The sequence below is a fragment of the Streptomyces sp. NPDC015032 genome (genome assembly GCF_043080425.1).
In the GTDB taxonomy this organism is placed as follows: Bacteria; Actinomycetota; Actinomycetes; order Streptomycetales; family Streptomycetaceae; genus Streptomyces.
On record NZ_JBIBVN010000041.1, the window covers coordinates 1 to 56,895 of the forward strand.

The window sequence follows — 56,895 nt, forward strand, 5'->3', positions numbered from 1 at the left end:
CGACCTCAACCCGCAGGAAGGCATCTGGTCCCTGGTGAAACGGGCGATCGGTAACCTCGCCGCCGCGAACCTCGACCAGCTCGCCGCCGCCGTGAAGCGCAGCCTCAAGAAGACCCAGTACCGACCGCACCTCATCGACGGCTGCCTCATAGGCACCGGCCTGACCTTGACCAGCTGACACGATCAGGCCGACATCACACATTCAAGTTCAGTAGCGGTGGACGACGTCCCCACCCACGCAATCATCGATCCCGACGAAAACCAGACGAGCAGCGGCGACTACGTGAAGCACTCTGGAGACGGCAAGCTCATGGCGCACGTCTCGGAAGGAATCTTCCTGTCCGGGGAGGACGACGACCCCGTATGGGTGGACGAGTTCTATATCGACACCTTCCCGACGACTAACGCCGACTATGCGCGGTTCTGCGCGGCCACACGGCACCCTGCGCCCGAGCACTGGGAGAATGGCCGATGTCCCCGCAATCTGTACGATCACCCCGTTGTCCACGTGACGTGGCGAGACGCGCACGCGTACGCAATGTGGGCGGGGAAGTCCCTTCCGACAGCCGGACAATGGGAGAAGGCAGCGCGAGGTACCGCCGGCCGCACCTTCCCGTGGGGGGGATCAGAAGACCGCTGCAAAGTGCAACGTTAGAGAGACCGGCGTGGAGCGCACAACGTCCGTTTCTCGGTACCACAGCGGTGTATCGCCCTATGGGGTTTACGAAATGGTGGGCACGTGTGGGAATGGCTCGCAACGGCGACCACACGCGGGCGCTACGAACTACGAGGCAGCGCCTTTACGAGCCCTCTCTTCCGGGGGGGGCTCCCGCCATTTCCAACGACGCCAACGAGATGATGCATGACGACGACACTGGGTTCCGCTGTGTGGCGACGCCGGAACAGATGGAGCCCCGAAAGCGGTGACGATCGCGACGACACACAGCCTGATGTCCCGGGCGGCCCAAGTCCAATCACTTACTAGGTCGACCCATGTCGTTCCAGCCGCCCCAGCCGTTGTTCTGCTCGGTCTGAGCTATGCGCAGCAGATTTGCGCCTTGCCCGATAACGAACACCACCAATTCATCGTCCAGGTTCCGGGCTACCGCCGCCGTGCTCTGCGAGAATTCCCCTGCAAAGGGATACCACTTGTCGACCCATCCATTGCTCGGACTCGTTTGCCAGAGGTGCTGCAGGATCTGGCTGCCGGTTGCGAATACTTCCAGGTGCCCGTCCTCATTGCACGTGGCGATTGGATCCTGGCTGTCTTGAAGGTGAGGGGGGCTGTCAAATGATGACCAGTTGCTCCACCCGCTGTTCGGAAGCCCCTGATAATTACGCCAAAGCTTTCCGTCTCCGCCGATCACCAAGACCTCTAGGCGACCGTCAAGATTGGCTGCGGCAGTCGGGGAAGAGCCAAGAAACGGGAACGGGTCAGCAGGAGGGTCTCCTACCAGCTTTTCTAGGCTGCTCCAGCCATTGTTCGGACGCCCCTGATACGTATGCCAGAGCGATCCGTTGCTCGCTGTTACGAACGCCTCCAGGGTGCCGTCCTGATTGGCCGCCACTGCTGGCGTTCCACCGAGCTCAACAAGAAACGGATTGTCAATGGCCACCCAGTCCGGGTTCCAATCACCGTTCGGATCTTTTTGCCAACTGTGCCACAGGTTTCCTTGTGCGACCAAGAACGCCTCTAGGCGGCCATCCTGGTTGGGCTCGATAGCGATGCGTCCCTGACCGAGTTCATCCGGCTGACTCCCAAATCCTGTCCAGCCACTCCACCCGAAGACACCTGGGTTCTGCCAACGGTGCTGAACGGTCCCACCGATGATCGCGAGAACCGTCAGGCGCCCATCTTGCTGGGCAGCGACGGTCGCACTCGTAGCATCTGTGGCATCGAAACCCGTCCAGCTCCCCCAGGTGTTGGTGTTCTTGAACACGTCTTCCCAGCTGTGCCACATACTCCCGTCTTCGCCGACCACGAAGACCTCAAGATGTCCGTCTGAGCTGACTTGCTTATCCCGGAATACGCCATTCGCCGCTACGGTGGGCGTTCCCACGATTCGTATGCTTTTCATTACTTCTCCCGGCTTCGGTCCGAATACCCACCAGGCCATATGGGGCTTGCGTGCTCGATGTCTCGACTCCACCCCTGCGCGACCTCCTGCGGCCTCACGGCCCTGGCGAGGGCGGCGGGGGAGCCGCGGGGAAGTCCACATGCCATTCGTCGTGATCGCTGATGAAGCGATGGATCGGGCTGCCAAAGTCGTTGTCGATCGACAGCAGGGTATCGTCTGAGGCGTTATCTACCGGATACGTTACTGTGATGCGGTTCATGTTCCAGTTGTCGCCGGTATCTGGCCATGGGAATCCGCGATTACCAGAGGTGAAGCGAATCCCAAACCTGCGAATGTAACCGACAAGCGGAGAGGTGAATAGCTTGCTTTGTATGGTCCAGCTTATGGTGTGGTCGGTCCAGGGTTTCCACCAATCCCTGTGGTTCAGATTGAAGCTTAGCTCTTCGACTTGGGGTCCACTGGCTAGTTGGATGTAGGCGTCCACTAGGCTATTGACGCGGACATCGTCGCTACCCGTGAGTATATCTATCGTTAGAGATTTCAGCACCTGCATGGGGTGGCTGTCCGGGCGTATTTCCAGGTGAGGTTTATCTATCTGGTAGATCTCTGACTGCTGGGCCTTTGGCTTGTAGTATAGGGTTACGTACTCGTAAAGGGTGTCACAGCGCGGGCGTAGTCCATGGCGTTCGACCTCGACCTGCCTGGCCGGTATCGACTTCCAGTCCTCGCACCCTACTCCTGGGAGATCTGCCAAGAACTTGAAGCTGTATATGTCTTCAGGTTTGACCCAGCCAGATACCGGACCTGGAAGATGGACTGCTTCTCCTGCTTTCCTTGATTCCAGGAAATTCGCAAAAAGGCTTCCAGCGAATGCCTTGCCTTCTTCGTGATTTGCCATCCGACTCAGCGCCCCTTCCAATGGGTGTGGACCAGAGGTGAGGAATCGTTCCAGGAGATCTCTCAGGCATCCTGGTCGGTGTCAGCACCACGGTATGCATCACCCGCTCGGCGCATCATCCGCTGCTAGGCCATTTGGGTGAATTTGGTAGGGGGGTGTCCCACCGCAACCCCACCCACCTGCGCCTCTCACAGTCCATCTGACCAGCTCAGCAGGCCTCAGCGACTTCCTCGCCCGTAGTTCGCATCGAGCGGGTACCGGGTGCGGCGACACGACTTTAGGTGCTGTGCGGGACGACCCCGCCGCCGGCCGCCCCGCTGATATGGCGCTGTCCAGCCCGGTCTTGCGGACCGTTTCCGCCAGCAGCACGGAGCCAGCCTGGGAAACCACTCCCCGGCCACCACCCTCGACACGGACACGGGGGTACGACCCGATAGTCTTCTTCACCTGAGGAGTGCAGCTTTCCTGACGACGACATGGACCCTAGACAAGTCCCATCGTCCCAGGTCAGATGCGCTCCTCGCTTATTTGATCAAGCGTCGGACACTCGCAGTCGCGAAAGTGCGAGGCTAATGAGTGAGGCGAATCTGGGCTGCGCGTGAGATGCGACAGCAGCGGGCGGCCCCACCTGCGCCGGTGGGAGCCGCCCGAAGCAAGAGCGTGACAGCTCAGGCCAGATCGTCGAACTCGCCTTCCTTGGCGCCGCCGAGGAAGGCGCGAAGTTTGGCACGGCTCGTGCGGATGATCACCTCGGGGTTGTCACTCTCGCGCATCAGGATCTCCCCTCCGTGCTCAGCGAGTTCCAGGCAATCGGACCCTTCGGCATTGGAGGATTTCGAAGACTTGCGCCACTGAATTTCCATCTTTCTCACGCCTTCACACTTGTTTTGCTATGTCGCGGATGAAGTCTCGCGAACTATCCGCGTCGAGCGACTTCTCCTCGGTCCGGTCCAGCGCGGCCCGCCAATTCTCAAGACTCGTTTCGGAGTCCAGGAAGCCCGATCCGGACGCGGTATCCGTCTGTACGGTGTCGAGTTGCGGAACGACGCCGCACACGTAGTGTGCCGAACTGCTGGCGTACGGGAAACCGCCCGCCGCGAACGGGATCGCACGGATGGTGACGTTGTCGCGTTCCGACTGTTGCAGCAAGTTGTCGAGCTGGCCACGCGCAACGGCCGAGTCGCCGTACACCATCCGGAGCGCGGCTTCGTGAATGAGGAACGTGCACGTGGACAGCTCTGCACGGTCCAGCACATCACGTCGCTTCAGCCGATGCGAAAGCTGACGGCGCTGCCGCGCGGGGCTCGGTGGCGGCACACTCTCGGCGAACACAGCACGCGCGTAGTCCTCGGTCTGGAGCAGGCCGGGCATATACATGATCTGCACCGAGCGAATACCAACCGCGTGGTGCTCAAGCTCGGCCAAGTCGAGGGCGTCACTGGTGAGGTCGCCCCGATAGTCCTCCCACCAGCCGCTTATGCGCTCGGTGGCCATGCCCGCAAGCGCCTCGACGTACGCAGCGTCAGGGCATCCGTAGTGACCGGCCCAAGCGCGCACCCGCTCGGCACTCACACCGAATCGCCCTGACTCGATGTTGCTGATGGTGGTGCGGTCCGTGCCGAGCATGGCCGCCGCCGCGGTGAGTGACAGCCCGGTGTGCTCCCGGATTCTGCGCAGCTCGCAACCCAGTCGGCGCTGACGCGCCGTGGGCGCCTTTCTCGATGGCATCCGCTTCCCCTCCTGTCGGATCCCAGTGTGGACCCCCCTTTGATGTTGGTCCACTTCGTCGAGGGATTTACGCAATCACGTCTAACGGTTGAGGTGTTGCGCTACCGTGCTCACAGCAACGCGCTACACCTCGGCGGATCCGAAGTGCAGCCGTATCAGCGCGCCTTGAACCACGCGTACGTACGGCCATCGCCACGGACAACGAGCAGCGCGCACCGTTCGCACCGCACCGCGTTGGGAGAACGACATGACCCGCGTCCACGCCACCGCATACTCCGCGCCACCAGACCCCCAGGGCGGCGAGATCTACCGGCTCGCCCTGCCGAACACCACCAACGCCGCAAAGCTCTCACGCGACTTCATCGCGTCGCTGCTGACCGTCAGCAGACACCGCGGTCTGGTCGACGACGCGCGCCTGTGCGTCACGGAGTTGGTCACCAATGCCCACCGGCACACGCGTACGCCCCTGATCCGGGTCGGCGCGACCGTGCAGCGCAAACAGGTCACGGTCTCCGTCGCGGACGACGACCACTGGGCCCTGCCCGAACCACCGGCCTTCCGCGAGGTACGCAAAGAGGTACGCGAACAGGAGGGCGGGCGCGGGCTGTTGATCGTGGAACAGCTGGCACTCGCCTGGGGAATGACCGTTCTGGGCGGCTGCCTCCCGTACCGGAAAGCGGTCTGGTTCACGCTCGCCCAAGCCGGGACGACCCCCTGACCCGCCGAGGAGCCCCCATACGCAGGAGGGCGGTGGGCCGCCCGCCGGCCCACCGCCCCACCCGGAGACCTCGTCCGCAACGTGTCCGGTCCACTGCCTGCCCTCCGCCCCCTCAACGTCGGTCGATATCCGGGAAGGCCCACTGGAAATCGTTGGGGAAGACGAAGTTGGTGAACGAGATGCTCACGGAGACATCGAGACTGCGCACGTGGTGCCACCATCCGACCGGGATGAACAGCGCCTCCCCTTCGCAGAGATCGACGGTGATGCGTGTGGCGTCAGTGAAGAGTGGATGTCGCACCCCATCCGGGCTCTCCGGGTCGACGGGGCTGAAGACGCCAACTTCGTTGTAGACGCGATGTGATTCAAGGGCGGGCACCAGGGTGACGCGTTTGACCCCGGCGACCTGGGCAAGGAGAACGTTGGACACATCGTGATGCAACGGCGTCACGGTCCCCGCCGGCCCGAACCAGAAGAACAACTGGGATCGCCAGGCATCGGGATCGAGGATTCGCGTGTCGAAATCGAAGTCCTCAAGTAGCCGAGAGACTCCGGGATTGTCGAAGAAGTGATTATTTGCGACCAGATAGAAGTCGTTACTCGACTGACTGGTCATGACGAGATCGATGTACTCGGCAAAAGGCATCCGCGTGCGATGCATATCAAGGTTCTGCTCGTACTGGGCATCGGCATGCCGCGCGGTCATGACCTCGACGATTTCGTTCCCCACGCGTTCGGTCAGGAACTCGGCCGTCCATCTGCGGCGTGCCGCCCAGTGATCTGCCACATCTGTGAGTACTACAGGGCGGTTGGCTGCGTAGTGTTCGAGCAGAAATTGCTCTCGGGTGACACCCGAGCGGCGCGGCACCTCGGCATGGGCCGGATCCAGGCTCCGCATCTGCTCCTGAGCGGCCAGCAGCGACTCCAGTTTGCGCAATCGTTGGACGATCCACTTGCCTGCGACCAGATGAGTGTCGAGCCGGACCTTCTCCAACTCGGCCTGAGCCTGGCCTTCGGGCATTCCCTGACCGGTCAGCGTGTCGAGGATGGCCTGCTCAGCTGTTCCCAGCAGGTGGTTCTCCGCGATCCATCGGCGCCAGCCGTCAGTGAATTCGAAGGCAGTCGTATCCAGCATCGCTCTATGTCTCCTCTGCTACCGAGACAGACTGAAACACCGGCGGAGTGCGATCGGCCGGCATCCATGCGGAGTCCGGGCGCAAGGCATCGAGCCGAATGTCAGCGACGAACGGTTCGATGTTACGGAGCAGGTCGACGAGGACCGCGTCGCTCAGCAGGTGCGGTTGAACTCCGAGCCGGAAAAGTGCTGAGTGCTTTGCGTTGTAGTAATGCTCTTCGGCCTCAAGCCTGGGGTTTCTGACGTTCAAGACCGTAACAGTGTGTCCGAGCCGCATGGCGGCCTCTGCCACCCGCGCTGCCAGCTCGCGCACGCTGAACTGCTCCGCGAACTGATTGAAAACCCGGTACTCCCCGGCTTGCGGCGGATGACCGATGACGGTTTCAATCGATTGCAGCGTGTCCAGAATATTGAGGAATCCACGCGTTTGGCCGCCTTGCCCATGCACGGTCAGGGGCTGGTCGGCGAGAGCCTGGACGCAGAAGCGGTTCATAACGGTGCCGAAGACTGGATCGTAGTGGAAGCTCGTTCGCAGCTCGGGGCAGAGCCGCGTCTGCTCGGTCCACATGCCGTAGACGATGCCCTGGTTGAGGTCGGATGCCCGCAACCCCCAGGTCTTGCAGGCGAAGGCGATGTTATGGCTGTCGTGAACCTTCGACAGGTGGTAAATCGATCCGGGTTGTTTGGGGAACGGCAACACGTCGCGCCGACCGTTGTGCTCGACTTCGAGAAAGCCCTCCTCGATGTCGATGTCCGGGGTGCCGTACTCGCCCATCGTCCCCAGCTTCACCAGATGACAGTGCGGCGCGTGCCGACGCAGCGCGAAGAGTATCCGCAGTGTCCCCACAACGTTGTTCACCTGTGTCTGGACTCCGCGTTCCTCGTTCATCATCGACATGGGTGCGGAGGGTTGTTCCGCGAAGTCGATGAGCGCGTCGGGCTGGAAGGCCGACATCAGATCGTCGAGGAAGCCGGGCACGCATAGGTCACCGATTTCGACCGATATTGTTCGTCCGGACATCTGGCGCCAGATGCGGGCGCGGTCGCTCAGACCAGCAATGGGTGCCACGGGCCTGGCGGAGAGCTCACTCTCCCATGCACGCTTGATCAGACTGTCCACGGCGAGCACGTCGTGGCCGCGTGCCGAAAGTCGCATGCACATCGGCCAGCCGAGATATCCATCGGCGCCGGCAATGAGTACTCTCATCCGCGATCACCCTCCGTCGGCCAGTGGATGTCGAAGTAATCGAAGTACCAGTCGTCGTCTCTGATACGTGTTCGACGCAATTCATCCCGCCTGCACCAGGCATCGCTGAACATCAGCCGCGCAAAAGCCGATGGAAACGCCCTGTGCCCGTTCATCGCAGCCACGACCTGAGTCAGTCGCTTTTGCCCTAGGTGGACTGTCGCAGTTCGCAGCACGTTATGGAGCATCAGCTCCCAGTTCAGCGAGAAGTTACGCGCTTTCTTGAACTGATGCGCCACGTTGACACTCGGTACCATGAGGCAGCGGTAGCCCAACAACCAGAGCCGAAAGGACAATTCGGCGTCTCCGGTACCCCAGATCAGCAATCCGGCATCGAAGCCGCCAGTCACATCGAACACGTCACGTCGTAGCGCGTAGAAGCACCCGGGCAGCATTGGAACCTCGTACGGGTCCTGGCCCTTCTTGGAGAGCCAATGCCAGCTCAGGTGTGCATCGGACCATACATGCCCGTATCCGGTCGCACCTGGACGTCCCATCATGTCGATACCGGGCCCCACCGCCGCGACGGCAAGCTCAGAAAGTGCGTCGGCAAAGTGCTTGGGCCACCCGGGCGACGGGGCAACATGAGCATCGGCGAACACGATGAACGGACGCGTTGCCAGTGCCGCCCCGTAATTGCGAGCACGCAGCGCTCCCAGTCGCTCCGCCGGTTTCACCACCCGTACGTCGCGGTATCCGCTGTACAGGAAATCCGTGCTTCCATCAGTCGATCCGTCATCAATGACAATCACTTCGCTACCGGGCATGGCGGTACCGAGAAGGGCATCGACTGTTCTCCGCAGATTCTCACCCTCATTGTGCGTGGGAATCACAATGGAGGCCTCACCCGATAGCGTTGTCGTCATCGAATCATTGACCTTCTACTCGAAGTGCCAAATGCACCACAGTTGACCCTGGCCCCCGCCGTTTTCTCAGCCTCAGCCGTTACCGCCACCGTTACCGCCGCCATTGCCGGGGTCCGGGGTCGGGGCGGGGGTCGGCTCAGGGGTCGGAGCGGGCGTGGGCGCGGGTGTCGGGGCAGGCGTCGGCGCGGGCGTGGGCGCAGGGGTCGGCGCGGGCGTCGGCGCAGGGGTCGGCGCGGGCGTCGGCGCAGGGGTCGGGGCAGGCGTGGGCGCGGGCGTCGGGGCAGGCGTCGGCGCGGGCGTCGGGGCAGGCGTGGGCGCGGGCGTCGGCGCAGGGGTCGGCGCGGGTGTCGGCGCAGGGGTCGGCGCGGGTGTCGGCGTGGGATGCGGTGTCGGCGTCGGAGTGGGATGCGGTGTCGGCGTCGGAGTGGGATGCGGCGTCGGAGTCGGCGTCGGAGTGGGATGCGGCGGAGTCGGCGTGGGCGTCGGCGTCGGTGTCGGTGTCGGTGGCCGTGTAATCGGGAATGGAGAATCATTCCGCAATCCTGCAGGCACGCCCGGCGGAAAACGAAACGCCAACAGTCCTGCAAAAGCGGGGAACGGATCTGCGGCGTCACCAGTGAGAGAGTGGTACGTCTGCGCCAGTGTTGTTCCGGCTGCCGCAACGATCGTGCTCCACGTATGGCCAAGTTGATACCGAAGGTAATTCAGGAAGAGGACAGAGCATCCGTTCGCGACCGGATCGGTGTCACCAGGCGTTGTCGCACTCCCGGTGAACGTATTGTTCACCCAGTCAGGCCGGGTACTGTCGAGCCACTGCGCCGCGGTCGCGAACCCTGGAGTTTCGATCTGACTCGGATAAATAGCGGTGGCAAGCACCCGGGACAGGCCCTCCCCATTACTGGCTCCACAGTTCCAGCCCTGGGCCTGTGCGGCCTCGAATACTTCAACCACCTCGGCGGCGAGGACAAAGGCCGTGAACTGCCCGACCACTGCTGGCGTGGTGACGACTCCGCAGTAGATGTCGGTTGCGGCGCATCCGTAGTGGTAGGCACCCCCGACGCCGGCCGCGATGATCACGTTGTAGGGAGTGCCCGGAGGCTGAATCCCACCGAACTCACCCTTGATTGTGGTCAGATCTCGTTCGCAGACCGACAGAACAGTGGTGGCGATAGTGTTTCCAGCGGCACCGACCGACGGGTCGATGTAGACCTTGAAATTTGCAGTCGCTCCAGTCAGCACCGCATTGGGGAAATCTCCGCGTCCGATGATGCCACCGATGCGCGTGGGCGCGACGGGGGCAAACACTTTCGAACGGTAGTCGAGCCCTGGCATCGGAGCTCCTCACGTCAAGCGGGCAGACCCGCTCCGGGGAAAAGAGCCAGTTGACCTCGAAGCACACGTGTATTTTCACGTTCGTTGCTTCTCGTCAGATCCTTTGGATTCTCGGCCGCAACCACTTGGTCCCTGACTCATTGACAATCTTCTGGCGGTCGATGCCAGGTCGCAACTTCGGATCTCGGAGCAGCACGGCGAGTGCCCGATGGGCATGGGCCGCCGACGTAGGTGAGACCGCCTGACACTGCACGCCACCAGCGGCACGACCCGCTCCGTCGCCCTGCGCTCACCGGAACCTCGTGGAGTGCACCGAATGCGGGCGTCCGGGGCCGGCCGAAGCGCTGCCGGGCGGGCTGTGCCGGGGGGCAGATGAGGGGCCGAGGGCGGGCCTTCTACCGGTCCAGCTCGGGGTAGTGGCCGCGTTGGTACGAGGACAGCCCGGAGATGGGGAGCTGGGCCGCGCCCCGGCAGATCAGGCAGACGCGGGTCCGGCGGCATGCACGGCAGTCCTCCCGGCCATACGTCTCCTCCGGCACCCAGCCGCGGCCCCCGCACTCGGGGCATTGCCCCAGGCCGTCGCACTCGTAGCACAGCACGTGTCCGGACGTGACGGTTTCGGCGGTGCGGATCGGCTCCGGCCACCGGAACTCCTCCGGCTCGCGCAGGGCCATCGTCGGCGTCCGCCCGCTGAACCGCACCTTGGACGGGGGCACGGGGTCGTGGTCGTCGGGTACGTGGATCTCGATGGTGCAGCCGTTGTCGTGGCGGCCGGTCACCACGATGCGGGGTGTCCGGCCGGGGTTCTCCTGCGATGTCGTCGTGCTCTGCCGCCAGCCCGCCGATGTGAGCAGGGCGGCCGCGCGGGACGCGATGTCGGCGGCGCCGACATGCGCGGGGCGCTTTCCGGTGAAGAACTCCGCCGCGTACTGGTAGCGGGGTGGTTCATGCCAGTCGACGACCCGAGGCTCGTTGAGGAACAGCAGGCTCAGATCGCTGCCGGGGTCAAGTCGTCGATCATCGTCGTCAGTTGAGACCGTAGGGCTCGGCCCAGGCGGTCCAGTTCTTCCTGCGCGCCGGGTATGGGACCCATGGTTCCCCCTTCAGGAGGTCAGAGAAAGTATGTTGCCGATCGTCACGCAGGCCACGGCCCGTGCCCAGTTGCTGCGGCATCTCACCGAAACGCTCCGGGCGCTCCCCGCCGAACTGTCCCTCGCGCTATGGCATCCGGACCTCCCCAAGGCGAGGATGCACGACGGCGTCACCTTGTTCGGCAGTCCTTTCGACGATGACGATGCTGATGGCGACGAGGGCGGTGACATCGGCCGGTCCGCCGTCTTCGACATCAGGTACTGGGTGGTCGGGACCACGCCCGATACCTCCGGCGTGTATCTCGACATGGTGATGCGCGTCTGGAGCGACCGGGGTTGGACGACGCGGACCTCCAGGGATTCGCCGCCGCTTCACGGGGTCGCGCACAGCCCCGACGGATGCGGGTTCAGCATCTGGCAGAGCATCAACGGATACCTCAGCATGTCCGGGACGACTGCGACCTTCATCGTCGACCCGAACCCCAAAGCCCCCTTCCCGGACCGGATCGACCACTCGGCCGGCGAGCTCTAGCGCGGGTTCCCGCGGACCTCGGTCAAGTCGCCCTCATCGTCGAAGACCTGCTCCCCGGCCAGGGTGCCGTCGTGGTTCCAGGAGCGGAACACGCCGTGGCACCGGCCCCACACCATGAGGCCCTCGGACATCAACGGTCCGTCGGCCCAGAACGAGCGGGCCGGTCCGTGCGCGTAGCCGTCGACGTAGAAGTCCTGATACAGCAGCTGATCACCGATGGCTTCCACCACCTCGCCGGTGAACGGAACGCCCTTGTAGGTGAGCGGCGGCCCGTGGACGCCGCCGTCGTCGATGTCGTCGCGGTCCAGCTTCCAGTCGATCCGCAGGTGGGCCGGGGCACCGTCCGGTGTCTGCGGGCTCTGCGCCTCCCGCGCTTCCTGGTCGCGCTCTCGCCGCGTCATGCGGGTCACCGTACAACTCGGCGGGCGCGCGGGGCAGCGCTTCGGCGTGGCCGCCCGATCAGAGGCCACCCGACAGGCTCTGAGGGCTGAGGTGCCGGGGAACGCGACCGGCTCGGGCCGCCCCGTCACACGCAGGAGGGCGGTGGGCCCGCCGGCCCACCGCCCCACTCACCCGCGTACGGGAGCTACTGGACGACCGTGATCCGGTCCGTCGCCGGCGGGGCCAGCGGCGCGGCGGCCGTCGAGTGGGCCGCCAGGTAGGCGTTGAAGACATCCAGGTCGGAGGGGCCGACCAGCTTGTTGGTGCCCTGGCCGAGGGCCGCGAAGCCGTCGCCGCCGCCTGCCAGGAACTCGTTCATCGCGACGCGGTAGGTCTTCGCCGGGTCGATTGCCGCACCGTCGAGCTTGATGGTGTCGGTGACCACACGGGCCGCGCCCGTCTTCGTCATGTCCAGGGTGTAGGTGAGGCCCCTGGAAACCTGAAGGATCTTCGGGCTGGCCTCGTTGGAGCCGCTGACCTGCTGCTGGAGCGCCTCGATCAGCTGGGCTCCGGTCAGGTCGACGACGTTCATCATGTTGGTGAAGGGCTGGACGGTGAACGACTCCCCGTACGTCACCACTCCGTCACCCTCGCTGCCGGTCGCCTTGTAGACCAGGTCCGACCGGATGCCGCCCGGGTTCATGAAGGCGACGACCGCCCCGCCCTTGTCCGCCGGGGCCAGGCCCTCCAGCTGGGCGTCCGCGATCAGGTTGCCGAGCGGCTTCTCGGGGGCCGTGGAGCCGCGGCCGTTGATGTCGGCGGTGATGTAGCCCTGCGGCTTGTTCGCGATGGGCGCGGCGAGGGCGTTCCAGCGGGCGATCAGAGCCGTCATGTCGTTGGCCTTGGGCTGGTCCCGGCTGACGACGTGGTTCGCCGACTTCGGGTTCGAGGCGCCGGCCGACTTCACCGACGTACGGACGATGTCCTTGGTGCGGCGGTCGTAGGTGAGGGTCGTGTCGGTATAGAGCTTGCCGAACGACGACGCCGAGGTGACCATGCGCGGGTTGCCCGCCGGGTCCGGGACCGTGCAGACGTACGCCTGGTGGGTGTGGCCCGTGACCAGCGCGTCGACCTTGGGCGTGATGCCCTTGGCGATGTCGACGATCGGCCCGGAGATGCCGTCACCGGCGCCGGAGCTGTCGCAGTCGTAGTTGTACGAGGTGGAGGCCGGGGCCCCGCCCTCGTGGATCAGCGCGACGATGGACTTGACGCCCTGCCGGTCCAGTTCCTTGGCGTACTTGTTGATCGTCTTGATCTCGTCGTGGAACTTCAGTCCCTTGACGCCGTTGGCCGTGACGATGTTCGGCGTGCCCTCCAGGGTCACTCCGATGAAGCCGATCTTGACGCCGTTCTTCTTCCACACCGTGTACGGCTTGAGGATCGGCTTGCCGGTCTTCTCGTTCGTCACATTGGCGGCGAGGTAGGGGAAGTCCGCGCCCTTGAACTTCTTGCCCTTCTCGTAGCACCCCTCGACCGGGTGGCAGCCGCCGTTCTGGAGGCGGGCCAGCTCGGTGGCGCCCTCGTCGAACTCGTGGTTGCCGACGCTCGTGACGTCGAGGTCGAGCTTGTTGAGGGCCTCGATGGTCGGCTCGTCGTGGAAGAGACCGGACATCAGCGGGCTGGCGCCCACCATGTCGCCGCCGGCCGCGGTGATCGAGTACGGGTGTCCCTTGCGCGCGGTGCGCAGCGAGGACGCGAGGTACTCGACGCCACCGGCCGGAATCGCCTTGGTCGTGCCGTCGGCCTGCGTCTCGTTGACCGTGCCCGCCGAGCCGGCCGGCGGCTCCAGGTTTCCGTGCAGGTCGTTGAAGGAGAGCAGCTGTACGTCGACGGTACGGGCCGGCTTGTGGTGACCGTGTCCGTTGCCGTGGCCGTGGCCGTCCTGGCCACGCTCCTGGGCGCCTGCCGGCATCGCGGCGACGAGCGCGCCGACGGTGGCGAGCCCGGCCGCGGCGGCGAGCACCCGCCGGGGCGCGCGGTTCTTCTGCGGTGTCGCTGACATCGGTCCCCTTGTGAGTTCAGCGGGAGGTATGAGGGTGGTGACGAGTCTGGAGACTTCGTGCCGCAGCCTAGGGTCAACGCGCGTAGCGCGACAGATGTCCGGGGTTACGAACTGGTTGCCATGCGGTCGATATGGGCCCAAAGCGCTGCATGTCACTCGTATGGCTTACATATGCGGGCAGAAACGTCCCGGCACGCATGTCCGACGCAAGCCTGTACGCCATGGACAGCGAACCGACATCCAAGGCCGTCGTACCCGACCAGCGGGCGTCCGAACTGCCGCCGGACTTCCACGAGATGGTCGACGACCTGAAGTCGATCGTGCGGGGCGCGCATGTGCGGGCCCAGTTGAAGGTCAACACCGAGATGCTCCAGATGTACTGGGAGATCGGGCAGACGATCCTGGCGCGGCAGCGAGAGGAGAAATGGGGCGCCAAGGTCATCACCCGCATTGCCGCCGAATTGAAGGCGGAGTTCCCGACCCAACGAGGGTTCAGCACGCGGAGCCTTCAGTACATGCAGCAGACGGCTCGAACATGGCCCGAACGATTTGCGCAACAGGCTGTTGCGCAATTGCCGTGGGGCCACATCGTCACCCTCATGACTGCCTGCAAAACCCGCCCTGAACTGGACTTCTACGCCCAGCACGCAGTACGCAACGGCTGGTCCCGGGACGATCTGACCTCAGCGATCCACCACACCCTGCACCTCTCCCACGCCGCCGCGATCAACAACTTCGACGCCGTCATCCCCGAGCAGTCCGAGGCCGCGAAGGAAATCGTCAAGGATCCGTACCGGCTCGACTTCACCGAGCTGGGCGGCCGGCACACGGAGCGGGAGCTGGAGGACGCTCTCGTCACCCACCTCATCAGGTTCCTCACCGAACTGGGTGTGGGCTTCGCCTTCGTGGGACGCCAGTACCCCGTCGTCGTAGGCGACAGCGAATACCGCATCGACCTGCTCTTCTACCATTGCAAGCTGCACTGCTACGTCGTGCTGGAACTGAAGACCCGAAAAGCCCACCCCGAGCATTTCGGACAGCTCGGGTTCTATGTGTCGGTGGTCGACGATCTGGTGCGTGACAAGGAGTTCGACGGGCCCACCATCGGTATTCTCATCGCTGAGAGCCGCGACCGGTCGATGGTCGAGTACGCGTTGCGCGGCCACAACCAGCCGCTGGCCGTCAGCACCTACGCCGGTCTGCCCGCCCGCGTACGCGAGCTGTTGCCCAGCGCCGAAGATCTCTCCCGGATCACCGACGGCGTACTGAACACACCACAGACCACAGCCTGAGTCCCGGAACACCCGCGCACCACCTCACCACTGCCCCGCCGCCGCCGTACGCTCGTACACATGACGACTGACGTACCTCTCCCCGCTCCCGGACGTGAGATCCAGACGCTCGACGTGCTCTCCCCCGAACAGGCCGAGGCCGTGTCCGATCTGCTCGCCGAGGCGGCCCGGTCCGACGGCAGGCAGGCCGTGTCCGAGCAGGGGCGGCTGCAGCTGCGCGGCGGACGGCGCGAGGGGGTGCGGCATCTGCTGCTCAGCAGTGGGTCCGTCCTGGTGGGGTACGCGCAGCTGGAGGACACCGACCCCGTCGAGGCACCGGCCGCCGAGCTGGTCGTGCACCCGGCGTACCGCGGGCAGGGGCACGGCCGGGCACTGGGGGCGGCGCTGCTCGCCCTGACCGGGAAGCGGCTGCGGGTGTGGGCACACGGCGGGAAGTCCGCCGCCCGGCATCTCGCGCAGGTCCTCGGCCTCTCCCTCTTCCGTGAACTGCGCCAGTTGCGCCGCCCGTTGAGTCCGCTGGACATCGCGGAGCCGGTACTGCCGCCGGGCGTCACCGTCCGCACCTTCGTGCCCGGCGAGGACGACGCCGCCTGGCTCGCCGTGAACCGGGCCGCCTTCGCCCACCACCCCGAACAGGGCTCACTGACCCAGCGCGACTTGGACGACCGCAAGGCGGAGCCCTGGTTCGACCCGAAGGGGTTCTTCCTCGCCGAGCGCGACGGGAAGCTGATCGGCTTCCACTGGACGAAGGTGCACGCCGAGGAGCAGCTCGGCGAGGTGTACGTCGTCGGCATCCACCCCGACGCGCAGGGCGGCGGGCTCGGCAAGGCGCTCACCGCGATCGGGCTGCACCACCTGGCCGCCGAGGGGCTGCCGACCGCGATGCTCTACGTCGACGCGGACAACAAGGCGGCCCTGGCCGTCTACGAGCGGATGGGCTTCGCGACGCACGAGGTGGACCTGATGTACCGCACGGAGACCTGAGCAGCCACGACGCGTGCGGGGGCGGTGTCGCTCGACGCCGCGTGCGGGGGCGGTGTCGCTTGACGCCGCGTGCGGGGGCGGTGTCGCTTGACGCCGCCCCCTTTCTACGCCACCATTTCACTACTTCATTAGTGAAAGGGGGAACCATGGCAGGTCCCGCGGCGATCGAGTACCGCATCGACCGGCGCAGCGGCGTCGCCACGTACCTCCAGATCGTCCAGCAGACCAAACAGGCCCTCCGGCTCGGTCTGCTGGAGCCCGGTGACCGGCTGCCCGCCGCACGGGAGGTGGTCGAGGCCACCGCCATCAACCCGAACACCGTGCTCAAGGCGTACCGCGAGCTGGAGCGCGAGGGCCTCGTCGAGGGCCGGCGCGGGCTCGGCACCTTCGTCACACGGACCCTCGGCAGCGCGGCGGCCGCCGACGACGCGCCCTTGCGCGCCGAACTCGCCGACTGGGCCCGCCGGGCCCTCGCGGCCGGGCTGGAGAAGGACGACGTGAGCGCGCTCTTCACCGCCGTACTGGACAAGACCTTCGAGGGGGATCAGGCCTGATGACAGGCGCTGCGATCGAGGCCTTCGGCCTCGGCATGAAGTACCGGAACAGGGGCGGGGGCTGGGCGCTTCGCGACTGCTCGTTCCGGCTGCCCGCCGGGCGCGTGTGCGCCCTCGTCGGGCCCAACGGTGCGGGCAAGTCCACCCTGCTCGCCCTCGCGGCGGGCTTCCTGCGGCCGGTGAAGGGGACGGTACGGGTCCTGGGCACGACGCCCGGGGAGGCGCGGGCCCGGGTGGCCTTCGTGGCCCAGGACAAGGCGCTGTACCCGCAGTTGACGGTCGCCGGGACCCTCTGGGCGGGTGCCGAGCTGAACCCGGACACCTGGGACCAGGACACCGCCGAACGCATCGCCGGGGAGCTCCCGCGCGGCGCCGCGGTCCGCACCCTCTCCGGCGGCCAGCGCACCCGGCTCGCGCTGGCCCTCGCCCTCGGCAAGCGGGCCGAACTGCTCCTGCTGGACGAGCCGATGGCCGATCTCGACCCGCTCGCCCGCCACGAGCTGATGGGCGCGCTGATGGCCGAGGCCGCCGAGCACTCCACGACCATCGTGATGTCCTCGCACATCCTCACCGAGCTGGAGGGCGCCTGCGACTACCTCCTGCTCGTCGACGGCGGCCGGGTCCGCCTCGGCGGCGAGACGGACGACCTGCTCGCCGCCCACACCCGGCTCACCGGTCCCGTACGGGACACCGCACCGCACACCGTCGTCGAGTCCCGCACGGCGGGGCGGGTGCAGACCACGCTGGTACGCCGGGAGGGCCCGGTGGACGCCACCGTCTGGGAGTCCGCGGAGCCGTCGCTGGAGGATCTGCTGCTGGCACATCTGCGGGCGCCCGGGGCGCCCGCTCTGCTGACGCCGAGCGCGGAGGTCCGCAGCGTCGTCGAGGCGGTGGCGGCCCCATGAGCACGATCGCCCTGCGCGGCCCGGCCCGCGTCGTCCTGGCCCAGCACCGGCGGCCCCTCCAGCTCCTGGGCGCACTCCCCGTCCTGGCCGTCGTCGTCCTGGCCGGCGCCTGGCTGTGGACCGACCACGTCGCGGACGCCTTCGCCGCGACGGGCTGCTCGGTCGAGCACACCACCCGCGGCTGCGGCGACACGGTGCGCGAGTTCCTGGACCGCGAATTGTGGATGCCGAAGCTCCTCGACTGGGCTGGCCTGCTGATGATGGTCCTGCCCGCGTTCATCGGCATCTTCGTCGCGGGCCCGGTCATCGGCCGCGAGATGGAGAGCGGCACGTACCGGCTGGCGCTGTCCCAGTCCGTGGCACCCGCCCCCTGGCTCGCCGCCAAACTCGCCGTGCCCGCCGTCGTGACCCTGGCCTCCGTCTCCGTACTGTCGGCGGCCTGCGCCTGGGCCCGGGCCCGGGCCCGGACCGACGGCACCCACTACCCGTCGGAGTGGCACGAGCGCACCGTGTACGGCTCGATGGGCACCGTCCCCATCGGCTACGCCCTGTGCATGCTGGCCCTCGGCGGCCTCGCCGGCCTGGTGCTGCGGCGGACCGTCACCGCGATGGTCGTGACGGTGATGGGGTACGGCGCCCTGGTGGCGGCCTTCGACTCCGTGCGCAACAACCTGTGGCCGACCCTGACGGACACGTTCAAGCTGGGAAGCGGCTACCGGTTCCCCGACGGGGCGATCAACGTCGGGACGGGCTGGCTGACCAATTCCGGCCGACGGCTGCCCCACAGCGCGTGCCTGGAGTGGAGCCCCGACTTCAAGCAGTGCCTGGCCGAAAAGAACATCGGCCTCCGCTACTTCGACTACCACCCCGCCTCGCACTTCTGGCCGCTCCAGCTCGTGGAGACCGGCATCCTGCTCGCCCTGGCCGCGCTCGCCGTCGCCGTCGCCTTCCGGGTGCTGCGCCGCCGTCACGGCTGACACCCCGCTCCACGTTCCGGGCCCCCTCCGCGGGGCCCGGAACGGTTCGTACGACGCATCCGCGGGCCCGGAAGGGTTCGTACGGCGCATCCGCAGGCCCGGAAGGGTTCGTACGGCGCATCCGCGCACCCGCACACCGCTTCCTGCATGTCATGTCGTCGTTACCAGCCATTCAGAAGGGCTTGCGACCCTCTCAGGATGCAGCCAGCTGTGCCGATCCCCCGCAACGGGAGACATCCCGGTGGAGACCGTGCGAACCCCACGAACCACAGGGACCGCGCCTTCCCCGCGATCTCCGGGCTCTCCGGCGCGCCCTCGGAGCCCCCGACGCGGAAGAATGGGGCCATGAGCCAGCAGCCCAGCTCCGAGGTCCCGGCCCAGACACCCGTCCAGCCGTCGGTCGGCACGCTCGCCGCGCACCGGCCGCACGCCGTTGCCTCCGCCTCGTCCAACGGCGCCGAACTCTCGACCCGGGCCGACCTCGATCCCGACATCGACGCCGATGTCGACGCGTACGAACCCGACGTCGACGGCGACGAGCTGCCGCACGGGCGCTTCCTGGACCGGGAACGCAGTTGGCTCGCGTTCAACGAACGGGTGCTCGAACTGGCCGAGGACCCCGCGACGCCCCTCCTCGAACGGGCTAATTTCCTCGCCATCTTCGCCTCCAACCTGGACGAGTTCTTCATGGTCCGGGTGGCCGGACTCAAGCGCCGTATCGCCACCGGCGTCGCCACCCGCTCCGCCTCCGGACTCCAGCCCCGCGAGGTCCTCGATCTGATCTGGACCCGCTCGCGCGAACTCATGGCCCGGCACGCCGCCTGCTACCAGCAGGACGTCGCCCCCGCCCTGTCCGACGAGGGCATCCAGCTGATCCGCTGGCCCGAGCTGACCGAGAAGGAGCAGGCCCGCCTGTTCACCTTCTTCCGGCAGCGCGTCTTCCCCGTGCTGACCCCCCTCGCCGTCGACCCGGCGCACCCCTTCCCGTACATCTCGGGCCTCTCGCTCAACCTCGCCGTCGTCGTACGCAACCCGGTCAGCGGCCACCGCCACTTCGCCCGGGTCAAGGTGCCGCCGCTGCTGACCCGCTTCCTGGAGACGTCGCCGCAGCGGTACGTGCCCATAGAGGACGTCATCGCCGCCCACCTCGAAGAGCTCTTCCCCGGCATGGAGGTCCTCGCCCACCACATGTTCCGGGTCACCCGGAACGAGGACCTGGAGGTCGAGGAGGACGACGCCGAGAACCTCCTCCAGGCCCTGGAGAAGGAACTCATGCGGCGCCGCTTCGGCCCGCCGGTCCGCCTGGAGGTCGAGGAGTCCATCGACCCGTACGTGCTGGACCTGCTGATCCGCGAGCTGAAGGTGTCCGACGCCGAGGTCTACCCGCTGCCCGGACCGCTCGACCTCACCGGGCTCTTCGGCATCGCGTCCCTGGACCGGCCCGAGCTGAAGTTCCCCAAGTTCATCGCGGGCACCCACCGCGATCTCGCCGAGGTCGAGTCCGCCTCCGCGCCCGACATCTTCGCCGCCCTGCGCGAACGCGACGTACTCCTGCACCACCCGTACGACTCGTTCTCCACCTCCGTCCAGGCGTTCCTGGAGCAGGCCGCCGCCGACCCCGACGTCCTGGCCATCAAGCAGACCCTGTACCGGACTTCGGGCGAGTCCCCGATAGTGGAAGCCCTGATCGACGCCGCCGAGTCCGGCAAACAGGTCCTCGTACTCGTCGAGATCAAGGCCCGCTTCGACGAGCAGGCCAACATCAAGTGGGCGCGCAAGCTGGAGGAGTCCGGCTGCCATGTGGTCTACGGGCTCGTCGGCCTCAAGACCCACTGCAAGCTCTCGCTCGTGGTCCGCCAGGAGGGCGACACGCTGCGCCGCTACTCGCACGTCGGCACCGGCAACTACCACCCCAAGACCGCCCGGCTGTACGAGGACCTCGGCCTGCTGACCGCCGACCCGCAGGTCGGCGCGGACCTCTCGGACCTCTTCAACCGGCTCTCCGGCTACTCCCGCCGCGAGACCTACCGCCGCCTCCTGGTCGCGCCGAGGTCCCTGCGCGACGGGCTGATCACCCGGATCAACAAGGAGATCACGCACCAGCGGGCCGGACGGACCGCCTACGTCCGCATCAAGGTCAACTCCATGGTCGACGAGGCCGTCATCGACGCCTGCTACCGGGCCGCGATGGCGGGCGTACCGGTGGACATCTGGGTGCGCGGCATCTGCGCGATCCGCCCCGGCGTCCCCGGCCTCTCCGAGAACATCCGGGTCCGCTCGGTACTGGGGCGCTTCCTCGAACACTCCCGGGTCTTCTCGTTCGGCAACGGCGGCGAACCCGAAGTATGGTTCGGCAGCGCCGACATGATGCACCGCAACCTCGACCGCCGGATCGAAGCACTGGTCCGGGTCACCGACCCCGCCCATCGCGCCGCGCTCAGCCGTCTCCTGGAGACCGGCATGGCCGACACCACCTCCTCCTGGCACCTCGGTCCCGACGGGGACTGGACCCGGCACGCCACGGACGCGGACGGCCAGCCGCTGCGGCACGTACAGGAAATGCTCATTGACGCCCGGAGGCGCCGGCGTGCGACGCCATGACCAGCAGACGACGCAGGCGGACCTTACAGCGGGGGCGGTGCTCGCGCCCTACCTGCAGGAACAGGCCGCCGAATTCCTGCGCAGCCTGCGCCTGCGCCGCGAGACCAGCGCCCCCACGGACGCCGGAAGCCACACCGCCGAGGAGGCCGCCGGCGCGCTGCGCCGCTCGTCCCGCCGGATCGGCGGGACACTGCACACCTTCCGGGCGGCGCTGGACCCGGCCTGGGCCGAGCAGCTCCGCACCGAACTGGCCTGGCTCTCGGGCACCCTGGCCCGGGAGCACGCCTACGCGACCCGGCTGAACCGGCTCCTCGAAGCGCTGCACGCCCTGTCCGGCATCTCACTGCCCGCCGCCCGCGCGGGCTCCGGCACCGGCGGAGTCGGTGCCGGAGCCCCTGACAAGGAACGCGCCGCCCTCGGCGTCGGCGCGGCCCGGGCCGGTGCGCTGCTCGAACGGCAGCTGACCCTCGCCCGGACCCGCGCCCATTCCGCGGCCCTCCAGGCACTCGGCTCCTCCCGCTTCCACGCGGTGGCCGACGCGGTCGCGCTGCTCGCCTCCGAGGTCCCGCTCGCCGCGGCGGCCGGGGCTCCGGCCGAGGAGATGCTGCACGGGCCCGCCGACCGGGCCGAGCAACAGCTGCTCGGCGCGGTGGCCGCGCTCTCCTCGGACAAGACGGTCGAGCCGTACAACGAGGCGCAGGACGCGCCCTGGCACCGGGCCCGGCTGCTGCTGCGGCTGCACCGGTACGCCCACGAGGTGGTACGGGGCGCCCCCGACCCGGTCCTGGCCGCGCCGGGGCACGCCCTCAATCTGCACCGGGACGCGGCGGAAGCGGCCGCGGCGGCGTCGTCGGCGGCCCGTACCCCCCGGATCGCGCCCGCGACCGCGTACGCCCTGGGGGTGCTCCACGCCGATCAGCGCCACGAGGTGGAGGCGGCCCGCAATGTGTTCCGGGAGAGCTGGCCGTATGCGAACGCGGCGGTGAGCGCGCCGTGAGCGGGCCGCGCGCGACCGGGGCGGTGAGCGGGCCCGTGCTCGCCGCGGGGTGCGTGCTGTGGCGCCGGTCCGAGCACTCCGGCGAGCTGGAGATCTGCCTGGTCCACCGGCCTCGGTACGACGACTGGTCGCATCCGAAGGGCAAGCTGAAGCGCGGCGAGTCCACGCTGGACTGCGCCCGGCGCGAGGTCCTGGAGGAGACCGGCCACCACTGCGCGCCGGGCGCCGCGCTCCCCACGGTCCGGTACCTCGTGAACGGGCGTCCCAAGGAGGTCGCCTACTGGGCGGCCGAGGCGACCGGCGGCGCCTTCGAGCCGAACGCCGAGGTCGACCGGGTGAGCTGGCTCGCCCCGGCGGCGGCCCGGGCCCTCCTCACCCGGGCCCACGACCGGGACGTGCTGGACGCCCTGCTCGCGACGGATGTGCCGAGCGCCTGACCGGCCGGGCGCCCGACGCCCTCCGGAACCGCGCCGTCCGACACGGTTCACCTTCCGTTCACTCTCTCCCGTAGGCCGCTTCACCTGTTCTGCCTAACTTCGTCAGTGCATGGTGCGCCGCGCGAACGCCGGAGCACCCACCCCGTCGCACGCCGTCGTAGAACGAAGAGACCTCGGCGGCTCCTGGAAGGAACACCCGAAAAGTGAAGCTTCAGCGCAAGAACCGGCTTCGTGCCACCGCGCTCGGTGCCCTCGCCGTCTCCGGCGCCCTGGTCCTCACGGCGTGCGGCTCGGACGACAACAGCGGCGCCGCGACCGGCGGCAACGGCGGCAAGACGAGCGCCGCGTCGAACATCAAGTGCGACGGCGCCAAGGGTCAGCTGCCCGCCTCCGGCTCCAGCGCGCAGAAGAACGCCATGGACCTCTGGGCCAAGAACTACATGGCCGGGTGCTCCGGCGTCGAGATCAACTACAAGTCGTCCTCCTCCGGCGAGGGCATCGTCGCCTTCAACCAGGGCACGGTCGGCTTCGCCGGTTCCGACTCGGCGCTGAAGCCCGAAGAGGTCGCCGAATCGAAGAAGATCTGCAAGGGCGGCCAGGGCATCAACCTCCCGATGGTCGGCGGCCCGATCGCCATCGGCTACCACCTGGAAGGCGTCGACAACCTCACGCTGGACGCCCCCACCCTCGCCAAGATCTTCGACGGCAAGATCAAGAAGTGGAACGACCCGGCGATCGCCAAGCTCAACAGCGGCGCGAAGCTCCCGGACAAGGCCATCCAGGCCTTCCACCGCTCCGAGGACTCCGGCACCACGCAGAACCTCGGCAAGTACCTCGGCGCGGCCGCCCCGAGCGACTGGAAGTACGAGGCCGAGAAGAAGTGGCCGGCCCCCGGTGGCCAGGCCGCGTCCGGCTCCTCCGGTGTCGCCTCCCAGGTGAAGCAGGTCGACGGCTCGATCGGCTACTTCGAGCTCAGCTACGCCACCTCGCAGTCGATCTCCACCGTCGACATCGCCACCGGTGGCTCCGCCCCGGTCAAGGCCACCCCGGAGAACGCCTCCAAGGCCATCGCCGCCGCCAAGATCAAGGGCACCGGCAAGGACCTGGCGCTGGACCTCGACTACACGACCAAGGCCGAGGGCGCCTACCCGATCGTCCTGGTGACGTACGAGGTCGTCTGCGACAAGGGCAACAAGGCCGAGACCCTGCCCACGGTCAAGTCCTTCCTGAACTACACCGCCGGTGACGACGGCCAGAAGCTCCTCACCGACGCCGGCTACGCGCCGATCCCGGCCGAGATCAACAGCAAGGTCCGCGAGACCATCGCCTCCCTCTCCTAACCGGGACGGGCAAGCAACACCTTCAGCAACACCAGCAACATCCGGCAGACCGGTCCGGTGCACCCCTCCGGACCGGTCCGCCACCACCCATCCGGTGCACCGCCGCCAGGGGAGCCCGACCGCTCCCCCACACAGACCGGAAAGACCATGGCCTCCACCACACCGATAGAAACGCCGCCGGCACCGCCGGTGGCGCGCAAGCGCGCCGGGACCAAGTCCGGACGCGTGGGCGACAAGATCTTCCTGGGCCTTTCCAGGGGCTCGGGCATTCTGCTGCTCGTGATCATGGCGTCAATCGCCGTGTTCCTCACCTACCGCGCCTCGCTCGCCGTGTCCGAGAACGAAGGCAACTTCTTCACCACCCTGGACTGGAACCCGGCCGGCGACCCGCCGGTCTTCGGCATCGCCGTCCTCCTCTTCGGCACGATCGTCAGCTCGGTCATCGCGATGGCCATCGCCGTCCCGGTCGCTGTCGGTATCGCCCTGTTCATCTCGCACTACGCGCCGCGCAAGCTGGCCGCGCCCCTCGCGTACGTCGTCGATCTGCTCGCCGCAGTGCCGAGCATCGTGTACGGCATCTGGGGCGCCCTCGTCCTGGTCCCGTATCTGGAGGGCCTGAACCTCTGGCTCGACCAGTTCTTCGGCTGGACGTACCTCTTCGAGAAGACCGAGGTCGGCGTCGCCCGCTCGCTCTTCACCGTCGGCATCCTGCTCGCGATCATGATCCTGCCGATCGTGACCAGCGTCAGCCGCGAAGTCTTCCTCCAGGTCCCGCGGATGAACGAGGAAGCCGCCCTCGCCCTGGGCGCCACCCGCTGGGAAGTCATCCGCCTCTCGGTGCTCCCCTTCGGCCGCTCCGGCGTGATCTCCGCCTCGATGCTGGGCCTCGGCCGTGCGCTCGGCGAGACGATGGCCGTCGCCACGGTCCTGTCGCCGAGCTTCATCATCTCCGGGCACCTGCTCAACCCGGGCGGCGGCACCTTCGCCCAGAACATCGCCGCGAAGTTCGACGAGGCCAACGAGTTCGGGCGCGACGCCCTGATCGCCTCGGGCCTCGTGCTCTTCGTCCTCACTCTGCTGGTCAACGGCGCGGCCCGGCTGATCATCGCCCGCCGCAAGGAATACTCGGGGGCCAACGCATGAGCCAGGCAGCCAACACCGGCATACAGGAGCGCCCCGCCCCGGTGGCGCCCGCCCGGCCGACCGGCCTGAGCAGCCGGACACTCCCCCGCTGGGCCCCCCTCGCCTTCGCGGTCGTCGCGATCGCGCTGGGCGTGGGCACCGCAATGGCGGCGGGCTGGCAGAGCCGTACCCAGTGGGGGCTGGTCTCCGCCCTCCTCTTCGTCGTCATCTCGTACATCACGACCTCGGTCGTCGAGAACCGGCGCCAGGCCAAGGACCGGCTCGCCACCAGCATCGTCTGGGTCTGCTTCCTGCTGGCCGTCGTGCCGCTCGCCTCGCTCCTGTGGACGACGGTCAGCCGCGGCGCGGAGCGCCTGGACGGCTACTTCCTGAGCCACTCGATGGCCGGTGTGCTCGGCTCCGAGCCGACCGGCGGTGTCTACCACGCCCTGATCGGAACGCTGGAGCAGGTGGGCATCGCCACCCTGATCTCCGCCCCGATCGGCATGCTGACCGCCGTCTACCTGGTGGAGTACGGCAAGGGCACCCTGGCCAAGGCCGTGACCTTCTTCGTCGATGTCATGACGGGCATCCCGTCCATCGTCGCGGGCCTCTTCATCCTGTCGCTCATGCTGATGACGAAGACCCAGCCGTCCGGTCTGATGGGTGCGCTGGCGCTCGCGATCCTGATGATGCCGGTCGTGGTCCGCTCCACCGAGGAGATGCTCAAGCTCGTCCCGAACGAGCTCCGCGAGGCATCGCTCGCCCTCGGCGTCCCGAAGTGGCGCACCATCCTGAAGGTGGTCCTCCCGACCGCGATCGGCGGCATCACCACCGGTGTGATGCTCGCGATCGCCCGCATCGCCGGCGAGACCGCGCCGATCATGCTGCTGGTCTTCGGCAGCCAGCTGATCAACACCAACCCGTTCCAGGGTGCACAGTCCTCGCTCCCCTTCTACATCTGGGAGCAGTACAAGGTCGGTACCGACCAGTCGTACGACCGTGCCTGGGCCGCCGCGCTGGTCCTGATCGCCTTCGTCATGATCCTCAATCTGGTGGCCCGCGGCATCGCCCGCTGGAAGGCCCCGAAGACCGGCCGCTGACGCGGCACGAAAGAAGCAGTGATTCAGATGGCCAAGCGCATCGACGTCAGCGGCCTGTCCGCCTACTACGGCTCCCACCTCGCCATCGAGGACATCTCGATGACCGTGGAGCCCCGCTCCGTGACCGCCTTCATCGGCCCGTCCGGCTGCGGCAAGTCCACCTTCCTGCGCACCCTGAACCGTATGCACGAGGTCACCCCCGGTGGCCGCGTCGAGGGCAAGGTGCTGCTGGACGACGAGAACCTGTACGGGGCGAACGTCGACCCGGTCACCGTGCGCCGCACGGTCGGCATGGTCTTCCAGCGCCCGAACCCGTTCCCGACCATGTCGATCTTCGACAACGTCGCGGCGGGCCTCAGGCTGAACGGCTCGTACAAGAAGAGCCAGCTTTCGGACATCGTCGAGAAGTCCCTGCGCGGCGCCAACCTCTGGAACGAGGTCAAGGACCGGCTGAACAAGCCGGGCTCCGGCCTCTCCGGCGGCCAGCAGCAGCGCCTGTGCATAGCCCGCGCGATCGCGGTCGAGCCGGACGTGCTGCTGATGGACGAGCCCTGCTCCGCCCTGGACCCGATCTCCACCCTCGCCATCGAGGACCTGATCGGTGAGCTGAAGGAGCGCTTCACGATCGTCATCGTGACGCACAACATGCAGCAGGCGGCCCGCGTCTCGGACCGCACGGCGTTCTTCAACCTCGCGGCGGTCGGCAAGCCCGGCAAGCTCATCGAGATCGACGACACGGAGCGCATCTTCTCCAACCCGTCCGTCCAGGCGACCGAGGACTACATCTCGGGCCGTTTCGGATAACCCCCAGGATGGCCTTGAGGTGCTGCATGGCGGTGCCACCGCAAGGCGAAGGGGCCGCCCCCACTCCCCGCAGAGGGAGTGGGGGCGGCCCCATTTCCGATACGCACCGCTTGCGTACGCACCGCTTGCGTACGCACCGTTTCCGTGCGCACCGCCGTCCGGTCACCCGAAGAGCAGCGCCACCAGTCCGTAACTCGCGGCGGCGACCAGCGCCGCGGCCGGCATCGTGATGAACCACCCCAGGATGATGTTCTTGGCAACGCCCCAGCGCACCGCGTTCACCCGCTTCGTGGCGCCCGCACCCATGATCGCCGAGGTGATCACATGCGTCGTGGAGATCGGCGCGTGAAACAGGAACGCCGAGCCGAACATGATCGATGCGCCCGTCGTCTCCGCGGCGAACCCCTGCGGCGGGTCCAGCTCGATGATCTTCCGGCCGAGCGTCCGCATGATGCGCCAGCCGCCCGCGTACGTACCCAGCGAGAGCATCAGCGCGCAGACGATCTTCACCCAGACCGGAATCGGGTCACTCGGGCTCTCGACATCGGCGATGACCAGGGCCATCACGACGACACCCATCGTCTTCTGCGCGTCCTGGAGACCGTGGCCGAGCGCCATGCCCGCGGCCGAGACCGTCTGGGCTATCCGGAAGCCGCGCTTGGCCTTGTGCGGATTGACCTTCCGGAACATCCACATGATCGCGACCATCACGAGGTAGCCGACGACGAGGCCGATGACCGGCGAGAGGAACATCGGGATGACGACCTTGTCGAGCACCCCGTCCCAGTGCACCAATGTCCCGCCGGCGAGCGCCGCGCCGACCATGCCGCCGAACAGCGCGTGCGAGGACGAGGAGGGCAGCCCGAAGTACCAGGTGACGAGGTTCCAGATGATCGCGCCGATGAGCGCGGCGAAGAGGATCCCCATCCCCTTGTCGCCCTCGGGGGTCGCGATCAGCCCCTCGCTCACGGTCTTGGCGACACCGCTGCCGAGGAACGCACCGGCCAGGTTCATCACCGCGGCCATCGCCAGCGCCGCGCGCGGGGTGAGCGCACGGGTGGAGACGGACGTGGCGATGGCATTCGCCGAGTCGTGGAAACCGTTCGTATACGTGAAGCCGAGCGCGACACCGATGGTCACGATCAGCGCAAAGGTGTCCACGTGGTTCAGGACTCCTTGACCGCGATGGTCTCCACCGTGTTGGCGACATGCTCGAACGCGTCGGCCGCCTCTTCCAGCACGTCCACGATCTGCTTGAGCTTCAGCACCTCCATGGCGTCGTACTTGCCGTTGAAGAGGTGGGCGAGCAGTTTGCGGTGGATCTGGTCGGCCTGGTTCTCCAGACGGTTGACCTCGATCCAGTACTCGGTGAGATTGTCCATCGTGCGCAGACCCGGCATCGCCTCGGCGGTCAGCTCGGCCGCCCGGGCCAGCACCTCGATCTGCTGAGCGACGCCCTTGGGGAGTTCCTCGACCTGATACAGCACGACCAGGTCGACGGCCTCCTCCATGAAGTCCATGATGTCGTCGAGCGACGAAGCGAGGTTGTAAATGTCCTCGCGGTCGAAAGGCGTAATGAAAGAGGAGTTCAGCTGGTGGAAGATCGCGTGGGTGGCATCATCCCCCGCGTGCTCCGCTGCCCGCATGCGCTCCGCGATCTCGACTCGGGAGGCAGAATCCGCCCCGAGCAGTTCCATCAGGAGTTTCGAGCCCGTGACGATGTTGTCCGCGGAAGCGGAGAACATGTCATAGAAGCTCGTCTCCCTGGGGGTCAGACGAAAGCGCACGTGGGGTCCTCGGGTGCTTTGGATTCGGTCAGGCTGATGCTAGGTGCATCATCCGGCCACGGCTAACCGGCGTTCTTCAGTGTCGCGCATCGGACACGGTGATCAGCACGGGCCCCCGGTCACGTTTCGGAAGAATTCGTTAGGATATACCCACCAGGGGTATATAAACGCCAGGGTAATGGGAAAGCGGGAGGCAGTAATGACCACCACCGAGGCCGCCGGGACGACCGCCGCCACCCCGGCGACGGAACCGGCCGTCACCGACCACGACCGGGGTGTACACGGCTATCACCACCAGAAGGCCGAGCATCTGAAGCGGCTGCGCCGGATCGAGGGCCAGATCCGGGGCCTGCAGCGCATGGTCGACGAGGACGTCTACTGCATCGACATACTCACCCAGGTCTCGGCGTCCACGAAGGCGCTCCAGTCCTTCGCCCTCCAGCTCCTGGAGGAGCACCTGCGGCACTGCGTCGCCGACGCGGCGGTCAAGGGCGGCGAGGAGATCGACGCCAAGGTCGAAGAGGCCACGAAGGCCATCGCCCGCCTGCTCCGCACCTGATGCGGAACCCCGTCCTCACCCCCGGTGGTCGGCCTGCCGGGGGACGGTGGTCCGTTCCGCGATCACCCGGACGTTCAGCACCTCGTCGATACGGTCCGCACTGAGCCGTTCCCCGATCGCGGCCGAAGCGGCGATCATCAGCTCGCCGCAGAGCTCGATCTCGGCGAGGGCCACATGGTCGGATACGGTCCGCGTGCCGAGCATCACCATGTCACTCACCTCTCACTGCCGTCGCCGACTTCCTAGCGTAGGGAGCGGACCACACGCCGCGCATGGCACGGACGGACCATTTCGCGCCCGTCGCCCTGCCTACGCCCGCCTTGTCCGCCCACCGCCCGGCCGTCCCCGCCGATCGCCGCTGCTCAAGACCGCTGCCGACGCGGTCCGCCCATCGCCATCCACCGCCCGCCGTCCGGCTATCTCTGCTGGATCTTCCCCGTGTAGATGTCGCGGTCGTCCGGCAGCCGTACGGAGACCAGCGCGCCGAATCCGCGGAGCAGCGTCGTCGACACCACCTCCAGCGCCCGCCCCTTGTCGGCGAAACTGAAGCGGTGGCGCACCTTGCGCAGCCGCCCCTGTTCGTCGAGATACGCATCGAACGGCACCGTGCGCGTACGGAGCCCTGCCGCCGCGGCGGTCAGTGCCCCACGCGATGCGGGCGGCGCCTCGCGCGCCGCCCGCGCGATGTCCAGAACACCCCGGTAGTGCCGCACGGCCACCCCGGCGAGCTCGGTCCGCCCCAGGTACGTCACCTGCCGCGCCCCGCACAGCAATTCGGCGGCGGCCATCGGATCGGTCACGCCGCCGGTGACCAGGTTGCCGTCCGCCAGGGTCGTCGTATCGACCCTGACCCACTTGCCCTCGGGCACTCCGGCACCGCGGTTCATCATGTAGAGCGCGCCGGGGGCGAGCAGCTCGGTGATGGGGCGGTGCTCGTCCTCTCCGGCGGCGTCCGCGGGCAGCACGACCGTGAGCCGGCCCGTCCGGTGCCGGAAGTCGTACGTCCCCCGGCCCCTGATCGTCACCCGCGTCCCGCCCGCTGCGGTCTCCATCGACGTACGCACCTCGGCGCCTGCGGTGACGGTCCGGTCTCCGGCCCCGGCCACCGTCGCCGTGCCCGTCCCGCTTGCCGTCCTCGCACCCGTACCCGCGAGCACCGCGGCCGCGCGGTGGACCGCGTCGAGGGAGTCGGCACCGCCCCGTTCATCGGCCATGGCACGGCCACCGCCGCCACCGCCGCCCGAGCATCCCGCGGTCGCCGCCATCATGCCCGCCACGGCAAGGGCGCAGACAGCGCGCGCCCCGCCTCCGGATCTGTGCTGCTGCACCACCATCGCCTGCCAACCCCCAACGACGTACCGCTTGCCCGAGCCCCACCCGTTCCGCATAACGACGGCCCGTGTCCCCCGTCACGCCACTCCCTTGCGCCACACCGCCGGGTGGCCCTGCCCAGTACCGTGGACGGGTGTACGCCCAACACACCGAAGAGGTACCGCAGACACCCCCCACCCCCGCGTCCGCCGGTCACGACCCCACGACCACGGAACGCGGCTCGTTCTGCACCGCCCGCTGCAGTTGTGGCTGGTCCGGCCCGGCCCGCCGCTCCCGGGACCGGGCCCGCACGGACGCCGCGGAACACCGCGCCGTGCCCTGACCCTTCGCCCTGTGCTCCCCCTCCCCCTCTCCCTCTCCCTCCCCCTCTTCCCCTCTTCCTCTTCCTCTTCCTCTTTCTCCCTTACGCCGGCCCCCTCTTTCTGCCGGCGCCCCCACCGAACGGCCCATGCACGCCCGACCCGGAGGTCCGATGAACCCGCTGCCCCTGCCCGCCCGGCGCACCCTGCTCCTCGCGGGGGCCGCAACAGCGCTCACCGGCGCGACGGCGACCGCCTGCAGCGGCGCATCCGGCTCCGGCTCCGGCTCCGACGGAAACGCACCGGGCACAACGGGCGCCTCTCCCGCCTCACCGGCGTCATCGACCCGGTCCAAGTCGGCCCCGTCCGGCCCGGCGGACTGGTCCGCCCTGGCCAGGAGCCTCGACGGCACCCTCGTACGCCCCCAGGACGCGGCTTATCCGACCGCTCGTCAGCTCTACAACACCCGTTTCGACGGCCAGAAGCCCGCCGCCGTCGCCTACGTCAGGCACGAGGCGGACATCCGCGAGTGCCTGGCCTTCGCCCGGCGCACCGCCACCCCCGTGTCCATCCGCAGCGGCGGCCACTCCTACGCCGGCTGGTCCAGCGGCAACGGGCGCCTCGTCCTTGACGTCTCATCACTCTCCCGTGTCGAGAAGAACGGCAGGATCGGCGCGGGTGCCAAGCTCATCGACGTCTACCAGGGCCTGGCCCGCAACGGCCTGACGATCCCCGGCGGCTCCTGCCCCACGGTCGGCATCTCCGGCCTCACCCTCGGCGGAGGTCACGGCGTCGCATCCCGCGCATACGGCCTGACCTGCGACAGTCTCACCGCGGCCACCGTCGTCACGGCCGACGGCAAGACCCTCACCGTGGACGCCACGCACCACCCGGACCTCTTCTGGGCGCTGCGCGGCGCCGGCAACGGCAACTTCGGCGTGGTCACCGCGCTGACGTTCCGCACCCGGCCCGCCCCGCAGACCGTCACCGCGTACATGTCATGGCCCTGGTCGCGCGCCCGTTCCGTCGTCACGGCCTGGCAGGAATGGGGGCCGTCCCAGCCGGACGAGATCTGGTCCTCCGCACATCTCAACGCGGGCCCCGGCGGCGTCAACCCGACCGTCTCGGTGGCCGCGTTCAGCCTGGGGACGTACGGCGACCTGCAGAACGCCGTCGACCGCCTCGCCGACCGGATCGGCGCCCCGGCCTCCTCCGTGTCGCTGCGCCGCCGCAGCTACCAGGAGTCGATGCTCGTGTACGCGGGCTGCTCGGGCATCACCGACGCCCAGTGCCATCTGCCGGGCACGACGCCCGGCCGCACCCCGCAGGGCACACTCCAGCGCGAGACATACGCCGCCGCTTCCGACTTCTACGACCGCTCCCTGCCCGCGGCGGGTGTGAGCGCGCTGCTCGACCGGGCCGCGGCGTTCACCCGGATTCCCGTGACGGGGGGCGGGGGCAGCGGATCCATCGCGCTCACTGCGCTCGGCGGGGCGATCAACCGGGTCTCTCCGGAGGCAACGGCCTTCGTCCACCGCCGCTCGCGCGTACTCGCCCAGTACATCGGTTCCTGGCGCCCCGGCACGGCGGGCAGCGCCCAACAGAACTGGCTGAAAAACACCCATGCGGCGATGCGCCGGTATGCGTCCGGAGCTGCGTACCAGAACTACACGGACCCGACGCTGACCGACTGGCGCCGGGCCTACTACGGCTCGGCGGCCGACCGGCTCACCCGCCTGAAGAAGCAGCACGACCCCGAGCGCCTCTTCACCTTCCCGCACGCTCTCTGACGCAGAGCCACGATCGTGACGCACCGTCACGATCGCCCTGCCGTGCCGTGCCGTGCCGTGCCGTGCCCTGCCCTGCCCTGCCCTGCCCTGCCCTGCCCTGCCCTGCCGCCAGATCGTCGCTGGTCCGGCGGCGCCCGCGCCCCTGAACGCTTCTTACGCGGCCAAGCCCTTCTCGCCGCCTCCGCCGCCTGTACCCGGCCGCGGCTCCGGAATCCCGATCGTTCCGGCCCGTCCGCCGGGCGCCACCGACGGCACCGGACGGCGCGACCGCACGAGCCGGCCGAGCCGGTCCGAGCGGGAGACGGCCGCCGTCAACGGAGTCAGCAGCATCATCGCCAGCGGTGCGAGCAGCAGGGCGACCGCCGTGCCGAGCGCGAATCCACCGACGACATCGGTCGGATAGTGGACACCCATGTAGATCCGGCAGAACCCTTCCAGCAGAGCGAGAGCGATCGCGGCGATGCCGAACTTCCGGTTGGCCAGGAAGAGCCCGACGGCCAGAGCCATCGCCATGGTGGCGTGGTCGCTCACGAAGGAGAAGTCGTTCTTCCCGTCCACCAGGACGTCCAGCCCCTGGTGGTCCTTGAACGGGCGCGGTCGCTGCACGAAGCCGCGGATCGGGATGTTGATGAGCAGCGCTATCCCGGCGGCGAGCGGTGCCCAGACGATCCCTGCGACCGCCGTCACCGAATCCTCGGCCGTGCCGCGCCGGCGCACGCTCCACCAGCACCACAGGACCACCAGGACCATGCCGAGCATGATCCCGTACTCGCCGACGAACTCCATGACCCGGTCGAACCAGGTGGGAGCGGACTTCGCGAGTCCGTTGATGTCGTAGAGCAGGCTGACGTCGGGGTTCGACCCATCCAGTGCGAGTCCAGCCATCTGCTGCGGCCCCTTGCCTTGTCTGCTGCCGCGGGGCACGCCCATGTGCACCGCTTTGACGAACCCCCGTGTCGGTTCGATCACTGCGTGGATCGGTAGATCGGTCATGCGTGGATCGGCACCGCGTGGATCGGTACGGCGGTGGCGGCTCCGCCCATGAAGACTTCCCCGGCCGACGACGCCTGGTCGGTGCACCGCTGGCCCGGTTCATCCCGTCCACCCAGGGAACGACGTGCTCCGTGCACGCGTTCCACTCTCCACCGAATGATCACCATGACGTTATCGAAGAGTGACTCATCGTCGCAGCTCAGGGCCCAGGCTTCACGGAGAGTTCCGGCCACCGCCGTTCCCGCATCATGCCGCCGGGAGGTCGGTCGGAAGGGCCGCGGCCCCGTCCTTGGTCACGCGCGTCGCACCGAAGTAGTCGGGCGTGTCGATCTTGTCGAACCGGATCACGGCCCCGGTGTACGGCGCGTTGATCATGTACCCGCCCCCGACGTACAGCCCCACGTGATGGATGGCCCGCGAGTTGTTCAGATCGTCCGAGAAGAACACCAGGTCGCCGGGGAGCAGCTCGTCGCGCGAGGGGTGCGGGCCGGCGTTGTACTGGTCATTCGCCACCCGGGGCAGCTCGATGTCCACGGTGCGGTACGCGGCCTGGGTCAGCCCCGAGCAGTCGAACCGCCCATTCTGCTCGGGCGTGCCGTTGCCGCCCCAGAGGTACGGCGTACCGAGCTTCTTCTGCGCGAAGTAGATGGCCCCGGCCGCCTGCTCCGAGGGCTGTACGCGGCCGACGGGCCGGGCGAAGCTCTTCTCCAGGGACCGGATGATGGTGACGTAGTTCTTCGTCTCCGTGATGTTCGGCACCCCGCCCGACTGGATCACCCGGTACGCGCCGGCGTTGTACGCGGCCAGCATGTTGTCCGTCTGATCCCCCGGCACCTTCTTCACATACCCGGCCAGTTCGCAGTCGTACGAGGCGGCGGACGGAATCGCGTCGGCCGGATCCCAGACATCCCGGTCCCCGTCCTGGTCACCGTCGATCCCGTGCGTGGCCCAGGTGCCCGGGATGAACTGGGCGATGCCCTGAGCCGCGGCGGGACTCTGGGCCCGGGGGTTCCACCCGCTCTCCTGATACAGCTGGGCGGCCAGGAGCGCCGGGTTGATGGCGGGGCAGAGGTTGCCCCACTTCTGCACCAGCGGCTGGTACTTCGCGGGCACGGCCCCCTTCGCCAGCCCGACGGCCCCGCTCCTGCCCGAACTGCCGAGTCCGGCAGCGGCGGAGTACGTTCCGACGACGAGCAGCGCCACGAAACACATGGCCGTGCCGACGCCGATGCCACCGATCACCCAGAATTTACGCACCCCTCAACCATCCCCCATCGGGGTCGTGTTCATGAGCGGTTTCGCGGGTGTGTACGAACCAGCCGGATCATCAGGGGCGCGAACCGGTCACTCCCGCGCACCGGCCGACCACTCCGGTGCGCCGATCGACCGCTCCTGTGCACCGACCGGTCGTTCCTGTGTACTGACCGGTCGCCCCTGCATGCCGTCGGTTGCTCCCGCACGCCGACCGGTCGCTCCCGCGCACCGGTCGGCTGTTCCCGCCTACTGAGCGGCCATCAAGATGCCCCGGCGGACCAGTAGTCCGAGTGCACGTTCGGGCGAGGGAGGGGGTAGACCCCCTCGTACGCCGGTCCGTTCGGCTTGGAGGCGGAGTCGGCGACCTTCGACTCCTTCACGCAAGGGCTGTCCGCCTCGAAGAAGGCCTGGCCCTTGCCGCGGAAGCTCACACTGATGCCGAAGCCCGCCTTCGTCTGCGCATAGACCGCCGGGAACATCTCGTCGTTGTTCTTGGCCTTGATGCGGTAATCGCTCTTGCGCCAGAACTTCTCGACCTGGTCCAGGAAGTTCTGCCGGCGCTCCGCCGACACGATGGTCATCACGGTGCGCCTGCGCGTCACATCGCAGCTGCCCGTCGTCGTCGGCCCGTGCGCCCACTGCACCTCGGGATTGATCTCCTTCAGTACGGCGTCGAGCATGCTGTCGGACCGTTCGGCGGCCTCCTGCATGTTCATACCGCTCTCCTTGTTCGTGGCGCTCTTGGTGCTCCCGGTGGAAGCCTTCGTGCTGCCGCCGCCCGATTGGCCGTCGTCGCTGCCGCAGCTGGACAGCGCGAAGCCGGCAGCCAGGGTCACCGCAACGATCTGGAACCTTCGCTTCATCGCTGTTCCTCCATCTTGAGCCTGTCGGAGTGTCCCGACACGATCAGAGCGATGCTGTCCGCCGACATAGCGTCTCGTACCGGATCGAAGTAGTTCGAGTGTGCGTCGAAGCTCACCCCGTCGGTGCTGATAAAGGGCTGGCCCGGGGCCACCGGGAATCGCCTGGCTCCGAAGGCCTTGCTCGCCGGGTCCTTGCCGAACCAGAGATCGTCGTCGCCCGGGTCGGCCAGGTCTCCGGCGAGGTACGCCCCGGCGGGGCCTCCCAGGATCATCCCCACCGTACCCACCGCGACCTGTGTCTTGGACGGGAGCTTGGTCACCGGGTCGTTGGCCGCGGCACCGACGAAGACGTGCCCGCTGCCGACGCCGAGGTCCACGGCGCGGTCCACGCCCACCCCCGGGCTGCCGACCAGGATGATGTCGTCCACCCCCGGTATACCGCCGTCGCGCTGCGTCGCGGCGCCCACGGTGCGTGAACCGTAGGAGTGTCCGATGGCCGTGATGTGCGGGTCCCTGTTCTGGTTGGTGGCCGCGATGCCGCCCATGAATTCGTTGTAGGACACGCCGCCCTTCTCGGCCCGGCCGGTGCCCGCGACCGCCAGGCTGTGCAGCCCGTCCGGCGTCTGCGGTGCGTCGTATCCGAGCCAGATGATCGCCGAGGTGGACGGGTCGTATCCCTGGGCGCCGATCGCCGTGTCACGGGCCCGCTTGAGGCCGCTCTTCGCGAATTCCTCGTCGAGGGACGTGTTCAGCCCCGGTACGTAGGCCGACACGTTCTTCGAGGTATCGGGGTTCCCGTAGGAGACGATGGCCCGCCCGTTCCCCTCGTCGCTGATGCCGATCAGATACATCGGCGGCTGGCTCCCCTCCTTCAGCTGCCGGTCGATCTCCTTCAGTCCCGCCAGCTGGTCCTTCGACTTGGAGTCGGTCTTCCCTTCCAGCTTCGAGATCAGGTCGGGGAGGTTCTTCCGGTTGGCGGCGTCCCTGTCGGCCACCGGGATGCCGTCCAGATAGCCGATCTTGTCCGGGGAGAGATCGAGGTACTGATCGCGCTGCTGCTGCGTCAGCCCATTCCACCAGTCCTTGCGTTGGGCCGGGGTGGCGTTCTGCGGGATGCGGGAGTTGAGGTAGTCGCGCTCCTTGTCCCGTACCGCCGCCTCGACGCGCGAACCGGAGCCGGGCAGCCCGGCTCCGCCCCCGCCGGACGCCTGGGTCATGTCCCAAATGGCGCCCGCGTGGTCGCCCTTGCTCCACTTGTCACTGGCGCCCCGTGCGGCCTGGGCGTACTGGTCGACGATGTCCTTGGCGCTGCCGCCCGGGTGGATGACCGTGTCGATGGCGCCGCTGACGTCGCCCCACAGTCCGTCCTTGCCGATGACGCCCGTGACGAAGTTGCCGTCGGAGGAGTCGGGGGAACTCGGCTTCTGCTCTTGTCTACCCGCGTCAACCTGCGTAGAAGAATCACCGCCGGTCGAGCCGCCGGCGCCACCGGAGGAGTCACCACCACCGGAGGAGCCCGTACCACCGGAGCCATCCGAGCCACCCGAACCACCGGACGACGTGGAACCACCGGAGCCCGAGGCGGAACCACCGGATCCGGCGGATCCGCCGGACGTGGCGGAGCCTCCCGAAGCCGTCGAGCCGCCCGAGCCCGTACCGCCGCCGGACGTGTCCGACCCGCCGGTGCCCGTGCCGCCGGTCACGGTGGAGCCCTCGGTGCCCGCCCCGCCGGTGGATCCGGATCCTCCGCCGTTGTCCGTGCCGTTGCCGGCGACCACGTCGACGTCGGGTGCCGGGCAGGCGCTTCCGGTCAGTTGGCAGATGGCGTTCCGGATCTCCCCGGTCAGCTGCCCGCCGATCCCCGTCGCCACGAGCCCGCCGATGAGGGCCACGACCACGAGGATCATGCCCAGGTACTCCATCGCGGTCTGACCGGCGTCCCGACGCCACTTGATCATCCGCGCGATGCTGAACGGCCGGTGCTCGGCGCGCTGTTCGGGGCTGAGCCCGAACCATTCGCGGGAGCTGGGCCGGAACAGCAGGACGATGACGGCGACCGGCAGCACCAGTTGCGCCACACCCTGCCCGCCGGTGCCCTCGCCCAGCGTCGCCAGGGCGCCGAGGGTGAGCCAGGCGTGCACGGCGAGGAGCCCGCGCCGGATCCGTACGCCACCGGTCCGCAGGTACAGCGACAGCACAAATCCGGCGATGCCGGGCAGCGCCGCGTACAGCAGCATGCCCAGCAGCCGACCGTCCACCGCGTCGACGGACGAGGCCACGACGAGCGCGTCGAGCACACCTACGACGGTGACGGCGAAGAGCAGCCGGACGAGAACCAGCACCGCCTGCAGAGGACGCGACAACGACTGCCTGCCCGAACGGGCCTCGGCAGCACTCATGTCGGCGCCACCCGGAATCGCTAATTCTCGTATGCCAGACACGACGGGTCTCCCAGCTTGGTGAGTGGGCGCAGTGACAGTTCAACCGGTCTCTGTATGCGACCACACCCACACCGGGCCCGGCATGGGCCCCAGGGCCCAATGCCAGACTCAAAGTCCCTGGTGACCAGCCCGTCCCTTACCCCCACCGACTGGCTTGATATGGGTCATTGGGGGCGGCGACGGAGCGTCAGAGCCTGTCGGGTGACCTTCGATCGGGTAGCGGACGCGGTCTGGTGCGTGCGATTCCAAGGCGCCGGGATGTCCTTGGATGGGGTCTCCCCTGCTCGAACGAAGCTGAGAGCTTGGGGAAGGAGCTACTTGGGCATTTCGGCAACGCGGGAAGCGTGCGTGCCAGGGCGTGGCCGCCCGATCAGAGGTCACCCGACAGGCTCTCAGGGGGCCCCGTCGCCAGGCCGCGCACGAGGGGCTCCCGAGGCCCCGCCCATCCGGGCCGATACCTGGACCTTGTCGCGCGGTGGTCAGGCCGCAGGGTTGGCCGGTTCCGGGTCGGCGGCCAGCCGGGCGTGCAGGTGCTCGTCGTGGTACGCCCCGTCGCCGTAGCGGTAGGACTCGCGCAGCGTGCCCTCGAACAGGTAGCCGCAGCGGTGGGCCACCCGGCAGGAGGCTTCGTTGCCGACGGCGTGCGCTATCTCGATCCGGCGGGCGTCGGCCGTAGCGAAGGCCCAAGAAGTCACCGCTCCGGTCGCTCGGGTGGCCACACTCCGGCCACGGGCGGCCGGGAGTGTCCAGTAGCCGATCATCGCAAGGCCGTCCGCGCGATCGACCCAGCGCAGCCCGACGGCGCCCAGGAGGGCACGATCGGCTCCGCCCAGCACGGCAAATGAGGCGGCGTCCCCACGGTCCCAGCCGCCCTCACGCAGCTCCAGCCACGCCATGGCCTCGGTACGATCGGCTGCCGGGAGGGGGTTCCAGCGGGCGATCAGCGGGTCCGCCGCGGCAGCGACCAGACCGTCCAGCATCACGTCCAACTCGGCGGCCTCCCGTGCCCATGGACGCAGCAGCACATCTCCCAGGTCGAGTGCGGCCCTGGCGAAGGTCCGCCGGCCGGCGGGGTTCTGGGCAGCGACGGGGGACATCGGGGTGGAGGCGCTCATGGCCCCTTCCTACGCGGTCGGCCAGCCCGCTGCCAGCGAATTCCCGGCGCCCATGGGCGTACGGATTCCGCTCGGCGGAGATCCCGCTCAGCAGACTGTGCCAGGGCCCGCCGCCGTGGCCCGGAGCAGATCCCGAACCGCCGCCGACCCGAGCCGCTGCACCGTGCCGTGGGGCGTGTGCCCCGAGCACGGCGGCACCCTCAAGTCCAGCGGCGGCCGCGCCTGGTGCACGGACTTCGGCTGCCTCAACGCCTGGTCGTACGACCGGCTGGACGCGGTCTGCACCGAACCGGCCACCCACACCGTCCAGGCCGACAACGGCGACCGCTACGTGGTGTGCGACGGCCACGCCGTGACCGCCCGCGTGCAGATCACCGACGGCCAGGTCCTGCCCGGCCTGCCCGCCCGGTTCCCGCCGTCACCGTCCGGCCTCCGGCGGTAGAACCGGGCGTTCCCGTCCCTCCGGCACCGGAGGTCGGACAGAATGAAGGTGTCCGGTGGGGAGCCGACAAGGCCGGTGCCACCGCCCGAAGCGGAAAATGGGGGCACGGTTGGCTGTGTGGGACGCGGACGGCTCTGACGCGCGGAAGGATCCTCAGCCCCCGGGACGGCCACGGCCCGGGCCGCCGGCCAGGATCCGGGCCGTGGCACGAACACCACGGGCAGGGACACGGGCTCGGGCCGCCGCGCCACCGCGGCCGGGCGGCGGCCAGGCCAGTGGCGGAGCGGCTGCCGGAGGGACAGGTGCGTAGGAACCGCTCAGGCCCTCCCCCCGGGCGACGCCGACGGTTACTGCTCATGGCGGCGGCGGTGCTGGGCATGTGGCTGCCGATCTACTTCGGCCCCCTCGGCGAGTGGATGAAGGAGAACCCACCGCCGTTCATCGCCTGGATGGAACAGCACACCACCTTCGCGGTCGTCCTCTTCATGGCGGCCACAGCCCTCGCCGTACTGGGCTCCATGGCCAGACAGCCGAACGAGCCGCAGCCGGTGGCGGAGCTCGCCGAGACACTGGCCATCGCGGTGGCCGAGCAGTGGCGCAGGGAGGAGGCGGCCCTCCAGTTGCAGGCGCCATGGCCGATACCGTTGCGATGGGACAACACCGCACGGCCGGTGGCAGACCACTGGGAGGCGATCAACGGCACCCACAACCTGGGCGAACCCGTGGATCTGTCCGGACGGCTGGACGGGGACGGCCGGGCGGACGACGACGGCATCGTCGCTGTGTTCCACCGGGTGGCGTCACGGCGGCTCGTGATCCTCGGCGCACCGGGCGCGGGCAAGACCGTCCTCGCCCTGAATCTGGTGCTGCATCTGCTCGACCAGCGCCAGGAGGGGGAACGGGTGCCCGTTCTCCTCCCCATGGGATCCTGGGATCCCGCCCAGGAGACTCTGCACTCCTGGATGGCCCGTCGGCTGGCCGAGGACGACCCGGCGCTGCGCTCCCGGTCGAGGTCGGGAGCGACTCTCGGCCAGGAGCTGATCGCCTCCGGACAGGTGCTGCCGGTGCTGGACGGGCTGGACGAGATGCCCCCGCAGGCGCGGGCGGAGGCGCTGGCGGCCCTGAGCCGGCAGCTGGGACGGGGCGAACCGCTGGTGCTGACCTGCCGGGCCGACGAGTACCAGCGGACGGTGGGGAGTACGGTGCTCACCGCCGCCGCGGTGGTCGAGCTGTGCCCGCTGGATCCGGCCGACCTGCGGACCTATCTGCGGGTGAGCACGGTCCCCGCCCGGACCGGCGGCTGGGATCCCCTGTTCGCCGAGGTCGAGAGCACCCCCGGCGGGCCGGTGGCCCAGGCACTGTCCACTCCCTTGATGGCCTGGCTCGCCCGTACCGCCTACGCGGACACCACGGCCGAGCCCGCGGAGCTGCTCGCCGAACAGGGAGGGGTCCGCCGGTTCGCCGACCGGACGGCGGTGGAGGAGCACCTCCTGGAACGCCTCATCCCGGCCGTGTACTCCCGCGATCTTCCCGGGGAGGACACCCGGAGGTGGAGCGGCGAGGAGGCCCAACGCTGGCTGAGCTTCCTCGCCCGGCATCTCGACAAGTTCCGTACGCCCGATCTGGCCTGGTGGCAGCTCGGCACCACCGTGCCCCTGGCATCGCGCATGGTGCTGGTCGGGATCGCCACCGGACTGGTGTACGGACTCCTGTCCTGCCTGGTGCACGGACTGGGCGGGTTCGGGCTCATGGACGTCTTGGTGAGCGGGCTGCTCAACGGGTCCACGACCGGGCTGTCCCTCGGACTCGCGCACGGGGTTGTGGCCAGGTTCATCGACGGGGCCTTCCAGCCGTCACGCGTACGGCTGAGCATCCGTGGCCGGCAGACCGGGCGGGCTCGCCCGAGGGTCCTGCCCCGGTTCATGGCAGGGCTCGCGATAGGGCCGATTGCCCAGGTCACCGGCAATCTGCTCGCCGGAGTGGTGAACGTGGCGGCCTACCAGGAGCCGTTCTGGCTGCTGGCAAGGGTGCTGAACGCGGGGTTCTGGAGTTTGGTGGTCGGGGTCGGGGCCGCGCTCGTCCTCGGCTCCACAGCCTTGTTCGAGGAGCCCATTGCCACGCAGGAGGCCACCAGTCCCACCGGTCTGCTGAACACCAACCGCGCGGCGGTGCTCCGCCAGGCGCTGGTGCTCGGAGTGGTGTTCGGGCTTCTGATTCTGCTCGGGAGCTGGGTCATGGCGGGTCTGCTGCCCCGGCACATGTGGGGCGTCACCGTGGTGTGGACTCCCGCCCTGGGGCTGCGATGGGGGATTCTGTCCGGGCTCGGGAGCGCGGTCGTGGCCGCGCTCGCGCTGACCGCCTGGGGCCGCTGGGTGATCCTGGCGCGCGGCTGGCTGCCGCTGACCGGACGACTGCCATGGGCCGTGAGCGCCTTCCTGGAGGACGCCCACCGACGTGGCGTACTGCGCCGGAACGGAGCGTTCTACCAATTCCGCCACACCCGGCTCCAGCATCACCTGGCCCCTGTCCCACCACCGCTGCCGCCCCAGCGGCGCTCCCGGCGACGGGGCCGTCTCTCCGGCCTGCCTCGCCAGTCAGGACCTCGGCCGCGTGGGAGAGCCCGACAGTGACGGTGAGATGTCTCGGTGACAGGCGCGCGGCCCGTACCGCGCCCCCGCCGCGTCGGCTATGAAAATCGCTGTCCGGTTGCCGGCCTGCCCCGAGTGGACGCTGCTCGATCTAATCCAGCACCTGGGTGGCGCGGACCGCTTCTGGGCCGCCATCGTCGGCGCGGGGCCCGCCGACGCTCCCCCGGCCGAGGCACTGCCGCGCGCGCTGCCGTGGCTGCGCCGCGGCAGCGCGAAGCCCTGCTGGCCTGGTTGGCCAGATACCCGTCCACATCCTTCGCCTCGCTCCGCACCAAGCGACGAGGCTATGCCCGCCCCGCACATCTGTCGCCCGGCCCGGCCCCGTCCTCCCCCTTCGCTGCGCACTCCACCCAGAGCAGCTTCCCGCCCTGTCCCGGCAGCCCGGTCCCCATGGGGTGGGCGCCCCAGCTCTCCGCGTAAAGCGTGACGAGATAGAGCCCCCGTCCACGCTCGGCGAGCTCCTCCGGCGCTTCGGCGGTCCACCGGAAGGGGGCGGGGATGTGCGGGTTGGTGTCCCAGACACTCAGCCGGATACGGCTGCGTCCGGCGTCGCGCAGGCGCAGGGAGTACGCCCCCGAGGAGTGCAGATAGGCGTTGGTGACGAGTTCGCTCGCCACCAGTTCGGCGGTCTCGGTGAGTTCGCGCATGCCGTGCACGCGCAGGATGGTGCGGAGGGTGGAGCGGGCCACGCCGGGGGCACGGGGATCCTGCGGAAGTTGGAGGGTGTACGCCCAGGGCGGGGATACCGTGGCACTGACCATGCGAGTCTCCGTTCACGGAGGGAAGTTGGAAGGTGCGCTTCGGGTTGCCCGGTGACGAGGCCGCTCCGTCGAGCGGGGTACTTCCGGGCGGGTGGCCTGAGTCACAGACTAGAGCGCAACATGGAATGCATTCCATGAAGTTCATGAATTACATGACAGATACCCTCGTGTGGGTGACCAAGCCGGGGAGCGATTGATGTCATCCAGCACTGCACCAACAGCCCGCCGCCAGCGGCTGGGAGCAGAACTGCGCAAGTTGCGCGAGCGGGCCGGGATCACCGCAACCGAGGCCGCCAAGCTCCTCGGCGGCAACCAGGCTCGCATCAGCAATATCGAAGCCGGTCGTTATGGCGTCAGCGCCGAGCGGGTGCGCACACTGTCCTGCCACTACGACTGCTCAGACCACGAATTGATCAACGCCCTGGCCGCCATGACCGGCGACCGCAAGCGTGGTTGGTGGGAGGAGTATCGCGAGATCCTCTCCACCGGCCTGCTGGACTTGGCGGAACTGGAGCACCACGGAACCGCGCTGCGCACCTCGCATACAGCCGGACTGCCCGGCCTGCTCCAGACCACGGACCACGCGCGCGAGGTCTTCCGCCAAGTCGTTCCCGCCCTTCCGCCTCCGGAGATCGAGCACCGCCTCTCTTTCCGCATCAAACGTCAGAGCGTCATCTTCCGCAAAAACCCGACCCCTTACAGTGCGGTCATCCACGAAGCCGCCCTGCACATGGGATTCGGCGGACCGGCCGTGGCAAAACAGCAGTTGGTACACCTGCTGACCATGAGCGAGCGTGAGCACGTCACGATTCAAGTGATCCCGTTCAAGGCGGGTGGCTACCCAGGAGCAGGCCAGCCCATCTACTACGTCCACGGCTCCGTGCCGCAACTGGACACCGTTCAGCTGGACCAGGCGCACGGCATCGTCCTCCTGGACGCCGAAAATCAACTCCACAAATACCGCCAGGTCTTGGCCCGCCTGGAGTTCCTTGCTCTGGACGTTGCCGAGTCGCGCAACCTGATACACGCCATCACCCAGAACCTGTGAAGGGATCCGAGTTGCCGATTCACCTGTGGCAGAAGTCCTCGTACTGCGGCGAGGGCGAGTCCTGCGTACACATAGCCACCCCCGCCCCCGGCACGGTCTGCCTCACCGAGAGCGGCGACCCCACCGGCGCCATCCTCCGCACCACACCCGCCGCCTGGGCCGCCCTGGTACGCACCCTCAAGGAGAGCCGCACCCATGACTGACGTCCCGACCGATCTCACCTGGATCCGCGCCGCCCCCGAGGGCGAGGACGGCCCCGGCCCCTGGATCGAGATCGCTTTCGGCCCGGACGAATTCGTCTACCTTCGCGAGACCGGCGATCCCACCAACATCGTCACCACCACCCAGTCGAAATGGGAGGCCTTCACCAAAGGCGTCCAGGCCGGCGAATTCGACCACTTCACCGAGGAGGACGGCCCACAGCCTCACCCCCACGCGGAAAAGTGACACACCACGGGCCGGCCGTCAGGTCGTGGACGGGTGGCCGCGCCGGTACTACCGGCTCACCCAGGACGGCGTCGCGGGCGCCATGTTCGTGGCCGGGGGAACGCCCCTGGACTTCCGGCACATGTCGAGCACGGCCGTTCTCCTCACTCTGATCGCCGCGCTGCCGGTGCTGCTCATCGCCGCGCGGGACAGGCGGAGCAGCGGCCGGCTCGGATGACGGCGGACGGTACCGGCGAGGTTCGTACTCCGCGGGGCCCGGGATTCAGTACACGCAGCCATTTCACCGCCCCCTCGAAGCGAGACAGTGATGGAACCGCAGGACCTTCCGGACGCAGCTGAATGCCGGTCAGGAGCGGAGGCCGGAACCAGAACCGGAACCGGAACCAGAACCGGAACCGGCGAGAACTCGGCCACCGCCCCCAGCGCAGCACGGCATCTCCCGTACCCGACAACTCGCGCGACCCCGGCCTTGCTGTTCCTCCTCGCGTTCGTGGCGCTCTACCTGCTCGCGGTGTGGACACCGATCGGGCAGTCGGCGGAGAACGCCTTGGTCGTCGGGTTCGCCGATCAGGCGCGCATCTTCGAGTGGAGCCAGTCGGTGGGCCCACCGCCGCTGACGGCGGAGCACGCCACCGTCGCCGTGGGCCTTGCGCTGATCGTGCTGGTCGCCCTGGTACGCCGGTGCTGGCGCGAGGGCTGCGCGGCCGTCGGTGTCGTGGTGGTCACGATCGCAGGGGCGGAGGTGCTGAACAAGGTCGTCCTGCCCCGCCCCGACCTGGTGGGCGCGCCGGACAACCTCACCGAGGCGAGTTTCCCGAGCGGTCATGTCGCCATCGCCGCCGGACTGGCCCTCGGTGCCGTTCTCATCGCCTCCCCACGCACCCGCCCCTATGTCGCCGCCGCCGGTTCGCTGTGGCTCGCGGTCACCGCCGCCGCCGTACAGGCGCTCTACTGGCACCGGCCCAGCGACGCTCTCGGCGCCACGCTGCTGGCCTGCGCCGCGTACGCCCTCGCGACCCAACTGCTGCCGCCCACCGTGCGGGACGCGGTACCGAGTGCCACGCCGGATGTCGCCTCGCGCCGCCGCACACTGCCGGCTGTGGCCCTTCTCCCCGCCGCAGTCGGCGCGCTACTGGCCGGCTCACGGGAAGATGCCCTCGCGCGCCCGCTGGTGTTCGCCGGGGCCGCGTTCCTGTGCGCGGTTCTGATCCGGATCCTTGCGACACAGCGAAGCGGAAGGCCGGTACCGCGACCTCAGCGGTGACCCGACAACGGGGGGCGACATGGCCGGCGGCCGAGGGACGCGTACGGCCGCCGGATCGCGCCCGGAACACCCCCGGAACGCCGCGGCCGACGTCCACGTGTCCGCCCGCTCCACCCCGGGCATGATCAACGGCATGGACGACGACCAGGGCCGGATACTCCGCTGGAACTTCTTCATCGGTGGACACCTGAGCGCCTCGGTGCCCGTACGCCTCGTCGAGCGCACCGAGGCGGGCCAACTGGTGTGGATGGAGGCCGGCACACCGATGTGGCGTACGAAGCTTCCGCGCGGGGCGCATCTGCGGGACATCGCCCCGCACCGGCGCCCGGCCGGCGGATACCCGGTGGTCGCCGACCGGTGGCCGATGGGCAGCGCGCTCTTCTACCAGCCGACCGGTGCCGCACACTCGGTGCTCTGGCTCTTCGGCCGCAGACAGAAGTTCCGCGGCTGGTACGTCAATCTGGAGCGCCGGATCCACCACGGCGACGACATCGACATCAGCGACCACGAACTCGACATCAACGTGGCACCGGACCGCACCTGGCGCTGGAAGGATGAGCAGTCCTTCGTGGAGAAGACCGGCCACCCGGCCTACTGGTCGGCCGACGAGGCGTCGGCCATCCGGAGCGAGGGCGCCTCGGTCGCACGGCTCGCCGAGGCCGGAACATTTCCCTTCGACGGCACCTGGTGCAATTTCCGGCCGCCGCCGACCTGGACGACACCGCCCCGTCCCCCCGTCCCACGCCACCCCTTGCTCTGACCAGGCACTGCACTGACCAGGCACTGCGCAAGGATCTCGGCCAGGGTGGCGGGATGGCAATCATTGCCCGGGGTCACCCCGCGTGATACACAGAGTGACCATATGTATTCGGTCATTCACCGCTTCGATTCGCAGGTCAGGGGGGTCGGAACGGTCAAACGTGCGAGATCCGGGTAAAGAGAGCCGCCAAGCCGTCGTACGAGACCACTTTCATCAGCGAAGATAGAGAGCGACCCATGTCGTATGACAGGGGCAACGAACTACCCAACAGGGGCGGTGACTTACATGATCCTGGCAGCTGAAAAGGGCGACATCACCACCATCATCGGCGGAATCGCCCCGAATTGGGGCCCGTTCGGGACCTTGGGCAACGAGGCCCGCGTAATGATCGAGGTCGTGATGGCCATCGCCATCCTGCTCTGCCTCGGCATCGCAGTCTGGGGCGCGGCAAAACAACGCATCGGCGCCACGGCACTGCGTGACACGTTCAGCGCGGAGCAGGGCAAGGGGCTGATCGTTGCCGGTCTGACCGGTGTGTTCATCATCGGATCGCTGGGAACCTTGTTCACCATCGTCTACGGGATGGCCGTCTGACCGGCTGTCATCCCACGCCAGGGGCAGCCCCGCCCACTCCCACACCATCCGTCCGTCGTGCCCACCGGCAGAGGTTGCGTCTCCCTGATGTCGAGTCACCACACCGCGCCCGCGCGGGAACCCGCACGGCTACCGTCGTACTACCCGGTTCAGGAAACGGTTGAGGGGGCGTACGCGGCATGAGCCTCGGCGACGAGAAAGGCTACGGCAGCGGCTCGGGCCGTACGGACGATGGTTACAGCACCATCGGCGGTACGCGCCAGACCCGTACCCGCCTCCCCGACGGCGAGGGCGGCGACAGCTACGGCACCCCCCGCCGCCCCGCCCGCAGTTCCCGCTCCCTCGTCACGGTGGTCGGCGTCGTCGTCCTCCTGGTCGCGGCCATCGCCTTCGCGAACATGGGCGGAGGGGGCGGGGACGGCAACGGTGGCGGCTCGGGAAGCGCAGGACGCAAACCGGATTCGTCGTCCACGGCAGCCACGGGGACGAAGCCGGTGACGGGGAAGAACGGCTCGATTCCGTCGGGGTTCGCCCATGACGAGCAGGGGGCGCAGAGTGCGGCGTCCAACTTTGCGGTGGCGCTGGGCTCTGTCGGGATGTTCAACGCAGAGAATCGCCGGACCATCGTTCAGGCCACCCACGACCCGGCTGTCGTGGAAAACCTGCTGGCCGATCTGACGAAGGCCTATTCGCCAGGTTTCCTCCAGAACGTCGGCCTCAACGAGGACGGCACCACTCCTACTGGACTGACCTTCGTCTCCCGAACCGTTCCGGTCGGGACAAAGGTGGTCGAACAGAGCGGCGACAGAGCCACCGTCGAGGTCTGGTGCACGGGTCTCGTCGGAATGGCCGGACAAGGCTCCACCAAACCTGTCAACGCGACGTGGTTCACCATCTCCGAAAAGCTCAAGTGGGTGGGCGGCGACTGGAGGATCGAGTCGTCGAGTCAGACGGAAGGCCCCACGCCGGTCAATGGCGACAACAGGGCTTCAACTGCGGACGAGATCGCTGGCGCGGTTGAGGGATACGGAGGCTTCACCTATGCCCGGTAGCAACCGCCCACGCGCTCGCTCGCTCGCAGCAGTCCTCAGCAGCCTGCCAGCCGCGTTGATTCTGCTCGCTTCGCGAGCGACCGCGGCCCCCTCCCCGTCGCCCTCACCCACCCCCAGCAAGAGCGACGACGCCTGCGACCTCATCGTCGGGCTCGCCAAGGACTACTGCGAAAAAGGCGAAGCAGGCGCCCCCAAACAAGACGGCTCCTCCACCTTCGACAGCTCCCTCGACCCCCTCTCCTCCCTCGCCCGAGGCTGCGCCGACGCCGCCGCATGGATCGTCGACAAGCTCAGCGAGGCCGTGAAGAGCACCGCGAACGTCGACTTCACGAACACCAAGTTCCTCCAGCAGTACGCGATCGTCTTCGCCGCCTCCACCGTCCTGACCCTCGTCCTGTGGCTGCTCGCCGTCGCAAAGCGGGCCATCCGCGGCGTGCCGCTGACCACCGCGATCTCCGAGGCCGTCGGGTTCCTGTGGCTCACGGTCCTCGCCTCGGCGTTCACCCCGCTGATCCTCTACACGGTCGTCTCCGCGACCGACGGCGTCACCGAGATCGTCGCCACATCCGCGGGCGGCCAGACGGACGTCTTCTTCGGGTCGTTCGCCGAAGCGCTCAAGAAGGGCTCCGACATCGGCGGCGGCCCGATCATGCTGATCGTCGTCTCGCTCGTCTCGATCCTCGCCGCGGGCATCCTCTGGCTGGAGCTCGTCATCCGGGCCGCCCTGCTCTACGTCGGTGCCCTCCTCGGCACCGTCGTCTACGCGGGGCTCGTCGACAAGAACATGTGGGGACACGTCCGCCGCTGGGCAGGCATCATGATCGCGGTGATCATGGTGAAGCCGGTCATCGTCGTCGTGCTCGGACTGGCCGGCGCGCTCGCCGAGGACGACGGGCCGAACGCGTTCTCCGCCGTCGTGTCCGGTCTCGCCATCATCCTGCTCGCGATCTTCGCCTCCGCGATGATCTACCGGTTCGTGCCCGGCTTCGGCGACGAGATCCAGGGCGCCCGCACCAACCGCAAGCAGGCCACCGACGGCGCCCAGGCCGCCGCGATGATCAGCTCCCCGGCCGCCCTCGTCTCCCAGGGCATCAAGACCCACAGCAGCCGCAGCGGCCAGAACGGCGGCGGCGACAGCGGCGGCGGGGCCCGTCCGGCCAACGCGATCAGCGGCGGTGTCGCCGCGCACAGCTCCCGCAACTCCGGCGGCGGCAGCGGAGCCGGCGGTGGATCCGTCCCCGCCGCACCCCCGCCCCGCAGCGGCTCGGCGCCGACCTCCGGCACCCCGCACGGCAGCCGCTCCCCCCGAGGCGGCGGATCAGGCAGTTCAGGTAACAACAGCACGGGAGGTGGAGGGCGTTGACGACTCCGTCCCACACGATCACGCCCCGCCGTACGTATCTCATCGGCCGCGCCCGGCCGAACGCGATCGTCGGCAAGAACCGCGAGACCGGCGAGATCGGGCTGATCATCGCCGGTGCATTCCTCGGCATGGCGAGCGGACTGGCCGTCCCCTACCTGGGCCCGCGGATCATCCTGCTCGTGGGCTTCCCCCTCCTCGCCCTGGCGATCGTGTACCTCCCGTACAAGCACCGCACCTTCTACAAATGGTTTGAAATCAACCGCAGCTACAAGCGCACCCTGCGCCGCGGTACGACCTACCGCTCCGCCGCCATGGAGGCCGGCGTCGGCACCGACGGCCGTGAGGTCGAGATCGGGCCGCCCCCCGGCATCGGCCGGATCACCTGGCTCGCCGCCCCCTTCGGCCCGGACGAGATCGCCGTACTCCTGCACGCCGACCGCCGCACCGTCACCGCCGCGATCGAGATCGAGGGCCCCGGCGTCGGCCTGCGCGACAGCGAGGACCAGGAAGCACTCGTCGACCGGTTCGGCACGCTGCTGAAGCATGTCGCCAACGGCGACGGCTTCGTGACCCGCATCCAGATGCTGGCCCGCACCCTCCCCGCCGACCCCGACGCCCACGCCAAGGACGTGGCCCAGCGCGGCGACAAGACGTCCCCGGACTGGCTGCGGGAGTCGTACGACCAGCTCCAGTCCATGGTCTCCACCTCCAGCGAGCAGCACCGCGCCTACCTCGTCGCCTGCATGCACTACACCCGCGAGCTGGCCGCCGAGGCCAACGCCATGGCCCGCGCCGCCCGCCCCGAGACCGGCCGCAGGCTCGACCGGGACGCGGGCCTCGCCGTCGTCATGGCACGCGAGCTCACCGATATCTGTGCCCGCCTCGCCGAGGCCGACATCCGGGTGCGCCAGCCGCTCGGCCAGAGCCGGCTCGCCTCTCTCGTGCACTCCATGTACGACCCCGACCACCCCATCGACCACATCCAGGCCATGACCAAGCGCAACGCCTGGCCGGCCGAACTGGACGCGGTCGAGCCGACGTTCCTCCAGGCCAAGACCCGCGAGTCGGCCACCCGCGCACCCTGGTGCCACTCCACGGCCTGGGTGAAGGAGTGGCCGATGACGCCCGTCGGCGTCAACTTCCTGGCCCCGCTCCTCGTCCACACCCCCGATGTGATCCGTACGGTCGCGGTCTGCATGGACCTGGAGCCCACCGAGGTCGCCATCGAGCGGATGCTCACCGAGAAGACCAACGACGAGGCGGAAGCCAGCCGTCAGGCCAAGATGAACCGCACCGTCGACCCGCGCGACATCGCCGCGCACGGCCGTCTCGACCAACGGGGTGAAGATCTCGCGAGCGGCGCGGCCGGGGTGAACCTGGTGGGGTACATCACCGTGTCCTCGCGTTCGCCCGAGGCCCTCGCCCGCGACAAGCGGACGATCCGGGCCTCGGCCGGCAAGTCGTATCTCAAGCTGGAATGGTGCGACCGCGAGCACCACCGCGCCTTCGTGAACACCCTGCCGTTCGCCACCGGCATCCGTCGCTAACCGCACACAACCGAGAGAAACGAGAGGGAGGTCGGTCACGCCATGCGAGATCCGCTGTCCGCACTGTCGGATGTCTTCACCGCCTTCCTCTTCGGGAAGGTGGAAACGACGCGGCTGCCCGTCCGGACGTCGACCGGACAGGCCCAAGCCGTCTACCTGCCCACCGCAGCCCCCGGACTCGGCGACTCCGGCGTGATCATCGGCCGTGAGGTGTACTCCGGCAAGGGCTACATCTACGACCCCTTCCAGCTGTACGGACAGCAGCTCCCCGCCCCGCACTGGCTGGTGCTCGGCGAGTCCGGCAACGGCAAGTCCGCGCTGGAGAAGACCTACGTGCTCCGCCAGCTCCGCTTCCGCGACCGCCAGGTCGTCGTCCTGGACGCCCAGGGCGAGGACGGCGTCGGCGAGTGGAACCTCATCGCGCAGGAGCTCGGACTCACCCCGATCCGCCTCGACCCGACCGCCGCCCTCAACGGCGGCATCCGGCTCAACCCGCTCGACCCCTCGATCACCACAACCGGCCAGCTCGCCCTGCTCCGCACGATCATCGAGGTCGCGATGGGGCACGGCCTGGACGAGCGGTCCGGCTTCGCGCTGAAGGTCGCCCACGCGTACGTCAACGAGACGATCAACGACCGGCAGCCGGTCCTGACCGACATCGTCGACCAGCTGCGCCACCCGGAGCCCGAGTCCGCCGAGGCGATGAACGTCGACATAGACGACGTACGGGCCTGGGGCCTGGACGTCGCCCTCGTCCTGGACCGCCTGGTCGACGGTGACCTGCGCGGCATGTTCGACGGGCCGACGAGCGTCGGCATCGACCTCGACGCCCCGCTGATCGTCTTCGACCTCTCGCACATCGACCGGAACTCGATCGCGATGCCGATCCTGATGGCGATCGTCGGAGTCTGGCTGGAACACACCTGGATCAGGCCCGATCGGAAGAAACGCATCTTCCTGGTCGAAGAGGCCTGGCACATCATCAACTCGCCGTTCGTGGCCCAGCTCTTCCAGCGCCTGCTGAAGTTCGGCCGACGGCTGGGTCTGTCGTTCGTGGCCGTCGTCCACCACCTCAGCGACGTCGTCGACGGAGCGGCGGCCCGCGAGGCCGCGGCGATCCTCAAGATGGCCTCCACCCGCACGATCTACGCCCAGAAAGCCGACGAGGCCAGAGCCACGGGCCTCGTGCTCGGCCTTCCCCGATGGGCGGTCGAGATCATCCCGACCCTCACCCCCGGCATCGCGGTCTGGGACGTCAACGGCAACGTCCAGGTGGTCAAGCACCTGATCACGGAGGCGGAACGCCCCCTGGTCTTCACCGACCGCGCGATGACTGAATCCTCCGCGACCGAAGCGTCCGAAGCGTCCGAGCCCGTCCCGGACGACGTACGCGCCGCCGACCTTGAGGCGGAACAGCGCGCGGCACGGCTCGAACACCAGCAACGACTGAACGAGTCGTCCGAGTCAACGGTGGCCTGACATGGCGGGGCGCGGCGAGGTACGTACCAACGGCGGCGGAGGTGGCGGCGGCATCCCCGACGGCCTCCTGATCGGCCTGCTGGCCTTCCTGCTCGGGCTCACCCTTCTGGTGTGGACGGCCAGCGGCCTGGCCGGGCTGTTCACGCACGGCGCCTGGCCGGAGGGCGTCACCCTCACCGAGTCCCCCTTGGCGATACGACAACTCGCCACCACACCGAACGACCTCCCGGCCGCCTGGCCGAACACCCCGGTGGACGAGCTCTCCGGCTACGGGCTGTTCTGGGGCCTGTTCATCGGCGAACTGATGGTGCTGCTGGTACTGACGGTGTTCGTGCTGGGGGTGGTGACCCGCTGGCGGATGGTACGGGCGCGGCAGCGCGGCGAATGGTACGAGGACAAGGACGGCTCGCCCGTACGGCCCCAGCAGCACGAGCCCCGGCCCGAGGCACAGACCCCACCCCAACAGCAGCCACAGCCACAGCCACAGCCACAGCCAACACCCTGGCAAACAGCGGTCACGCCAGCCCCGCCGGCCCTCCCCGCCCCGGATCCCGCACCCGTCCCGCCGGTCCCCCACATCCCGGAACCCGCACCCGCCCCCACACCCGCCCCGGTCGAACACGCAGCGCCCGAAACCACTCTTCTCCCCGCCCCCGCTCCCCCCACGCTGCCTGCCCCCCGTACCCCCCACGTCTTCTACGGACCCGCCGCCACCCGCCGCCCCACCGTCCTCCAGGCGATCCAGGAGGCCGACGGGCCCGCGCTCGTCATCACCTCCGACCCCACCGTCTGGGCCGAGACGAAGGACGCCCGCGCCAAACTCGGACCGGTCCACGTCTACGACCCGGGCCACCTCTGCGACACCCCGGCCCGCCTCCACTGGTCCCCCACGGCCGGCTGCGAGGACCCCGACACCGCCGCCGCCCGCTCCACCGCGCTGCTCGCCCCGGTTCGCCCGCAGGCCCGCATCGACGCGACGACGGCCGACACCGCGGAAACACTCCTGAAGTGCTGGCTGCACGCCGCCGCCATCGACGGCAGACCCTTCCGCCAGGTCCACCGCTGGGCCCTCGGCGGCAGCGCCCACGAACCGGTGCGCGTCCTCCGTACCCACCCCAAGGCGGCCTCCGGCCTCGCCGGGCTGCTGGAGTCCGCGCTCACCGCGCATCCCGAACGCCGGGAGATGGCACAGGCGCTGACCGTACAGGCCTTCGCCGCGCTCTCCTCGGTCCACATCCGGGAGGCCTGCACGCCGAACCGGGCCGATTCGCTCGCGCTGGAATCTTTTGTCCGCGAAGGGGGCACCCTCTATGTGGTGGGTGAACCAATCGAGGATCCCCGCTCGGGCCCCGGAGCAATGCCCCTGCTCACGGCACTCGCATCGCACGTGGTCGAGCACGGCCGCCGCTTGGCCGCACGGTCAACCGCCGGTCGGCTCGACCCACCAATGACCCTGGTGCTCGACGACGTCGCCGCCGTGGCGCCCCTGCCCCCGCTCCCCGAGCTGCTGTCGACCGGTCAGGGCCAGGGCCTGCCGACCTTGGCCCTCCTCCGCTCCCGGGAACAGGCCCGCGCCCGCTGGCCCCAGGACCTCACCGATCCGCGCTGACCATGCGCGCCCCACCACCGCCCGCACCTACACCGCCGGCCGCTCCACCGCGTACTCCAGCTCCCGAGCGGACGGGTCGCCCGGCACGGCCACCGACTGCCCGGTGGCCACGAACCCGATCCGCCGATAGAGCGCCCCAGCCCGCGCGTTGCTCTCGTGCACATACAGCCGCACCCGCTCGATCCGCGGCTCCCCCAACGACCACGCCCAGTCCGTCCCGGCCCGGAACAACGCCTCGGCCAGACCCTTGCCCCGCGCCTCGGGCCGCACGAACACACCGACCACATGCGCTTGGTGGACATCGACGGCCTCCCCGAACCGCACCTCCGCGTCCGGCCGCTCGATCAGCACAGTGACGCTGCCGTCCCATCGCCCGTCGGGCGCGACGGCGACGAACTGCCGCACTTCACCGCTCCCGGCCTCGGAACCACCGAGCGCCCAGTCCTGCCAGAACTCGTCGGAGCGTGCCGCGCCCTGCGCATACGTCTCCAGAAAGGCCACCGGCGCCACCGGGTCCCGCAGAGCCGCCAGCCGCAGCTCCTTGACCAGAGGCCATTCGTCGGCGCGCACGGCCCGAATCACGTGTTCCATCCGCCGATCCTGACCCACTCGCCCGACCTGCGCAAAGAACTTTCACGGCCCACGACTACCGGGGCACCGTCCTACCCCGGTACTACACGCCCCGCCATATCCCGCCCCGGGTCCGACGCCCGCCGCGCACCGCCTCCGTAGCGTCGACCGCATGATCAGGGCATACGAACTCACCAAGAAATACGGGGACAACACCGTTGTCCAGGACCTCGACTTCACGGTCCGGCCCGGCACCGTCACCGGATTCCTCGGCCCGAACGGCGCCGGGAAGTCGACGACGATGCGCATGCTGCTCGGCCTGGACGCGCCCACCCGCGGCCGCTCCACAATCGGCGGACGGGCATACACCGCCCACAACGCACCGCTCACCGAGGTCGGCGCGCTCTTGGAGGCCCGCTCCGTCCACCCCGGCCGTACCGCCTTCAACCACCTCATGGCGCTGGCCCACACCCACGGCATCCCGCGCGGCCGCGTCGAGCACGTACTCGACCTGGCAGGGCTGACCGCGGTCGCCCACAAACGCGTCAAGGGCTTCTCGCTCGGCATGGGCCAACGGCTCGGCATCGCCGCCGCGCTCCTCGGCGACCCGGCGGCGCTCATTCTGGACGAACCCGTCAACGGCCTTGATCCGGAGGGTGTGCTGTGGATCCGCAACCTCCTCAGATCCCTTGCCCGACAGGGCCGTACGGTCCTGGTCTCCTCCCACCTGATGAGCGAGATGGCGCTCACCGCCGACCACTTGATCATCATCGGCCGCGGCCGGCTCCTCGCCGACACCACGGTCACCGAATTCGTCGCCACGGCCGGTGGCGCCTCGGTCCGGGTCGTCACCCCGCAGGCCGACACCCTGCGCGACCTCCTCACCGGCCCCGGCATCGACATCACCACCGACCGGGGCTCCTCCCCCGACGAGCTGGAGATCCGCGGTACGGACGCGGCGCACATCGGCCGCACGGCCGCCGCCCACGCCATCCCGCTGTACGAACTCACCCCGCAGACCGCCTCCCTGGAGCAGGCCTTCATGGACCTGACCCAGGAGTCGGTCGAGTACCGGATCAACGCCCCCGAACCGACCGGAGCCCTTGTATGACCACCGCAGCAACCCACCCCGACCACCGACCGCACGCAACACAGCGACGCCCGTACCGGGTCACCCCCACCCGGGTCCTGCGCTCCGAGTGGCACAAACTCCGGTCCCTGCGCTCCTCCTGGATCACCATGGTGTCGGCGGCCGTCCTGATGCTCGCCGTCGGCGTGGTCATGGGCACGACGTACACCAGCGACGGCGGCGACTCCGACGTCGACACCGTGATCCTGGTCCTCTACGGCTCGGTACTCAGCACGCTGTGCACCGTGGTCCTGGGCATCCTGGTCACCGCGGGCGAGTACTCGACGGGCCTGATCCGCGCCTCGCTCGCCGCGGTCCCCCGCAGACTCCCGGTCCTGTGGGCGAAGGCGGCGGTCTTCGCCGTCACGGTCTTCGCCGTCATGCTCACCACCGCTCTGGTCACCTTCCTCGTCGCGCAGTTCTTCCTCAACGACACCGACCAGGCGGCCTCGCTCGGCGACCCGGGCGTGTTCGGCGCGATCGTCGGCAACTCCGCGGGCATCACCCTGCTCAGCCTGATCGCGCTCGGACTCGGCGCCCTGCTCCGCTCCGTGCCGGGAGCCATC

Annotated in this window: 55 protein-coding genes (1 of these 55 only partly in view); 34 read left to right on the plus strand and 21 right to left on the minus strand. The window is 68.5% G+C overall.

All coding sequences use genetic code 11. From position 1 onward, the window contains the following. The first annotated feature begins 217 nt into the window (after window positions 1-217). Window positions 218-655, plus strand: a complete 438-nt coding sequence (locus ACF08M_RS34810) for a formylglycine-generating enzyme family protein (protein WP_392189274.1) — start codon at window positions 218-220, stop codon at window positions 653-655. Window positions 656-974: 319 nt separating this feature from the next. Here ACF08M_RS34810 and ACF08M_RS34815 read toward each other — a convergent pair whose 3' ends face one another. From ACF08M_RS34815 to ACF08M_RS34830, 4 genes are all read right to left on the minus strand, one after another. Further along, window positions 975-2,060: a hypothetical protein gene (locus tag ACF08M_RS34815; RefSeq protein ID WP_392189275.1), complete on the minus strand. Its 1,086-nt coding sequence runs from the start codon at window positions 2,058-2,060 to the stop codon at window positions 975-977. 112 nt (window positions 2,061-2,172) lie between these two features. Then, window positions 2,173-2,976: a hypothetical protein gene (locus ACF08M_RS34820; protein ID WP_392189276.1), complete on the minus strand. Its 804-nt coding sequence runs from the start codon at window positions 2,974-2,976 to the stop codon at window positions 2,173-2,175. A gap of 668 nt (window positions 2,977-3,644) precedes the next feature. Continuing rightward, window positions 3,645-3,839: a DUF397 domain-containing protein gene (locus tag ACF08M_RS34825; RefSeq protein WP_392189277.1), complete on the minus strand. Its 195-nt coding sequence runs from the start codon at window positions 3,837-3,839 to the stop codon at window positions 3,645-3,647. Window positions 3,840-3,852: 13 nt separating this feature from the next. Further along, window positions 3,853-4,704, minus strand: a complete 852-nt coding sequence (locus tag ACF08M_RS34830) for a helix-turn-helix domain-containing protein (protein WP_392189278.1) — start codon at window positions 4,702-4,704, stop codon at window positions 3,853-3,855. A 247-nt stretch (window positions 4,705-4,951) separates the two neighbouring features. Between ACF08M_RS34830 and ACF08M_RS34835 the strand changes: the two genes are divergently transcribed. Continuing rightward, window positions 4,952-5,422 (plus strand): ATP-binding protein, encoded by a 471-nt coding sequence (locus tag ACF08M_RS34835; protein ID WP_392189279.1) that lies wholly within the window; start codon window positions 4,952-4,954, stop codon window positions 5,420-5,422. 112 nt (window positions 5,423-5,534) lie between these two features. Here the strand turns inward: ACF08M_RS34835 and ACF08M_RS34840 are convergent, their stop codons facing one another. The 4 genes from ACF08M_RS34840 to ACF08M_RS34855 form a co-directional block, all read right to left on the minus strand. Beyond that, the gene (locus ACF08M_RS34840) at window positions 5,535-6,557 is read right to left on the minus strand and encodes a cupin-like domain-containing protein (RefSeq protein WP_392189280.1); all 1,023 of its coding nucleotides are present in this window, start codon (window positions 6,555-6,557) and stop codon (window positions 5,535-5,537) included. 4 nt (window positions 6,558-6,561) lie between these two features. Next, window positions 6,562-7,764, minus strand: coding sequence for an NAD-dependent epimerase/dehydratase family protein (locus ACF08M_RS34845; protein WP_392189281.1), 1,203 nt, complete (start codon window positions 7,762-7,764; stop codon window positions 6,562-6,564). Further along, entirely contained in the window at window positions 7,761-8,669 is a 909-nt protein-coding gene (locus ACF08M_RS34850; protein WP_392189282.1) for a glycosyltransferase, read from the minus strand. The genes ACF08M_RS34845 and ACF08M_RS34850 overlap by 4 nt, the downstream gene beginning before the upstream one ends. A 1,727-nt stretch (window positions 8,670-10,396) precedes the next feature. Further along, window positions 10,397-10,783 (minus strand): hypothetical protein, encoded by a 387-nt coding sequence (locus tag ACF08M_RS34855; RefSeq protein ID WP_392189283.1) that lies wholly within the window; start codon window positions 10,781-10,783, stop codon window positions 10,397-10,399. Between the two features lie 340 nt (window positions 10,784-11,123). On the opposite strand from ACF08M_RS34855, the gene ACF08M_RS34860 reads away from it, so the two are divergent. Beyond that, window positions 11,124-11,624 carry a hypothetical protein gene (locus ACF08M_RS34860; RefSeq protein WP_392189284.1) on the plus strand — a complete coding sequence of 167 codons (501 nt, stop codon included), beginning with the start codon at window positions 11,124-11,126 and terminating at the stop codon, window positions 11,622-11,624. Here ACF08M_RS34860 and ACF08M_RS34865 read toward each other — a convergent pair. Then, the gene (locus tag ACF08M_RS34865; RefSeq protein ID WP_392189285.1) at window positions 11,621-12,025 is read right to left on the minus strand and encodes a toxin-antitoxin system YwqK family antitoxin; all 405 of its coding nucleotides are present in this window, start codon (window positions 12,023-12,025) and stop codon (window positions 11,621-11,623) included. The two genes, ACF08M_RS34860 and ACF08M_RS34865, sit on opposite strands and share 4 nt — an antisense overlap. A gap of 185 nt (window positions 12,026-12,210) precedes the next feature. Then, a complete protein-coding gene (locus tag ACF08M_RS34870) occupies window positions 12,211-14,067 on the minus strand; it encodes a bifunctional metallophosphatase/5'-nucleotidase (RefSeq protein ID WP_392189286.1) in 1,857 nt (618 codons plus the stop codon). A 197-nt stretch (window positions 14,068-14,264) separates the two neighbouring features. On the opposite strand from ACF08M_RS34870, the gene ACF08M_RS34875 reads away from it, so the two are divergent. The 12 genes from ACF08M_RS34875 to pstB all read left to right on the plus strand — a co-directional run bounded on the left by ACF08M_RS34875 (window position 14,265) and on the right by pstB (window position 27,183). Further along, window positions 14,265-15,359, plus strand: coding sequence for a YhcG family protein (locus ACF08M_RS34875; protein WP_392189287.1), 1,095 nt, complete (start codon window positions 14,265-14,267; stop codon window positions 15,357-15,359). 60 nt (window positions 15,360-15,419) lie between these two features. After that, a complete protein-coding gene (gene mshD, locus ACF08M_RS34880; protein WP_392189288.1) occupies window positions 15,420-16,343 on the plus strand; it encodes a mycothiol synthase in 924 nt (307 codons plus the stop codon). A gap of 146 nt (window positions 16,344-16,489) precedes the next feature. After that, window positions 16,490-16,897 (plus strand): GntR family transcriptional regulator, encoded by a 408-nt coding sequence (locus tag ACF08M_RS34885; protein WP_392189289.1) that lies wholly within the window; start codon window positions 16,490-16,492, stop codon window positions 16,895-16,897. After that, on the plus strand, window positions 16,897-17,802 hold the full coding sequence (locus ACF08M_RS34890; protein ID WP_392189290.1) for an ABC transporter ATP-binding protein: 906 nt from the start codon (window positions 16,897-16,899) through the stop codon (window positions 17,800-17,802). Before ACF08M_RS34885 ends, ACF08M_RS34890 begins: the two co-directional genes overlap by 1 nt. Further along, a complete protein-coding gene (locus tag ACF08M_RS34895; protein WP_392189291.1) occupies window positions 17,799-18,779 on the plus strand; it encodes an ABC transporter permease subunit in 981 nt (326 codons plus the stop codon). The genes ACF08M_RS34890 and ACF08M_RS34895 overlap by 4 nt, the downstream gene beginning before the upstream one ends. A gap of 345 nt (window positions 18,780-19,124) precedes the next feature. Next, window positions 19,125-21,380: an RNA degradosome polyphosphate kinase gene (locus ACF08M_RS34900; protein ID WP_392189292.1), complete on the plus strand. Its 2,256-nt coding sequence runs from the start codon at window positions 19,125-19,127 to the stop codon at window positions 21,378-21,380. After that, on the plus strand, window positions 21,367-22,377 hold the full coding sequence (locus ACF08M_RS34905; protein ID WP_392189293.1) for a CHAD domain-containing protein: 1,011 nt from the start codon (window positions 21,367-21,369) through the stop codon (window positions 22,375-22,377). Before ACF08M_RS34900 ends, ACF08M_RS34905 begins: the two co-directional genes overlap by 14 nt. 23 nt (window positions 22,378-22,400) lie before the next feature. Beyond that, entirely contained in the window at window positions 22,401-22,814 is a 414-nt protein-coding gene (locus ACF08M_RS34910) for an NUDIX hydrolase (protein ID WP_392189325.1), read from the plus strand. A 203-nt stretch (window positions 22,815-23,017) separates the two neighbouring features. Next, the gene (gene pstS / locus ACF08M_RS34915) at window positions 23,018-24,154 is read left to right on the plus strand and encodes a phosphate ABC transporter substrate-binding protein PstS (protein ID WP_392189294.1); all 1,137 of its coding nucleotides are present in this window, start codon (window positions 23,018-23,020) and stop codon (window positions 24,152-24,154) included. 147 nt (window positions 24,155-24,301) lie between these two features. Then, window positions 24,302-25,297, plus strand: coding sequence for a phosphate ABC transporter permease subunit PstC (gene pstC, locus ACF08M_RS34920; RefSeq protein WP_392189295.1), 996 nt, complete (start codon window positions 24,302-24,304; stop codon window positions 25,295-25,297). Further along, the gene (pstA, locus tag ACF08M_RS34925) at window positions 25,294-26,379 is read left to right on the plus strand and encodes a phosphate ABC transporter permease PstA (protein ID WP_392189296.1); all 1,086 of its coding nucleotides are present in this window, start codon (window positions 25,294-25,296) and stop codon (window positions 26,377-26,379) included. The genes pstC and pstA overlap by 4 nt, the downstream gene beginning before the upstream one ends. 27 nt (window positions 26,380-26,406) lie before the next feature. Further along, a complete protein-coding gene (gene pstB / locus ACF08M_RS34930) occupies window positions 26,407-27,183 on the plus strand; it encodes a phosphate ABC transporter ATP-binding protein PstB (protein WP_392189297.1) in 777 nt (258 codons plus the stop codon). 162 nt (window positions 27,184-27,345) lie between these two features. On the opposite strand, the gene ACF08M_RS34935 is transcribed toward pstB, so the two are convergent. Both ACF08M_RS34935 and ACF08M_RS34940 read right to left on the minus strand, forming a co-directional pair. Further along, on the minus strand, window positions 27,346-28,344 hold the full coding sequence (locus ACF08M_RS34935) for an anion permease (RefSeq protein ID WP_392189298.1): 999 nt from the start codon (window positions 28,342-28,344) through the stop codon (window positions 27,346-27,348). A 5-nt stretch (window positions 28,345-28,349) separates the two neighbouring features. After that, window positions 28,350-28,970 (minus strand): DUF47 domain-containing protein, encoded by a 621-nt coding sequence (locus tag ACF08M_RS34940; RefSeq protein ID WP_114245730.1) that lies wholly within the window; start codon window positions 28,968-28,970, stop codon window positions 28,350-28,352. 199 nt (window positions 28,971-29,169) lie between these two features. On the opposite strand from ACF08M_RS34940, the gene ACF08M_RS34945 reads away from it, so the two are divergent. Continuing rightward, a complete protein-coding gene (locus tag ACF08M_RS34945) occupies window positions 29,170-29,529 on the plus strand; it encodes a metal-sensitive transcriptional regulator (protein WP_392189299.1) in 360 nt (119 codons plus the stop codon). Between the two features lie 15 nt (window positions 29,530-29,544). Here the strand turns inward: ACF08M_RS34945 and ACF08M_RS34950 are convergent, their stop codons facing one another. Then, entirely contained in the window at window positions 29,545-29,739 is a 195-nt protein-coding gene (locus tag ACF08M_RS34950) for a hypothetical protein (protein WP_392189300.1), read from the minus strand. Between the two features lie 206 nt (window positions 29,740-29,945). Continuing rightward, window positions 29,946-30,863 (minus strand): hypothetical protein, encoded by a 918-nt coding sequence (locus tag ACF08M_RS34955; protein ID WP_392189301.1) that lies wholly within the window; start codon window positions 30,861-30,863, stop codon window positions 29,946-29,948. 131 nt (window positions 30,864-30,994) lie between these two features. On the opposite strand from ACF08M_RS34955, the gene ACF08M_RS34960 reads away from it, so the two are divergent. Both ACF08M_RS34960 and ACF08M_RS34965 read left to right on the plus strand, forming a co-directional pair. Next, complete coding sequence (locus tag ACF08M_RS34960) at window positions 30,995-31,183, plus strand: hypothetical protein (RefSeq protein WP_392189302.1); 189 nt, start codon at window positions 30,995-30,997, stop codon at window positions 31,181-31,183. Between the two features lie 150 nt (window positions 31,184-31,333). Continuing rightward, window positions 31,334-32,950 carry an FAD-binding oxidoreductase gene (locus ACF08M_RS34965; protein WP_392189303.1) on the plus strand — a complete coding sequence of 539 codons (1,617 nt, stop codon included), beginning with the start codon at window positions 31,334-31,336 and terminating at the stop codon, window positions 32,948-32,950. 153 nt (window positions 32,951-33,103) lie between these two features. Here the strand turns inward: ACF08M_RS34965 and ACF08M_RS34970 are convergent, their stop codons facing one another. The 5 genes from ACF08M_RS34970 to ACF08M_RS34990 all read right to left on the minus strand — a co-directional run bounded on the left by ACF08M_RS34970 (window position 33,104) and on the right by ACF08M_RS34990 (window position 39,616). Continuing rightward, window positions 33,104-33,835, minus strand: a complete 732-nt coding sequence (locus ACF08M_RS34970; RefSeq protein WP_392189304.1) for a phosphatase PAP2 family protein — start codon at window positions 33,833-33,835, stop codon at window positions 33,104-33,106. Between the two features lie 354 nt (window positions 33,836-34,189). After that, window positions 34,190-35,155, minus strand: coding sequence for an NlpC/P60 family protein (locus tag ACF08M_RS34975; protein ID WP_392189326.1), 966 nt, complete (start codon window positions 35,153-35,155; stop codon window positions 34,190-34,192). Between the two features lie 302 nt (window positions 35,156-35,457). Next, window positions 35,458-36,060, minus strand: a complete 603-nt coding sequence (locus tag ACF08M_RS34980) for a hypothetical protein (RefSeq protein WP_392189305.1) — start codon at window positions 36,058-36,060, stop codon at window positions 35,458-35,460. Beyond that, window positions 36,057-38,459, minus strand: coding sequence for an alpha/beta hydrolase (locus tag ACF08M_RS34985; RefSeq protein ID WP_392189306.1), 2,403 nt, complete (start codon window positions 38,457-38,459; stop codon window positions 36,057-36,059). Before ACF08M_RS34985 ends, ACF08M_RS34980 begins: the two co-directional genes overlap by 4 nt. Window positions 38,460-38,980: 521 nt before the next feature. Beyond that, window positions 38,981-39,616: a GNAT family N-acetyltransferase gene (locus tag ACF08M_RS34990; RefSeq protein WP_392189307.1), complete on the minus strand. Its 636-nt coding sequence runs from the start codon at window positions 39,614-39,616 to the stop codon at window positions 38,981-38,983. Here ACF08M_RS34990 and ACF08M_RS34995 point away from each other — a divergent pair. Both ACF08M_RS34995 and ACF08M_RS35000 read left to right on the plus strand, forming a co-directional pair. Further along, window positions 39,615-40,058 (plus strand): hypothetical protein, encoded by a 444-nt coding sequence (locus tag ACF08M_RS34995; protein WP_392189308.1) that lies wholly within the window; start codon window positions 39,615-39,617, stop codon window positions 40,056-40,058. The genes ACF08M_RS34990 and ACF08M_RS34995 overlap by 2 nt on opposite strands. A gap of 356 nt (window positions 40,059-40,414) precedes the next feature. Further along, window positions 40,415-42,688, plus strand: a complete 2,274-nt coding sequence (locus ACF08M_RS35000) for an NACHT domain-containing protein (RefSeq protein ID WP_392189309.1) — start codon at window positions 40,415-40,417, stop codon at window positions 42,686-42,688. A 302-nt stretch (window positions 42,689-42,990) separates the two neighbouring features. On the opposite strand, the gene ACF08M_RS35005 is transcribed toward ACF08M_RS35000, so the two are convergent. Next, window positions 42,991-43,467 (minus strand): ATP-binding protein, encoded by a 477-nt coding sequence (locus ACF08M_RS35005; RefSeq protein ID WP_392189310.1) that lies wholly within the window; start codon window positions 43,465-43,467, stop codon window positions 42,991-42,993. 196 nt (window positions 43,468-43,663) lie between these two features. On the opposite strand from ACF08M_RS35005, the gene ACF08M_RS35010 reads away from it, so the two are divergent. From ACF08M_RS35010 to ACF08M_RS35065, 12 genes are all read left to right on the plus strand, one after another. Beyond that, window positions 43,664-44,515, plus strand: a complete 852-nt coding sequence (locus ACF08M_RS35010) for a helix-turn-helix transcriptional regulator (protein ID WP_392189311.1) — start codon at window positions 43,664-43,666, stop codon at window positions 44,513-44,515. Window positions 44,516-44,526: 11 nt separating this feature from the next. Beyond that, window positions 44,527-44,718, plus strand: a complete 192-nt coding sequence (locus ACF08M_RS35015) for a DUF397 domain-containing protein (RefSeq protein ID WP_392189312.1) — start codon at window positions 44,527-44,529, stop codon at window positions 44,716-44,718. Further along, the gene (locus ACF08M_RS35020) at window positions 44,711-44,962 is read left to right on the plus strand and encodes a DUF397 domain-containing protein (protein ID WP_392189313.1); all 252 of its coding nucleotides are present in this window, start codon (window positions 44,711-44,713) and stop codon (window positions 44,960-44,962) included. The genes ACF08M_RS35015 and ACF08M_RS35020 overlap by 8 nt, the downstream gene beginning before the upstream one ends. Window positions 44,963-44,987: 25 nt before the next feature. Continuing rightward, window positions 44,988-45,179, plus strand: a complete 192-nt coding sequence (locus ACF08M_RS35025) for a hypothetical protein (RefSeq protein ID WP_392189314.1) — start codon at window positions 44,988-44,990, stop codon at window positions 45,177-45,179. 252 nt (window positions 45,180-45,431) lie between these two features. Beyond that, complete coding sequence (locus ACF08M_RS35030; RefSeq protein WP_392189315.1) at window positions 45,432-46,226, plus strand: phosphatase PAP2 family protein; 795 nt, start codon at window positions 45,432-45,434, stop codon at window positions 46,224-46,226. Between the two features lie 121 nt (window positions 46,227-46,347). Then, complete coding sequence (locus ACF08M_RS35035) at window positions 46,348-46,986, plus strand: DUF402 domain-containing protein (RefSeq protein ID WP_392189327.1); 639 nt, start codon at window positions 46,348-46,350, stop codon at window positions 46,984-46,986. A 285-nt stretch (window positions 46,987-47,271) separates the two neighbouring features. After that, a complete protein-coding gene (locus ACF08M_RS35040) occupies window positions 47,272-47,580 on the plus strand; it encodes a hypothetical protein (protein ID WP_018101695.1) in 309 nt (102 codons plus the stop codon). 179 nt (window positions 47,581-47,759) lie between these two features. Continuing rightward, window positions 47,760-48,632, plus strand: a complete 873-nt coding sequence (locus ACF08M_RS35045; protein ID WP_392189316.1) for a hypothetical protein — start codon at window positions 47,760-47,762, stop codon at window positions 48,630-48,632. After that, window positions 48,622-49,995, plus strand: a complete 1,374-nt coding sequence (locus ACF08M_RS35050) for a hypothetical protein (protein ID WP_392189317.1) — start codon at window positions 48,622-48,624, stop codon at window positions 49,993-49,995. The genes ACF08M_RS35045 and ACF08M_RS35050 overlap by 11 nt, the downstream gene beginning before the upstream one ends. Then, the gene (locus ACF08M_RS35055) at window positions 49,992-51,542 is read left to right on the plus strand and encodes an SCO6880 family protein (RefSeq protein WP_392189318.1); all 1,551 of its coding nucleotides are present in this window, start codon (window positions 49,992-49,994) and stop codon (window positions 51,540-51,542) included. Before ACF08M_RS35050 ends, ACF08M_RS35055 begins: the two co-directional genes overlap by 4 nt. A gap of 42 nt (window positions 51,543-51,584) precedes the next feature. Beyond that, complete coding sequence (locus ACF08M_RS35060) at window positions 51,585-53,021, plus strand: ATP-binding protein (RefSeq protein ID WP_392189319.1); 1,437 nt, start codon at window positions 51,585-51,587, stop codon at window positions 53,019-53,021. Between the two features lies 1 nt (window position 53,022). After that, window positions 53,023-54,630 carry a type VI secretion protein gene (locus ACF08M_RS35065; RefSeq protein ID WP_392189320.1) on the plus strand — a complete coding sequence of 536 codons (1,608 nt, stop codon included), beginning with the start codon at window positions 53,023-53,025 and terminating at the stop codon, window positions 54,628-54,630. A gap of 27 nt (window positions 54,631-54,657) precedes the next feature. On the opposite strand, the gene ACF08M_RS35070 is transcribed toward ACF08M_RS35065, so the two are convergent. After that, a complete protein-coding gene (locus ACF08M_RS35070) occupies window positions 54,658-55,221 on the minus strand; it encodes a GNAT family N-acetyltransferase (protein WP_392189321.1) in 564 nt (187 codons plus the stop codon). 151 nt (window positions 55,222-55,372) lie between these two features. Here ACF08M_RS35070 and ACF08M_RS35075 point away from each other — a divergent pair, with 151 nt between their 5' ends. Together ACF08M_RS35075 and ACF08M_RS35080 are read left to right on the plus strand one after the other, a co-directional pair. After that, complete coding sequence (locus ACF08M_RS35075; RefSeq protein ID WP_392189322.1) at window positions 55,373-56,311, plus strand: ABC transporter ATP-binding protein; 939 nt, start codon at window positions 55,373-55,375, stop codon at window positions 56,309-56,311. Continuing rightward, window positions 56,308-56,895, plus strand: partial view of an ABC transporter permease subunit gene (locus ACF08M_RS35080; protein ID WP_392189323.1) — the 5' portion only. Its footprint extends 231 nt past the window's final position; 588 of the gene's 819 nt are visible here — the first part of the coding sequence; the start codon lies at window positions 56,308-56,310; the stop codon falls past the right edge of the window. Before ACF08M_RS35075 ends, ACF08M_RS35080 begins: the two co-directional genes overlap by 4 nt.

Coding starts and splice junctions, on each gene's coding strand:
- ACF08M_RS34820 (WP_392189276.1), bottom strand. CDS start 2,976: ATGGCAAATCACGAAGAAGGCAAGGCATTCGCTGGAAGCCTTTTTGCG.
- ACF08M_RS34825 (WP_392189277.1), bottom strand. CDS start 3,839: ATGGAAATTCAGTGGCGCAAGTCTTCGAAATCCTCCAATGCCGAAGGG.
- ACF08M_RS34830 (WP_392189278.1), bottom strand. CDS start 4,704: ATGCCATCGAGAAAGGCGCCCACGGCGCGTCAGCGCCGACTGGGTTGC.
- ACF08M_RS34835 (WP_392189279.1), top strand. CDS start 4,952: ATGACCCGCGTCCACGCCACCGCATACTCCGCGCCACCAGACCCCCAG.
- ACF08M_RS34840 (WP_392189280.1), bottom strand. CDS start 6,557: ATGCTGGATACGACTGCCTTCGAATTCACTGACGGCTGGCGCCGATGG.
- ACF08M_RS34845 (WP_392189281.1), bottom strand. CDS start 7,764: ATGAGAGTACTCATTGCCGGCGCCGATGGATATCTCGGCTGGCCGATG.
- ACF08M_RS34850 (WP_392189282.1), bottom strand. CDS start 8,669: ATGACGACAACGCTATCGGGTGAGGCCTCCATTGTGATTCCCACGCAC.
- ACF08M_RS34860 (WP_392189284.1), top strand. CDS start 11,124: ATGTTGCCGATCGTCACGCAGGCCACGGCCCGTGCCCAGTTGCTGCGG.
- ACF08M_RS34865 (WP_392189285.1), bottom strand. CDS start 12,025: ATGACGCGGCGAGAGCGCGACCAGGAAGCGCGGGAGGCGCAGAGCCCG.
- ACF08M_RS34870 (WP_392189286.1), bottom strand. CDS start 14,067: ATGTCAGCGACACCGCAGAAGAACCGCGCGCCCCGGCGGGTGCTCGCC.
- ACF08M_RS34875 (WP_392189287.1), top strand. CDS start 14,265: ATGTCCGACGCAAGCCTGTACGCCATGGACAGCGAACCGACATCCAAG.
- mshD (WP_392189288.1), top strand. CDS start 15,420: ATGACGACTGACGTACCTCTCCCCGCTCCCGGACGTGAGATCCAGACG.
- ACF08M_RS34885 (WP_392189289.1), top strand. CDS start 16,490: ATGGCAGGTCCCGCGGCGATCGAGTACCGCATCGACCGGCGCAGCGGC.
- ACF08M_RS34890 (WP_392189290.1), top strand. CDS start 16,897: ATGACAGGCGCTGCGATCGAGGCCTTCGGCCTCGGCATGAAGTACCGG.
- ACF08M_RS34895 (WP_392189291.1), top strand. CDS start 17,799: ATGAGCACGATCGCCCTGCGCGGCCCGGCCCGCGTCGTCCTGGCCCAG.
- ACF08M_RS34900 (WP_392189292.1), top strand. CDS start 19,125: ATGAGCCAGCAGCCCAGCTCCGAGGTCCCGGCCCAGACACCCGTCCAG.
- pstC (WP_392189295.1), top strand. CDS start 24,302: ATGGCCTCCACCACACCGATAGAAACGCCGCCGGCACCGCCGGTGGCG.
- pstA (WP_392189296.1), top strand. CDS start 25,294: ATGAGCCAGGCAGCCAACACCGGCATACAGGAGCGCCCCGCCCCGGTG.
- pstB (WP_392189297.1), top strand. CDS start 26,407: ATGGCCAAGCGCATCGACGTCAGCGGCCTGTCCGCCTACTACGGCTCC.
- ACF08M_RS34945 (WP_392189299.1), top strand. CDS start 29,170: ATGACCACCACCGAGGCCGCCGGGACGACCGCCGCCACCCCGGCGACG.
- ACF08M_RS34950 (WP_392189300.1), bottom strand. CDS start 29,739: ATGGTGATGCTCGGCACGCGGACCGTATCCGACCATGTGGCCCTCGCC.
- ACF08M_RS34955 (WP_392189301.1), bottom strand. CDS start 30,863: ATGGTGGTGCAGCAGCACAGATCCGGAGGCGGGGCGCGCGCTGTCTGC.
- ACF08M_RS34965 (WP_392189303.1), top strand. CDS start 31,334: ATGAACCCGCTGCCCCTGCCCGCCCGGCGCACCCTGCTCCTCGCGGGG.
- ACF08M_RS34970 (WP_392189304.1), bottom strand. CDS start 33,835: ATGGCTGGACTCGCACTGGATGGGTCGAACCCCGACGTCAGCCTGCTC.
- ACF08M_RS34975 (WP_392189326.1), bottom strand. CDS start 35,155: ATGTGTTTCGTGGCGCTGCTCGTCGTCGGAACGTACTCCGCCGCTGCC.
- ACF08M_RS34980 (WP_392189305.1), bottom strand. CDS start 36,060: ATGAAGCGAAGGTTCCAGATCGTTGCGGTGACCCTGGCTGCCGGCTTC.
- ACF08M_RS34985 (WP_392189306.1), bottom strand. CDS start 38,459: ATGAGTGCTGCCGAGGCCCGTTCGGGCAGGCAGTCGTTGTCGCGTCCT.
- ACF08M_RS34995 (WP_392189308.1), top strand. CDS start 39,615: ATGGCCCCTTCCTACGCGGTCGGCCAGCCCGCTGCCAGCGAATTCCCG.
- ACF08M_RS34990 (WP_392189307.1), bottom strand. CDS start 39,616: ATGAGCGCCTCCACCCCGATGTCCCCCGTCGCTGCCCAGAACCCCGCC.
- ACF08M_RS35000 (WP_392189309.1), top strand. CDS start 40,415: ATGGCGGCGGCGGTGCTGGGCATGTGGCTGCCGATCTACTTCGGCCCC.
- ACF08M_RS35005 (WP_392189310.1), bottom strand. CDS start 43,467: ATGGTCAGTGCCACGGTATCCCCGCCCTGGGCGTACACCCTCCAACTT.
- ACF08M_RS35010 (WP_392189311.1), top strand. CDS start 43,664: ATGTCATCCAGCACTGCACCAACAGCCCGCCGCCAGCGGCTGGGAGCA.
- ACF08M_RS35020 (WP_392189313.1), top strand. CDS start 44,711: ATGACTGACGTCCCGACCGATCTCACCTGGATCCGCGCCGCCCCCGAG.
- ACF08M_RS35035 (WP_392189327.1), top strand. CDS start 46,348: ATGATCAACGGCATGGACGACGACCAGGGCCGGATACTCCGCTGGAAC.
- ACF08M_RS35040 (WP_018101695.1), top strand. CDS start 47,272: ATGATCCTGGCAGCTGAAAAGGGCGACATCACCACCATCATCGGCGGA.
- ACF08M_RS35045 (WP_392189316.1), top strand. CDS start 47,760: ATGAGCCTCGGCGACGAGAAAGGCTACGGCAGCGGCTCGGGCCGTACG.
- ACF08M_RS35050 (WP_392189317.1), top strand. CDS start 48,622: ATGCCCGGTAGCAACCGCCCACGCGCTCGCTCGCTCGCAGCAGTCCTC.
- ACF08M_RS35060 (WP_392189319.1), top strand. CDS start 51,585: ATGCGAGATCCGCTGTCCGCACTGTCGGATGTCTTCACCGCCTTCCTC.
- ACF08M_RS35065 (WP_392189320.1), top strand. CDS start 53,023: ATGGCGGGGCGCGGCGAGGTACGTACCAACGGCGGCGGAGGTGGCGGC.
- ACF08M_RS35070 (WP_392189321.1), bottom strand. CDS start 55,221: ATGGAACACGTGATTCGGGCCGTGCGCGCCGACGAATGGCCTCTGGTC.
- ACF08M_RS35075 (WP_392189322.1), top strand. CDS start 55,373: ATGATCAGGGCATACGAACTCACCAAGAAATACGGGGACAACACCGTT.